This is a genomic window from Neisseria sp. HMSC068C04, from assembly GCF_001810105.1.
GTDB lineage: Bacteria > Pseudomonadota > Gammaproteobacteria > Burkholderiales > Neisseriaceae > Neisseria > Neisseria flavescens_B.
This window is the reverse complement of record NZ_KV799913.1, coordinates 1-46,623: the sequence shown is the minus strand read 5'-3', so window position 1 is coordinate 46,623 and position 46,623 is coordinate 1. Positions and strand designations below refer to the sequence as shown.

The following is a 46,623-nucleotide window of genomic DNA, read 5'->3' as shown; positions in this document are numbered from 1 at the left end:
TGTCGGGGAAAAAGGAATTTTGCAAAGGTCTCAAACTGTATAACCGAGCTTGTTAAAACCAAAGGCCGTCTGAAATTCAGTTTTCAGACGGCCTTTTTTATATATGAAACTTTAATCGTTCCTTTATTTTAAATCAAATACTTAAACCATCATTTACACCAACCAAACAAACCAATACCTATCCCTATTCCAAACTGCATGGTTACAAATAATTTGACAAAATCATTTTTAGGGATATAATATTTCTCATATATGATTTTTATTATATATATATTTATTTATAGATAATTCATTCTGAAACAAGGAGCAATAAAATGAAACGAAACTTGGGTACTTTGGATCGCGTAATCCGTATTGTTATCGGCGTAGCGCTGATTGCTGCAGCCGCTACCGGACACATTGGCTGGTGGGGTTGGCTGGGCATCATCCCCCTGGGTACAGCACTGATTGGCAACTGCGCGCTGTACAGCTTATTGGGCATCAACACCTGCCGCATCAACAAAAAATAACGAAGGCAAAACATGAGTACGGTCGGACAACTCCCGCGAATTACGCCTTCCGAAGCAATGGCAAAAATCCGTGAGGGCGCGTTGGCAGTGGACATCCGAAGCCAAGCCGAATATCGGGGCGGGCATATTGGTGGCGCATTATCCCTTCCGCCTGAACAGCAGCGAGACAAACTGCCCGATGATACTGCCCCATGCCTGATTTTTTATTGCCTGAGCGGTAAACGTACAACACGGGCAGAAACAATATTGTCAGCGCTTGGCCAAGGTCGAGAATGTTATATTCTAGAAGGCGGCTTACTTGCATGGAAAGCTGCAGGGCTTCCTATTGTTGCCGACCGTGCCGCACCGGATATCATGCGGCAGGTGCAAACCATTGCGGGCAGTTTGATTCTATTGGGCGTGCTGGCAGGTTGGCTGGTATCGCCTTGGTTTTATCTGATAGACGTGATGGTCGGCGCAGGCCTATTAACGGCCGGACTAACCGGATTCTGCGGCATGGCTCGCCTGCTAGCCAAAATGCCATGGAATCATTAAGCAAAGGCCGTCTGAAAGTTGCTGCTGAGCCATTATGACTGATAATTCGACCTCCTCATTTGCCGAAAAGCGTGAAAAATGACCATTGCCGACAATCAACCGCCCTACGAAGAAGCCACCGCTTTTCTCAAACTACTGGCCAATCCCAACCGCCTCGCCGTATTGTGCAAACTACATGAAAGGCCGCACAATGTAACCGAGTTGGCTGAATCATCCGGACTCCCGCAAGCGGCAATGTCCAGCCAATTAGCCCTACTGCGTGAAGCCGGTTTGGTATCGTTTGAAGTGAACCATCGGGAACGGCAATATTACATTGCCGACCCGAGGATAACCGAGATGATACAGTTGCTGTATTCCTTTTTTTGTGCAGAAAAATCTTAAAATGTTATCGAAATAGGATAGCCAAAAAATCTATCCATTTATAATTTTAAAGGCCGTCTGAATCTTTTTCAGACGGCCTCTACTATAATTTTTAGTCTTGCCATATCATCTCGTGTTTAGAACCATAAGTAATCTTCTTGATATTGCTTTCAAGAGCAATTTCTTTATCTAATGTTCCTGAGTATTCCGAACCTGCTAATTTTTGAAATAAAGTAATATTCAGCTCCTCGTTGCGGCTAGTTGTTTTTATATCTGAGATGCCCATTGCACTATTGCCTAATAAGCCCGTCAAATGAACCTGCCTATAACCCTCAGCTTCATTGACTGTAATTTTGAAATTCCCAATATCGTCCAACTTGATTTCATCATTGGCAAAAAAGCAGCCGGATAATATCAAGCCTGTTACTCCCAGCATCATTACCCTCATTTTCATAATAACTCCCTGATCGATTTAGCAGCCTTAGACTCAATTTTCAATCGCCGACAGTTTCAGTATTTTCAGACGGCCTTTTTATACTGCTTCTGTATTCACACTTAAAGCATGTATGCGTGCCGCACACTCCCCTGTATGTAGGTTTGACGTGCACTATTTAAAAACATGATGAGCGGAGATATTTGGCTGCACAACGGCTGCCTGAAAATCAGCCCGAGCTGCCATGTCAAGCTGGAAACGTGGGATGCCATTGATGCAGACGATGTAATTTTATCATTGGATAACAGCCCTGAAGAAATCGGAGCAGGTTTAAGGTTGGCATTGAGCCGCTGCCGATAATATTTGGCAAAAGGTCGTCTGAAAACTGGAAAAATGTTTCAGACGACCTTTTTTACACTCAAAGCCCGCGTGCGTACCGTATACACCCTACCTGCAGGTTTAATGCGGGCTACGGCTTGTTAGGGCTTAAATATTTCTTCTCGATGCCACTTAAAGTATTTTTCGCTATCAGGGTGAATTTTTAATTTTGTATCAGTTGAGATGCCTAGTCGGAACAGGTTTTTTTCAGAAAGCCTTTTGCTAATACGGATTTTGCCATCTGGCTCAAACGTAATCAGCCCACTATCAAACAAGGCATCAATGTTTGGGGCGAGCATCAAGCCGTTGTATGGGTCAAGCCGTTGCCATTCTTCATCATCCTTGCAGTCGCGCCAAGGTTTGATATGGCTGGCAATCAGCAATTCAGGCATATCCACGCCGCTGATGGGGTATTGCGGATACCGTTCCAATACGCCGTTTCTGAATTCGCCTTGACCTCTGCGGGCGTTAATCAGGCGCTGGATTTCGGTTTTGGCTTCTTCGGTTGTGGCGTTTTCTAAGCGTTGGTTAAGTTCATCTAAATCATTTTCCAAAGATTGTTGATAGGCTACCTGAAAAGTGGGTATTTCAATGTATTCGCTGGGGACGTAATCTTCCATACAATGTCCGCATCCGGTTAAATGTTTATTATATTTCTGCCGAGAATAAGCCTCTAATGCAGGAATGGAATTAGAACAAACTTTATAATAAGGGCTTGATTCAGTAGTGTAGTTACCATTCTCATTGCTGATACATGGTTTCCTCTTTATTCCTTGTACACGATGTATCATAGGATATTTAGAAATGGGTTTGCCTTCTTTGTTTATATTTAATATATAACCATCAGGGTTGTTCTCTCTCCATTTCAAATATTCGGCATCATTAGGCTCATCTTTAAAAATTTTGAGTTCGGGCATAATATTTCCTTTGAAAATAAACATACGCTGGATTATTAGAAATTTCACAGACCTGTAAAAAAATGAATGTTAGATTTTGTTCCAAACTACGTCAGAAATGCCCACAACGGTATTTCATTTGTTGCTTGCTGTTCCAATCGGCATCATAAATCTTTTGCCTACTACATGAAAAGTTTTTCCAAGCAGATGTAGGTCGGATTCTAGAATCTGACAGCTTCATACGGGAGATTTTGTCGGATACAAGTATTCGACCTACAAATTTTGGATAATAAAAGGCCGTCTGAAAATCGTTTCAGACGACCTTTTTTCACTAGCCTCTACTTTGCAACCACTCTTTCTTTCAAAATCTTCAACACACTCTTCACTGTCTTAATCCTCATCTCCACATCCTCCATCTGAGCCGTAAACTTCAACTTATCCGCCCCTGCCAGCCGGTATTTTTTATCTGTCTGAATCAGCAGGATAATTTCTGTTGGGTCGATTTGGTGGTGTTTGCCGAAGGTAATGGTGACGGCTTCGCTGGTCGCGTCGATGGCGTCTATGCCCAATTCTTTTGCTGCGAGCCGCAGGTGGTGGCTTTCGATGAGGGTTTTGACGGGTTGTTCGGGCAGACCGAAGCGGTCGACCAGTTCTTCATGTATGGCGTTGATTTGCTGCACGGTTTCGCAGACGGCGAGGCGTTTGTAGAGGACGAGCCGTTCGTGGATGTCGGGGCAGTAGCTTTCTGGCAATAATGCCGGGCTGTGCAGTTTGATTTCTGTGGTAATGCCCAATGGCGCGTCGAGGTCGGGTTGGCGGCCTTTTTTGAGGTCGCGCACGGCTTGCTTGAGCATTTCGGTGTAGAGCGTGAAGCCGACCTGTATCATTTCGCCGGATTGTCCTTCGCCAAGGATTTCGCCTGCGCCGCGGATTTCCAAATCCTGCATGGCGAGGGTGAAACCTGCGCCGAGTTCGTCTGCCGCCGCGATGGCATCGAGACGTTTTTCTGCGTCTTTGGTGATGTATTCGGGCGTGAGCAGGTAGGCGTAGGCTTGGTGGTGGCTACGGCCGACGCGCCCGCGAAGTTGGTGCAGTTGCGCCAGCCCGAATTTGTCGGCGCGGTTGATTATGATGGTGTTGGCGTTGGGGATGTCGATGCCGGTTTCGATGATGGTGGAACAGAGCAACACATTGAATCGTTGCTGCAAAAAGTCGCGCATGACTTGTTCCAGCTCGCGCTCGCGCAGTTGTCCGTGCGCCACGCCGATGCGGGCTTCGGGCAGCAGGGTTTCCAGCCGCTCGCGCATGTTTTCGATGGTATCCACTTCATTATGCAGGAAAAACACCTGCCCACCGCGTTTGAGTTCGCGCAACACGGCTTCGCGCACGCTGCCTTCGCTGAACGGTTTGACAAAGGTTTTGACGGCGAGACGGCGGCTGGGCGCGGTGGTAATCAGCGAGAAGTCGCGCAGACCTTCGAGCGCCATGCTGAGGGTGCGCGGAATCGGCGTGGCGGTCATGGTGAGGATGTCAACATTGGCGCGCAGGCGTTTGAGCTGCTCTTTCTGGCGCACGCCGAAGCGGTGTTCTTCATCAATAATCACTAAACCTAAGTTTTTGAATTTTATGTCGTCCTGCACCAATTTGTGTGTGCCGATAACGATATCGACCGTGCCGTCCGCCATGCCTTCCAGCGCGGCTTTGGTGGCTTTACTGTTGTTGAAACGCGAAAGGCTGGCGACTTTCACGGGGAAATCGGCGAAGCGGTCGGCGAAGTTTTGCGCGTGCTGCTCGACCAGAAGCGTGGTTGGGGCGAGTACGGCGACCTGTTTGCCGCCCATCACCGCCACAAACGCGGCGCGCAGGGCGACTTCGGTTTTGCCGAAACCGACATCGCCGCACACAAGGCGGTCCATCGGTTTCGCCTGCGTCAAATCTTTAATCACGGCAGCGATGGCGGCGGCCTGGTCTTCGGTTTCCTCGTAACCGAAGCCGTCGGCAAACGCTTGATAGTCCAACTCGTTGATTTCAAATTTGTGTCCCGATTGGGCGGCACGTTGGGCGTAGAGGTTGAGCAATTCGGCGGCGGTGTCGCGCACTTTTTCGGCGGCCTTGCGCTTCGCCTTGTTCCACGCGCCGCTGCCGAGCTTGTGCAAAGCAACGTTTTCATGCGCCTGACCGGAGTAGCGGCTGATTAAATGCAGTTGCGAAACAGGCACATAAAGCTGAGCTTCGCCTGCATATTCAAGCAACATCATTTCGTTGGTTTCATCGCCCAAGTCCATTGTGACCAAGCCCATATACCGCCCGATGCCGTGTTCTTCGTGTACGACGGGGTCGCCGATGTTGATTTCGGCAAGGTCGCGCAACAGGCCGTCTGAAACGGCGGCGTGTTTCTTACGATGATGTTTGCGCGAGCGAGCAACATATTGATAAAGATCGGATTCGGTAATGACCGCGATGTTTTGATCTTCTAATTTAAACCCGTAAGCCAACGGCGCCACTGTGATCATCAGCGGCTCGTGCGCCGATAAAAAGCCCTGCCAGTCGGACACAGGTTTGGCTTTCAAACCGTTTTGCTGCAAGAAGCCGAGCATGGTTTCGCGCCGTCCCAGACTTTCGGCGCACAGCAAAATCCGTCCTTCAAAGGTCGTCTGAAAATCCTTCAATGCCTGCAACGGTTCATCTGCTTGGCGGTTGACGGCCAAGTTTGGCAACGTATGTTCATTACCAAAAATATCCGGCAATACCTGACCATAATTTTTCAGACGGCCTGCAAAGACATCAGCGGAGAGATACAAATGCTGTGGAAGCAAAGGCGGATAGGTTTCGTCGCCCTGCGCCATCGCGTAACGCGATTTGACATCGCTCCAAAAGCGGTTTGCCTCGGCGTGAACATCGCCCAAAGAGACAAAGAGCGCATCTTCACCGATATAATCAAACAGCGTTTCCAACTCGTTTTCAAAAAACAGCGGCAGGTAGTATTCCACGCCCGCGCCGAAATGGCCGTTGCTGACGGCTTTGTACACAGCCGCATCGTTCGGATTGCCATCGACTTCTTCACGGAAGCGGCTGCGGAAGATTTTTTGCGCCTCGCTGTCGGTGGGAAACTCGTGTGCCGGCAGCAGGCGGATTTCGGAAACAGGAGAAATGGTGCGTTGCGTTTCGGTATCGAAAGTTTTGATGCTGTCAATTTCATCGTCGAACAAATCGATGCGGTACGGCATTTCGCTGCCCATCGGGAACAAATCCACAATCCCGCCGCGCACGGCAAACTCGCCTGCCGCGACAACATGGGAAACATGGTTGTAACCCGCATCCACTAAATCACTTTTCAGACGGCCTATATCCAAAGTCTGCCCCGTTTTCAGCCAAAACGTGCGCCCCGCCAGAAATGGCACGGGCGGCAGCTTCTGCATCGCCGTGGCAACCGGCACAAACAACACGTCTGCCACACCGCTCTTAATCTGCCACAACGCCGACAACCGCTCCGACACCAAATCCTGATGCGGAGAAAAACGCTCGTAAGGCAACGTTTCCCAGTCCGGCAGAAACACCGCCGTATCGTGCGGACGGAAAAACAGCCAGGCCGTCTGAAGGCGTAGCGCCTGTTCCGCATCTTGGGTCAAGACAACCTTGAGCTGCTTATGCGGCAGATAACGCGCCAAAGCCAAGGGCAGCGAGCCTTGAGACAGATTGAGCCAACGGGATTTTTCACGGGGTTTGGGAATCGGATAGGTCATAACAAAACAGTTTGTAATAAGTAAATACAAGCACCATAGGCCGTCTGAAAAATTTTCAGACGGCCTTTAGCGATCAAATAGATTTTCAATTTTACTGGATACAGGTTTAAAAGAATATAAGGCCTTACATTCAGACGGCCACACCCGCCAATTTTCCAATAAATCCGGTTATCACCAATGCCGCCACGCCCCACAGGCACACGCGCAAAACGGCAGGAACGACAGGCGCGCCGCCGAGTTTGGCGGAGACATAGCCCAGTCCGGCCAGTCCGCATAAAGTGGAAACTGCCAAGGCCGGAACAATGGCACTAGAAGCCGTCAATGCGACCAGTAAAGGCAAAATCGCGCCTGCACAAAATGAAGCGGCAGAAGCAAGAGCGGCCTGCATGGGTTGGGCGGCAGAGGTTTCGGTAATGCCGATTTCGTCGCGCGCGTGGGCGGCGAGTGCATCGTGTTCCATCAAAGCTTTGGCCACCTCTGCGGCAAGCGGGTCGGACAAACCGCGACGGCGGTAAATTTCAGTCAGCTCTTCCAACTCTGCATCAGGATTATTTGCCAATTCGTAGCGTTCTTTGTGCAAATCGGCTTTTTCCGTATCCGATTGGCTGGACACGGAAACATACTCCCCCGCCGCCATTGACACCGCGCCCCCGATAAGCGCCGAAACACCCGTCAAAAGCAGGGTTTGGAAATCTGGCGCGGCTGCGGCTACGCCCGTCAACAGCGAGGCAGTGGAAATCAGGCCGTCATTGGCACCCAATACGCTTGCCCGAAGCCAGTTGTTGCGGTCGCTGAAATGGCGTTCACTGTGGTATGAATACATATATGCTCCGATAAATTGGCTGTTTCCAGATGATGATAACATTGTATTGTTTTTTGAAATTAATGTCAGTTTATCCCTTCAGATCAAGCATTCTTAAATCTTTCTGCCGCCATTTCAAACCATAAAAACCAACACTCCTCTTTGGAATTTTCAGACGGCCTGAACGCTTTTACAAGCAAATTTATTGTTCCAAGTCATGGCATTATCACAAGGTAGATTTGTACCGCTTGGTTTATCCGCTTAAAGATGCTATCTTTATGAATCTTTCCACTCCTCAATCCATTGAAAGGATGTATCATGGCCGAAGAAAACAAAATCAAAGTAAACGATTTGCCTGAAGATAAAAAAGAGCAAACCGAAGAAACCGAACTGCCCGTTATCAACAACGAAGAAAAACGCGGCGGTCACAGCGAAGGCGGTTGCTGCGGCGCATGCGGCGGCTAATCTTCCCGACAAAGCCTCCGAGGCCGTCTGAAAAGTCTTACTTTTCAGACGGCCTTTTCCTTTCTAAACACTTACAGGTAAATCAATGAAAGGATGCAGGAGAAGAATTTAAACCCAACCGCGTTTGTGCTACATTCACATCTTTACAAACCACAACAATCTGCACACGCAGACACACAAGGAAGAAAAAAATGTTTTGGTATATCGTCGGCTTTTTCGCCATTATTGTTTCCCTACTCGCCCTCTGGGTCAATGCCAGCGCGTTCGGTATGCAGGAAGACGGCACGCCGCAATCCGAATACGAAAAAATGTTGGGCCTGGGCGCGAAGCTGAAAGACAAAGATACGGTTGCTAAGGAACGCGAAGCGGCGCGCTTTCATCCTGACGATTAAGCCTTATAGACTGGACAATCTTGCCGAACTGGGCTAATGTTCCAAACGCATAATGCACACCAACACAACTATACGAGAAGGTAAGAGAAATGACTGTACGAATCGAACACGATTTATTGGGCGACCGCGAGATCCCTGCTGAAGTATATTGGGGCATCCATACTTTGCGCGCCATTGAAAACTTTAAAATTTCCACACAAAAAATTTCCGACGTACCGCAATTTGTCCGCAGCATGGTCATGGTTAAAAAAGCCACTGCGCAAGCCAACGGCGCATTGGGTGCCATCAAGCCGGAAATCGCGGCCGCCATCGAAAAAGCCTGCGATGAAGTATTGGTCAAAGGCCGCTGCCTCGACCAATTCCCGTCCGACGTTTATCAAGGCGGCGCCGGTACTTCGGTCAACATGAACACCAACGAAGTCATTGCCAACCTCGCATTGGAAGTCTTGGGTCACGAAAAAGGCCACTACGACATCGTTAATCCAATGGACCATGTCAACGCCAGCCAATCCACCAACGACGCCTACCCTACCGGCTTCCGCCTTGCCGTGTATTACAGCATCGGCGAATTGCTCGACAAACTGGCCGTCCTGAAAAACGCCTTTGCCGCCAAAGCCGAAGAATTTAAAGACGTTTTGAAAATGGGCCGCACCCAGCTTCAAGATGCCGTGCCGATGACTGCCGGCCAAGAATTCCAATCTTTCCAAGTGTTGTTGGAAGAAGAAATCCTCAACCTCGACCGCACCCGCTCCCTGCTGCTTGAAGTCAACCTCGGCGCCACCGCCATCGGTACGGGCGTGAATACGCCTAAAGGCTATGCGGCTTTGGTCGTTGAGAAACTCTCCGAAGTCAGCGGCCTGCCTTGCAAACTGACTGAAAACCTGATCGAAGCGACCTCCGACTGCGGCGCATATGTGATGGTACACGGCGCATTGAAACGCACAGCCGTCAAACTGTCCAAAATCTGTAACGACTTGCGCCTGCTCTCTTCCGGTCCGCGCGCCGGTTTGAAAGAAATCAACCTGCCTGAATTGCAGGCCGGTTCTTCCATCATGCCTGCCAAAGTCAATCCCGTGATTCCTGAAGTCGTCAACCAAGTCTGCTTCAAAGTCATCGGCAACGACACCACCATCACTTTCGCAGCCGAAGCAGGTCAGTTGCAGCTGAACGTTATGGAGCCGGTCATCGCCCAATGTATGTTTGAAACCATTTCCCTCTTGGGCAACGCCGCGGTCAACCTGTCCGACAAATGCGTCAAAGGCATTACGGTCAACCGCGAAATCTGCGAACACTACGTCTTCAACTCCATCGGTTTGGTCACTTATCTGAACCCATACATCGGCCACCGCAATGGCGACTTGGTCGGCAAAATCTGCGCCCAAACCGGCAAAGGCGTACGCGAAGTCGTACTGGAGCGCGGTCTGTTGAGCGAAGAAGAACTCAACCGCATCCTCTCTCCAGAAAACCTGATGAATCCTCATCTGTAATCAGTATTTGAAATCAAAGGCCGTCTGAAACTTTAACGTTTAAAGTTTCAGACGGCCTTTTCGTATTGATATTGATATTTATTGAATTTTTTTTGCGAAATTCAGAATTTAAAGATAGCCTGACCGTCAGGTTTGATTTAACATGGTGTTGCCCCAGCCTGTTTCTTCCTTAAGGTTATGCCGGTAATGATGCCTCAAAAGGAACCGGATATTGGAATAACATCTTCATTTATTAGGAAAACCAGATGAATCAAATTACACGCGAACAAATGCTGCAAGTATTCGAAAATCGCTGCTCTACCCGTTGTTACGATCCCAACAAAAAAATCAGCCAAGAAGATTTTGCAGCGATTTTAGAATTTGCCCGCCTCTCGCCCAGCTCTGTCGGCTCCGAGCCATGGAAATTCTTGGTGATTCAAAACAAAGCCCTGCGTGAGAAAATCAAGCCTTTCAGCTGGGGGATGCAATCCCAACTGGACGACTGCAGCCATCTGGTGATTATCCTTGCCAAGAAAAATGCCCGTTACGATACCCCGTTCTTCCGCAGCGTTGCCGAACGCAGGGGCCTGCAAGGAGAGCAGCTGGAAAAAGCATTGGCAAGATACAAAAGTTTCCAAGAAACCGACATTAAAATTGCCGACGACCAACGCGCACTCTTTGACTGGAGCGGCAAGCAGACCTATATTGCTTTGGCCAATATGCTCACAGGCGCAGCCGCCATCGGCATCGATTCCTGCCCAATCGAAGGCTTCAACTACGACAAAATGAACGAAGTATTGGCAGCAGAAGGCCTGTTTGATGCCAACGAATGGGGCGTATCCGTAGCGGCAACATTCGGCTATCGTGCCAAAGAAATCACCCAAAAAGCACGCAAACCGATTGAAGAAATGGTAACTTGGGTCGAATAAGCAGTTTGGATTTTCAGGGCGGACCATGCCGCCCTTTTACTTTTTTCTAAAAGAGAAGCAAATTCCGTAACAACAAAGACTGCTAAAAATCCAAATAAAAAGGCCGTCTGAAACCATGTGTCAGAAATCTTAGATTTCATTTCACATCGTTTCAGACGGCCTGATTTAATACGCTTCTACTTAAAACGATACTTTCAAACTGCCGTAGAAGGCACGGCCATGCTCATTGTAAGTTTGTGCGCCGTTACCAGTGCGGTACAGTTTTTTATTGAACAGGTTGCTGACACCGCCACGGACGGCCACGCGTTTGTTCCAGTTGTAGCCGGCATTGATACCCCAAATGCCGTAAGAGCCGACTTGAGCTTGACTATCGGCCAGCTTGGCAATATTGCCTTGTCCGTTCAGCTCGACGTCATTTATGGCAACGCTACGTGGTTTAGTACGACCGTAATGCGTGAAGGTCAAGTTAGCATCAACACGTTCGTTTGGCATCCAGGCTAATGTGCTGTTGATTGTATATTTAGGAATCAATGATAAGGGATTGCCTTTTGCATCAACTGATTTACGCATATAGGTAAAATTATTGCTCCATTTCAGCGTGTCATGCAGAGGCAATACAAGGTTACCTTCTATACCTTCGATGGTTGCTTTAGGTGTATTTGTCCATTCAAGCAACCAGTTGCCATTGTTGTTGACAGCAAGTGCACGCTCCCCAATGACAATTTTATTACGGTAGGCATTATGAAAATAGGTAGCGGAAGCCTGCCAGCCGTTGCGAGTAAATTCGACACCAATTTCTTTGTTCAGACTGGTTTCAGGCTTCAGATTGGCATTACCCATGTAGTAGCAGCTCAGGCTGCGTCCACCCGCCACCAACGGACAGCCAAGACCCCGTGTATATAAAAGAAATTCGGGATTGCTCTGATACAGATTTGGCGCTTTATACGCACGGGCAATACCGCCTTTGACCAACCAGTTTTCGCCGATTTGATGCGAGAAGTTCAAAGCCGGACTCCAATTGCTGCCGCTGGCACTGTTGTGGTCGAAACGGATGGCCGGAATCAGGTGGGTTTTGTCGGTCAACGAAATATTATCTTCAACGTAAGCTGCCCAGTTGCGTTGGGAAGTTTTACCGCCACGATGTTCCGATACGCCGGGGAAGGTGTTGACAACCTTGCGTGGCGGTTGACCAGAACGACCGGGAATAATATCTGTCAGACTTTGCGAGTTGGAAGCGGGGTCGTCCAGTTTACTGTCGGTAAATTCCGCGCCGACTGTTAGGACGTTGTCTACGCCGAGTTGGAACGGAATATTGGCTTCGCTGCTGAAACGCAGGTTTTTCAGACGGCTTTGAACAAAATCCAGACCTGTATAACTGCCTTCCGGTCCACCGGCCAAACCCTCGGGCAGATGGCTGTTGACTGTATGTTCGTAGCTGATAATATTTTTTGTGTCACCCCATTCCCATGCTCCATCGTGGGTAAGCGAGAAAGCAGAACGGTAAAGGCGGGCAGTTTCGGCTTTGGAATTGACTAGGCCGTCATACAATGCCAATGTTTTGGATGGTGGATTACTGTTTTGCGTATCGCCATTGTAGATATTGCTCTGACGACTGTAGCTGCTGTCTAAAATCAATGTTTGCGCAGGGCTGATTTTCCATTGCAGACGGCCTGCAATGTCTTTATTGCGTACGCCTTCAACACCAGCCGTAACCAACTTTCCACTACGTCCTGCATTGATATCAGCCGCATCTGCATCCGTTTTATTCAGATTGCCGTAAATGCGGAAGCCCAAAGTATCTTGAATGATCGGACCGCTCAAATTAAAGCCGATACGGCGGGTTGCGCCCTCTTTACTGTCTTGCGGCTGATTGGCATACAGATTGACTTGGCCTTTAAATTCTTTAGACACTTTTTTGGTGACAATATTGACCACGCCGCCCATCGCGCCGGAGCCGTAACGTGTTGCCGCCGGACCGCGCAAGACGGTAATGGATTCGATTTCTTCAACCGGCACCCAGTTGCTGTCGCCACGCGTATTGCGTTCACCGCGCATACTGATACGCTCGGACTGGCGTGAATTAACCGGCTTGCCGTCAATCAAAATCAAAGTGTTTTCAGGACCCATACCGCGCAAGTCGATTTGGCGTTTGTTGCCACGCTGACCTGTTGCCGTATTACCGGTCAGGTTGACACCCGGCATAGTACGGACAAATTCGGAAATATCATTGGCTACAGGGCGTTTGTCGATGTCGTCTTTAGAAATACGCGATACGCCGAGCGACTGTTGCAACTGCTTCTCGGCAGTAACGTAAACGGTATCGACTTCAGCCTGCTCAACGGCTTTCTCTTCAGCTGCGTGTGAGAATGCACTAATTAACGCCAAAGGCAAAATGGCGAGTGTGAATGTTTTCATTGCATTGTTTCTCTTGGTTTTGTTTGTTTAAAATTAAAATGAAAATTATTTTGGATTTTAAATAAACTTAACAGGGTTTTCAATGCAATTAAGAGTGATTTACAATTAAAAGTTAAATTGTGCTAATAGAAATAACAAAATACCAAACAACTAAAAAGGCCGTCTGAACCGGCATGAAACGAAATCCGAGATTTCTATCATACCGTTCAGACGGCCTTATTCAATTTTTAATTATTTGCCTGCTGCTTTTTGCAGAATAGCATACAATTCGTCTTTGAGTTTGAGTTTGGCTTTTTTCAGCTCTTCAATCTCTTCGGCACCGCTGGTAACAGGATTGTTAACCAAACCGGTGATTTTATCGTCCAGCTCATTGTGCTCGTCAAACAAACGGGCAAAGTGTGCATCCTCTTGTTTCAGTTTAGAAATCAAATCGCGATATTCTGGAAACATTTTGTTTTCCTCTCTTGTTAATTAAATAAAAAAGTACTGCTGTCAAAAACTAGGACGAATCAATCTTTAGCTTCATTATAACAAACACGGGCGTTTTATCCAGTCTTTTTTAAGACGAAACTGTTTTACATCAAAATTAATAATATCAACATAAGTTAGCGCCAAAATAGAAAGAAACGGCGTTATAGACGGCTTGCCGACTTGGGCATACAATCGGGCCTATGCGTTTACACAATGGCCGAACCACCCTATTCCGTCATATCAACGGCATGGACGGACAATTTATCCTGCTTGAAAACCATCCTTCATGGATGCCGGTCAATGATGGCGATTTCAACCATGCCGCGCCCCTGCCCGACGGTTTGGCCGTACACGAAGAATCGTTTTATCCATTTGAAAAAATAGATGTCGAATCGGCAGATAATATCAAAATCTTCAGCGAAGAAGCCCTACGGCTGGAGAAAGAACGATTAAATGCGATAGCCTTGGTAGAACTGGCAAAAAATCTTAAAGCCGCCCAAGCCGAAGCCGATTTAGCCGCGCTTCTGGAAAAAATGGATTTTCATTTAAAACAAGATGATATTTTCAAATAAACCCTTCAATCTTAGGCCGTCTGAAACCAAACACCCGGCACAATTGTTGACAATGCAAGAAAAATAGTTCATCTTGAACCAATTCGCAGCACTCCATCCTATATTTTCAGCCCATCACAAAGGAATCGAGAACATGTTTTCAAAAAGCGTTACCCTCGCACAATATGACCCAGATTTGGCAGCAGCCATTGCCCAAGAAGACCAACGCCAGCAAGACCACGTCGAGCTGATCGCCTCTGAAAACTACGTCAGCTGTGCCGTTATGGAAGCCCAAGGTTCGCAATTGACCAACAAATATGCTGAAGGCTATCCTGGCAAACGCTACTACGGTGGCTGCGAATACGTTGATATTGTCGAACAATTGGCGATTGACCGCGCTAAAGAGTTGTTTGGCGCAGAATATGTCAATGTCCAACCGCACTCCGGCTCCCAAGCCAACCAAGCCGTGTACGCTTCTGTTTTGAAACCGGGTGACACTATTTTGGGTATGTCTCTGGCACACGGCGGCCACTTGACCCACGGCGCAAGCGTTAACATCTCCGGCAAACTCTACAACGCCATTACTTATGGTTTGGATGAAAACGAAGTTCTCGATTATGCCGAAGTAGAACGCTTGGCTCTTGAACACAAACCCAAAATGATTGTGGCCGGTGCATCTGCCTACGCGTTGCAAATCGACTGGGCAAAATTCCGCGAAATCGCCGATAAAGTCGGCGCATACCTCTTTGTCGACATGGCGCACTATGCCGGCCTGATTGCCGGCGGCGAATATCCTAACCCGGTGCCATTCTGCGACTTCGTAACCACCACCACCCATAAAACCCTGCGCGGCCCTCGCGGCGGTGTGATTTTGTGCCGTGACAATACGCATGAAAAAGCGCTGAACTCTGCCATCTTCCCAAGCCTGCAAGGCGGCCCATTGATGCACGTTATCGCTGCCAAAGCCGTAGCGTTTAAAGAAGCGTTGCAACCTGAGTTCAAAGAATACGCAAAACAAGTGAAAATCAATGCTGCCGCCATGGCGGAAGAGTTGGTTAAACGCGGTTTGCGCATTGTATCCGGCCGTACCGAAAGCCACGTTTTCCTCGTTGACCTGCAACCGATGAAAATCACCGGTAAAGCCGCCGAAGCCGCTTTGGGCAAAGCTCACATCACCGTCAACAAAAACGCCATCCCGAATGATCCGGAAAAACCATTCGTTACCTCCGGCATCCGCATCGGCTCCGCCGCCATGACCACACGCGGCTTTAACGAAGCCGACGCGCGCGTATTGGCAAACTTGGTTGCCGACGTATTGGCCAATCCTGAAGACGAAGCCAACCTCGCCAAAGTCCGCGAACAAGTGACTGCTTTGTGCAATAAATATCCGGTTTACGGCGCATAAGCATTTCCGACTTGGATAAAATATTAGGCCGTCTGAATGTTCAGACGGCCTTTTTTTATTTCAACTTTTCTTTTAAATTTCAAAACTGTTTGTTTCGCTGACTTTGCGTATCATGCCTGCCGCGACAGTATGGTTGGTGGCTTCGTCAATTAAAATAAACGCGCCTTGGGCATGGTTGTCTTCATATGCGGCAGCGGCAAGCGGCTGTTGGGTTTTAAAGCTGACACTGCCAATATCGTTGAGCTTGAGCGTTTCGGCGGATTCGACCCGGCTGAGAGTGTTCACGTCCCAAACGTAGGCAATTTCGCTGATTTTTACCGGCGTGGTTTGGGTAGTGTGCTTCAGCAAATATTTACGGCGCAGATTGAGCGGAATATCGTCAAACCAGCAAAGCGCGGCTTGAAATTGTTGTTCGGGAACAATGGCGCTGTCGGCTGAAACAATGCTGTTGCCGCGTGAAATATCGATGTCTGTATCCAAAACAACAGTCAACACTTCCCCTGCCTCGGCAGATTCGGTTTTACCGTTGGCGTTATAGATTTCGGCAACTTTGGCAACATGGCCGCTGGGTAAAACTTTGACTTCATCGCCCACTTTCAGACGACCCGCTTCCAATCTGCCTTGATAACCGCGGAAGTCATCGCTGCTGCTGCCGTCTTGGCGCGCCACGCGTTGTACAGGAAAGTGCGTGGCTTGGTCGGCGGCATTTTGACGGTTGACGGGCAGGCTTTCAAGCAAAGGTAAAAGCGGCAAACCTTGATACCACGGGGTTTGGCTGCTGGCATTGACGATATTGTCGCCTTTTAAGGCGCTGATGGGCAGGAAGTGGATTTGTGCTTTGAGGCCGATTTGTTCCGCCAGTTTGCGGTAGGCCTCGGTAATGGCCTGATATTTGGTTTCGTCAAAGTCGAGCAGGTCGAGTTTGTTGACGGCGACAATGATGTTGGGGCAGCCCAAGAGTTTCAGAATCGCGCTGTGGCGTTTGGTTTGCGGCAGGAGGACAGGTTCACTGCCTGAAAAATCAACGCGTGTGGCATCAACCAAAATAATGGCGGCATCGGCAGTCGATGCGCCGGTAACCATATTACGCGTGTATTGCTCATGTCCCGGCGTATCGGCAATGATGAGTTTGCGTTTGGGCGTGGCGAAATAACGGTAGGCGACGTCAATGGTAATGCCTTGTTCGCGCTCAGCGGCAAGGCCGTCTGTCAGACTGGCAAAATCAGGTGTTTCGCCGTTTTCGGCAGCACGGTTAAGTTTGTCAATTTGGTCGGTCAGCAAGGTTTTGCTGTCGTAGAGCAGGCGGCCGATGAGCGTGGATTTGCCGTCATCGACACTGCCGGCGGTGATGAAGCGTAAAAGCGGAGCGGAAGCTGCGGTCATGATTCTTTCCCATTTCTCGTGATTTCTCAAACTGACTGCTACTTTAAACAGGCCGTCTGAAAATGGGAAAGAATGTTTGGTTGTTAAAAAAGCTGTTTTCGTTATATCGCAAAGCTATGGGATATTGCCTCACGCCATCCGTTTTCTCCGTGTCGCCAACCAACACACAATCGACCCTAAGCACACCATGCCCGCACCCTGCCAAAACGTCATGGACAAAGGCGCGCTAATCACAAACGATGACACCACCGCAGACAACACTGGAATGAAATAAGATGCGCCTGCCAATACAGTCAGGTTGCCGCGCGAAATACCGATATTCCACACCGCATAGCCCAGCCCCATACAAGCTGCAGCGGCAACGGCATAGCCGAGCGATACAGTATCAAAATTCAACGTATTCGCTCCGCTGAGAAAGTATTCGATCCACAACAGTATCGACACCAGCGCAAAGAAGAAGCCGACGCTGCTGCCCTCTGCTTTCACGCGCGCCGTCAGCGTACAATATGCCGCCCAAAGCACGGCATCTACAAATGCCATGATATAGCCGCCGGGATTGGTGCGGACATTGTGGTAAATACCAGAAACCGACAAGCCGACATCGCCGCCCAGTACGGTGGCAATCCCCAAAAACGACAGCACAAAGCCGATGACTATCCACCATTTTGACGGCTGTTTGTTGAAATATACCGCCCCGACGATGGTAAACGTCGGCCACAAATAATTCACCATGCCGATTTCCACCGCCTGTCTCGCGTTTTTCGCAAAGCCAACCGACAACGACAAACACAATTCGCAGCCGACAAAAAACACGCTCGCCCAAAACAGATAGCTGCGGTTGTAATTGCGCAAATGCGGCCGACCGAAAATCAGCCAAATCAATACGGTGGACAAGGTGTACATCATTGCCGCGCCGCCCACTGCCCCCATATGCAGGCTCAAAGAGCGTATCAGAGAAATGACGAAGCTCCACAAGGCAACGGCAAGCAGCCCGATGGCAGTGGCTTGTTTGGATGAAATATTTTGAGATAAGAAATGAATCATGGCGTATGTGTTGAAGATGGTTTTATTAGGTTTATCGTAGTCTGAATATATCGTTTCTACATTAATTATTTTAACGGTTTCAAGGCCGTCTGAAAATGATTGTTTCAGACGGCCCTCTATTTGTAATTAGTCTTAAATATGACTATAATCCGCATCCAATTAGTCAATATCGAGACCAATTTATGAATCAGCTCGACCAACTCGGTATGCGCATCAGCCACATAGACAGCGCATTCGACCAATGGATTAAACAGCAAAACACCAACTACAATACCTTCGCCGTTCTCTACACCTTGGCCACCGAAGGCAGCCGCACTCAAAAATACATAGGCGAAGAATGGAGCCTGCCCAAGCAAACCGTTTCCGGCACATGCAAAACGCTGGCGGAACAAGGCTTGCTGACATTTCACGAAAGCGAACAAGACAAACGCGAACGCTTATTGTCGCTGACCGAACAAGGCAAGGAATCCGCCGCACCATTGGTGCAAAACATGCAGAAATTCAGCAAACAAATTTTTACCGCCTTCGGTGAAAAACGTGCAGCCCGACTGTTTGCCGATTTGGACGCGTTGGCCGAATTAATGGCGCAAACCCTCAATACTAAATAAGGAGGGCAGCCATGTGGAAAATGTTGAAACACATCGGTCAAACACACCGCCACAAACTCATCACAACCTTCTCTCTCGTCGGCTTGGATAATCTGCTCTTGCTGGTATATCCCGTGTTTGGCGGCTGGGCGATTAATGCCGTTATGGAAGGCAACGTCTGGCAGGCAATGTTGTATGGTGTGGTGGTTTTATTAATGTGGATAATCGGTGCCGCCCGCCGAGCAGCCGATACGCGTACGTTTACCCAAATCTATACCGAAATCGCCGTCCCGGTCGTTTTGGAACAGCGCAAACGAGAAGTACCGCATTCCGCCATTACCGCACGCGTTGCCCTATCGCGTGAGTTTGTCAGTTTTTTTGAAGAACACCTGCCCATCGCTGCTACTTCGCTGGTCTCCATCTTCGGTGCATGTATGATGTTGCTGATATTGGAATTTTGGGTGGGCGTATTGGCTGTCGCGATACTTGCCCTGTTTTTATGGTTGCTGCCGCGTTTTGCCGCCATCAGCGAAAACCTATATTTCCGTTTAAACAACCGGCTTGAACGCGACAACCACCTTATCCGCGACGGCAACGAGCATCAGCTCTACCGCCACTATGGCTGGGTTGCCAAACTACGCGTGCTGATTTCCAACCGAGAAGCCTTAGGCTATCTCAGTATCGGCATGGCGATGAGCGTATTGTTCGGCTTCGCCTTTATACACATGACGCTTAAAGGCTATGGCAGCGCCGGCCATATCTATTCCGTCAGCACTTATTTATGGATGTTTGCAATGAGCTTGGACGATGTACCGCGCTTGGTCGAACAATACTCCAATCTAAAAGATATCGGACAACGCGTTGAACTCTCGGAAGAAAACAATTTTTCCAAGGCCGTCTGAAACCTTAACACACTATCAGGACATATTATGAGTTGGTTTTATTTAATCTTAGCCGGTATGCTGGAAATCGGCTGGCCATTGGGCTTAAAGCTGGCACAACAGGAAGGCTACCGCTGGCATGGCTTTGCCGCCGCGCTTGCGTGTATTGTCGGCAGCGGATACTTCCTTTACCTTGCCCAAAAAAGTATTCCAATGGGTACAGCCTACGCCGTCTGGACAGGCATAGGCGCGGCAGGAGCGTTTTTGGTAGGCGTTGTATTTTTCAACGATGCCGCCAACTTCGGCCGCTGGCTCGGTGCATTTCTCATTATCTCAGGTGTCATAGTGATGAAACTCTCCAGCGGAAACTGAAAATCTCGTTTCTATCCAATCCAAGGCCGTCTGAACAAGCATGCTCAGACGGCCTAATACTTTCCCGAATATAACGAAATCATCTTAAATTAAAACCAAGCATTCTTTCCTTTTTTCAGACGGCCTGTTTAAAGTGGCGACTGTCCATTATTCAAACAATCGGTTATAGCCGTCCAACAAAGGAATCCAAATGAGCCAAGCCAATCCGCTTCCACCCGAACTCTCCACCCAACTCTCCGCCCTATCCCCCACCCAACTTGCCTGGCTTTCCGGCTATTGCTGGGCGCAAAGCCAAGGCATATCCGGTGTAGCAGCCGAACCATCTACCCTGCAAACAAGCGCCTCGACCATCAGCCGCCGCGTATTAATCCTCTCCGCCTCACAAACCGGTAATGCCCGCAGCGTTGCCGAATCCTTACACGCCAAACTTCAAGCCGCCGGCGTAGAAGCTCACCTCAGCAGCGCAGGCGATTTTAAAAGCAAAACCCTGCCCGACGAAGACATCGTCCTTTTGGTTACCTCCACCCAAGGCGAAGGCGAACCGCCCGAAGAAGCCCTGCCCCTATACAAATTCATCTACGGCAAAAAAAAACCCGATCTCAGCAAATTGACCTTTGCCGTCTTGGGCCTTGGCGACTCCTCCTATCCCAACTTCTGCCAAGCAGGCAAAGACTTTGATGCCAAATTTGCCGAACTAGGCGCAGGCCGTCTGAACGACTTGGGCATTTGCGACTTAGAATTCCAAGCCGATGCCGATGCATGGATTGCCGCCGTCGTACCCAAAGTAGCCGAATTAACCGCCCAAGCAACAAGCCCAAATCCAACCGCCGCAGCAAACGGCTCAGCAACACCAAGTAGCGGCACTGTGTACACCAAAGAAAACCCCTACACAGCCACCCTATCCGTGCGCCAAAAAATCACCTCGCGCGACGCGGAAAAAGACGTCGAACACATTGAAATTGACCTCAGCGGCTCAGGTCTGCATTATCAGGCAGGCGACGCGCTCGGCGTATGGCCGCTTAATGCCAGCGACCTCGTTCAAGAAATCCTCGACCTCAACCAACTGAACGGCAACGAAACCGTCCAACTTTCAGACGGCCGCGAAACCGACATCCGCACAGCCCTGACCGAATCCGCAGACATTACCCAAAACACACCCGCCTTCGTCCAACAATACGCCGAATTATCAAACAACGAAGAACTCAAAACCATAGCCGCAGATAAAGCCCAACTGGACGCCTACCTCGCTGCCACACCGCCCGTCGGCGTATTTGCCGCCCATCCACACCCACTGGACGCACAAACCCTATACAGCCTCTTCCGCCCACAAACCCCGCGCCTTTACTCCATCGCCTCCGCACAAGGCGAAGTCGGCGAAGAAGTCCACCTTACCGTAGGCGTCGTCCGTTTCGACCACCATGACCACACCTACACCGGCGCAGCATCCGGCTACTTGGGCGAACGCCTTGAAGAAGGCAGCGAAGTCCGCGTCTTTGTCGAACCCAACCCCAACTTCCGCCTGCCCCAAAACGGCGACACCCCCATCATCATGATCGGCGCAGGCACAGGTGTCGCCCCCTTCCGCTCCTTCATGCAACAACGCGCAGCCAATGGCGACAGCGGCAAAAACTGGCTCTTCTTCGGCAACCAACGCCTGGCCGACGACTTCCTCTACCAACTCGAATGGAGCGAATGGCGTAAAGACGGCCTCCTCACCCGCGCCGATCTCGCATGGAGTCGCCAAGGCGAACACAAAGTCTACGTCCAACACAAAATCGCCGAACGCGCCGCCGAAGTTTGGAGCTGGCTGCAACAAGGCGCACACATCTACGTCTGCGGCGACGCCGCACGCATGGCACGTGATGTCGAAAACGCCCTGATCGAAGTCATCGAAACCCAAGGCAAACTCAGCCGCGACGATGCTGAAGACCACCTCAACGAACTGCGCGAAGAGAAACGCTACCAACGCGACGTTTATTGATTGGATAAACAAAAATAAAGGCCGTCTGAAAGCTGAATTTCAGACGGCCTTTTAATCTTTATCGTTTTCCCGAAAACATCTTAAATAAGCCTGACAACATATTACCTTGTTTTAGCTCCAAATTTTGACTTCCGCATTTGCCACATTGTCCAGGCTTGGGCAACAACATATCCGATCCCTTAGATGCCTCACGCTGCCAACCGCAAGACAGACAAGTCCAATAAACATCTTGGTGGGGTTTAACTGCCATATCAATCCTCCTTTACAAACGGATAAAACGGCTTGCCCCAATCCTTATCGGCATTTTTCTGAATAATCGACAGCATTACCGGCAGGATGCTGCCCAAAATCTTACAGGCATCCTTTAATTGTTCGCGATTGGCGCTACTATTATAAGTCGCACCGCCATGCACCATCTGATTACGCAAAGTGTAAAGCCTGTCAAACAACACAAACAAGACCGTTGCCGTATCCTGCGCGGCCAAAGCCGCATTTACTTTACGCCGCTCTTTTTCAAAGCATTCCAAATAAGCGGCTTCGGAAATATAGCCGTTATGGAAATCCCAAAATTCCTGAAACACATAGCGATTGCCCAATAAAGATCGAATCGCACCCGAAAATTCCTTCCACACCAAAGCATAAATCTGCTTATCCGTATCCAGCGCACAGACCTTATTTAAAAAAGTCTGAAATTTGTTTCGATCTGCAGGCATGGTTCGTCCGTCCAGCTCATAAGCATAAGCCGCATTAAACGCAATCCACATAGACTGGAAGGCAAAATCCCAATCCTGTACCGACCATCTTTCCTCCGCCTTTTCCAGCCAGCTCAAAGAGCGGTGGATACGCAAGCGGAAGTGTTCCGAGTAAGTATTTTTATGGTCTTGATAATATGTCTTGATTCCAGATAAATTCATTGCCATTCCCTTTTAGCGTATCGATCAATTCACTTCATATGCACGAAATATCCTGCAATGGAATGAAGCAAATCATAATACACCCTTCATAATATTTTTTAAAAATAATATATTGCACTTACTGAGGCCGTCTGAATATTCAGACGGCCCAGGCCATCAATTAAACAAATGAATAATAATCATTCTTTTCTTTTTTAACAGCTCCCGCCTTAACCAATCTACCTAATGCTAAAGCAGCATGTTCCCCCTTATAGTGCTCTGTCCAATCCTCAAAATCAAAATAGTGCTGTGATTCTATCAAAGCTTTTATTGCCTCAAGTTGTTCATCCGACAGATTAATATTATTGTGCCGTTGCAAAAACTGATTAAAAATTTCTTTATCCGGTAAAACAAATTGGTATGTTTTAATTGGATTACTTCCTCCCAATACCATAGCTAACATATTTCCAAAACCAAATTCATTTTTCTTACTTCCATCATCAATACAACGGATTATTCCAGCTTCACAAAGTGCATTCAAAGCATCATCACAGGTGCAATTTTGATGAACATGTTTAAAGTGATTATTATAAACATCCTCCCATTCATCAAATGTAAAGGTTTCTTTATTATCAATCAAAAGCATACCTACAGTTAATTCTATTTTAGAATTACTACCTACTAGCCTATTTCCCCAATACCCCCAAAATCTAGCACTTAATTCTGTTGAATATGTTTCCTTCTCATTTGAAGGCTGGTCATCCATCAATTCATCGGGCATTTGCTCCTTTTGGGTTAACCGAACAAATTTTTCATCCAGCTCGATTTCATCCTGCGTCCAATTTTTACGTTTAACCTTGCTTGGCTGACCAAACACCTGCTCAATTGCCGCCACAATTTTCATTGTGACCGTTTCCAATTGTTTCAGATGTTCTTCTTTTTGCTTGATGGTAAAGATAGAATTCATTTTACTGAGTTTTTCATACAAATCCGAACTCAGGTCATCAAAGCCGTTTTCTAACAAATCCAATTTGAAGCCGCTTAAAGTCGCATTGATTTGCTTGTTTTCTTTGATGGTACGCAAAATAGCACGTTGATATTTTTCATCCACGACAAACAATCTTTGCATAAGCAAGGTTTGTTTTTCAGACGGCTGATCCAGGCTGGCAAGAAAAGCATGCAGCGACTGTTTGTGATACAGATACTCTTCTTTCGTAATAGAACTGTATGCAGAAATACCGGCAATTTCGATATCGTAATCGTCCAAAGTATCGGCAATTTCTGCCATAATTTCTTCAAGCTGGTCATATGGGCGCAAATCTGCTTTATTTAGAACGATATAGAGCGGTTTTTGGCTGTATTGTCCTGCATGATCTAAAAAGTCCAAATCGCTTTTTGAAATCGTACCGTTGGAATCCAAACCAATTAGCCACAACAAAGCCTCGGAATTTTGGACAAACTCTTGCGCCGTTTTTACATCTTCCGCGGTATGTCCGTCTGCCACATCAGACGGGTTGTATCCCGGCGTATCGATAAAGCACAAATGCTCAAACTTCATCGGTGTAGTCATAAACACAAAAGGCATGATGGTTTTAAGGTTGAAACCAAATGACCGGATAAAATTATGAGACAATTTTTGTTGAAAATCAGGATCGATCTTCAGCAAATCAATCACACCACCGTTCTGACTGCAACCGATCACGCCGTTTTCCTGACCGTTTAAGGCATAAGTCGGAATGGCAGTAGTCGGTTCGATGCCGATGGGCAGGCGGATATTGGGATCCTCAAACAAACTGCTGATAAATTCGGATTTACCGGCGCTGAAACCTCCGGCAATGGCAATCGAGCGTTTTTTGTAAAATTCCGGGTAAGCGCCAATGACTTTTAATTCATCACCAATTGCCTGCAATTCTAAAAATGCCGCCGCCTCATCTTTCAAGGAGTCTTCCTGATTGGCAAACTCTAAAAAATCTCCTTTCAAAAGACAAAAATACTCTCGAACACCGGGATTCAGATTATTGGCCGATAAAAGATCTGCAATCAAAGTCTGACGCAATTCGCTTTCCGACAAATTTTTCTGTAATTGCTCTAATTTTTGTTGTGCCTGCTCAAGCTGTTTTTTCAATTCAGGCAGCTCTTGCTCTGCCCGATTCAATTGTTCTTGCATGATGTCTATGCTCTTAAGTTGCTGTTTGATTTGTTCAAGAATTTCCAAGGCTTGTTGTTTCTTACCAAACATCAAGCCCAAAGGAATACTCGGACTGATCCATTCTTTCAATTTATCTACTGAATGATGAGGCATATTTATTCCTTGCAGGCCGTCTGAATTTTTCAGACGGCCTGATTGATTTTGATTAAGCGGCGGACTGCATCAAGCCTGCCAACTCTTTCTGAATACCTTGATAATTAAATAAGCTCGCTTCTTTATTTTCAATTTCACTCAGCAGTTGTTTCAGGTTATTTTCCAGATCTGCGGTCAACTCTTTCGCCAAGTCAATTTTTTTAAGGTTGCTTACCAAAGTTGTCATATAGGCAGAAATATCTTTATTAACCACGTCTTTAAGATTAGAAATATAATCTTCTGCATCATCAATAAATGATTCTGCCTCATAACCTATTAACTTACCTGTCTTTTTCAGGCTTTTAGGTATATCGTCTTCTAATTTAAATGAAGCCTCAGGAATACGCGCCAAAACATTTTTTACCGCACGGGCAATAATATTGACATCCAACTCTCCGTCACCCATTGCCTCTCTCAACGCGCTGACGACTTGGCTGTAGATTTTCTTTTTCCAAGCCTGTGAATAGTTTTCGGACAAATGGCCCAATTCATCTTCCAAATTAGAACGGATTTCTTCAATTGCGCGACGAATCGGTTTGGCTTTTACCGTCGTGTAGGAATGAGAACGCGTTTTAGTGACAGTTTTTCCACCATCAAAAATATCTAAAAGAGTACCCAACCCACCACGCTTTTCTTTAACTTGATACTCTTCGTATTCGGTTTCCGACCCCTGAGCATCATCAGAAACACTGTCAAAACGGCGCATTTCACTTTTCAATTTGTCTTTTAATTGTTTGCTCAAATTCAGTTTGATATCCGAAATCAAATCATCATACACGCCGCCCACATTTGCATCGATTGTGGCTTGCTGCTTTTTGAGTTCGGCTTCTTGCTTACGCAATTCGTCCACATCGGCATGCTGAATCTGATGAATCTGCTCATTGATGCGCTCGGCCCATGCTTTTAAATAGCCTTGTAATGCGGTACGTTTGCCATTTTCAAAATCAATGCGCCGTTGCGCCAAAATTTGTTCTTTATTGGCAGTTACTTCACTCACTATTTGATGTATCTGATGAATATTGGCCAATTGGTTTAATGCATTTTTAGCCAATTCTTCATGACTGAAAACATCAGGGAATTTTTGATTCAAATTGCGCCATACGTGTTGCAAATTGGCATCCCAAGTATGTTGTTCATCAAAACGCTGTTGCAGTGAAAACGCCACGCTTGAAGAGCAAATTACGTTGTTTTTGCTCAACTTGTCCGCAGCCACTTTCATTGACGGATATTCTTGGACTTGTTTGGCCAAAACATTACGCGCATGCTTGGTCAAATTGTCAGAAATACGTTCCAAAACATGAATAGGATCGCTCAAGCCTTGACTTTCACTGCCAAACAATTGGTTATCCACCTGACTGGCGATAAGATAAGCTTGCTGCGTCCCCTCTTTGGTCGTTACCCGATGCATCAAATCAGTATCCTCGCTGCTGAGGAATTGGCCCGAAGGAGAAACAATCAATACGACGTCGCAGTCTTGCAGTAATTGCTCGGTGCGTTCGCCACGAGATGTCACAGGGTCATTAATTCCCGGGGTATCAATGATTTGCAGGCCCTGCAAACCTTTTTCCGGAATATGCAATGTAACGGACTTGGTAAACGGCATGAATGCACCGCTTGACCCAACAAATTGGTTCAATACGCCATTCATCAGCTCTTCCACACTACCCGCTGAAATCGTACGGTATTGCTCCAAATCACTTAATGATTTGCCTGATTCTTTAATACGGCAATATTGATCATATGAAGCAAAAGACGGATCATCCTTCATCTCCCGTTCGGCTTGAGATTTGGCTTTATTGCGGCATTCTTGCTGCTCTTCCGCCGATAAAGAATTAACACCTTTTTTTCTCTTAATTCTCTCAGCATTTTCCAGCTCTTTTTCTTTAACTTTGCTATCTAACGCTTTTTGGAATAAATCATATTTGACTTTAATTTCATCAATGTCTTGTTGGGTAAAAAAGTCTACTTCTGCGCTGACATTTTCACTGTATTCCATAATGGTCAGCGCGGCTGTCATCGGTGTGGCGGCTTTAGGCAAAATATCATTACCATTGAAAAGCAAGGCATTGAGCATGGAGCTTTTCCCTGCCTTCACACGCCCGATAATACCGATACGCAACACACGGCCTTGTTCTGCAAAGCTATCTAAAACTCTCTGCCACTCTTCGCTTTTCTGAATTGCATGCTCCTGCTTCAATGCCAAGGCATCATGACTGAAATTATTTTTATTTACGAATTCTTCAATTTGGTTGTTTAACTGGATGATATCCATGAATAGATCCTTAATATTTTTGGAAATATCTATTTTTTCAGACGGCCTTCGATACCATTGAGGCCGTCTGAAAATGATTAGGCAAACAAATAACGGTTTGCCGCTGTAGTCAGCTGTTGCTTGCCGCTTTCCAACTCATTAATCGTGCTTTCCAACTCGACGGCTTTTGCTGCTTTTTCTGCCTCTGCTGCTTCAATCTCATTACGTTTTTGTTGCAGCTGCTCCTCAAACTGTTCGCTGACTTGATTAATCAGGGCTGTAATATTCTGATTCATTAAATCAGGCAGTACGCTATTAAGCTGCTGTTGAATTTGTGGAATGACATTATTGATAATTGCCTGTTCTACTTGTTCACGCTGTCTGCGCTCCCTCTCTCCTTTTGTAAATAAAGAAATAATTTCAGGCAGGAAGAGCAATACGGCACTCACAATACCAAATACACTGCCAAGCAATGCTTTTAATGTTGCCGAAGTCACTTTACCCATAATTGCTTTAGATATTGATTTTAATGCTGTATTAGCTACTTTTCCGAAAGCGTCTGCCCCGCTATTGGCCAATACATCCATTGCAATGCCAGCCAAACCGCCATCCGGCAAAGTAGCTAATTGTGCATTGATACCATTGCCCATTTCTTCTATCAAATCTTGGCTAATGGCTCGGAAGCGGGTCTGAACGGCGGAAAGCAGTGCATTTTTTGTAATGTCGTTCAGCTCGCGCTCAAATGCACCTTGGTTATTGATTACCAAATCAACCAGTCGCATTTTTTGCTGCAAAATTGCAGATGTGACAGCCTGATTGATGACAGATACGCTATCTCGTGAATAACGCTGGTCGACATCATTGATTGCAGATTGTTTTTTGGCTTCAATACCTTGCAGGCTGTTTTGCAGGGCAGATAAAGTTTCTTCGATTTCTTTTCTATCTGATTTAAATGTAGAAATTTTGACATTGATGCTTTGTATTAATCCTGTATAGTTTTCACGCAATTCATCAATAAACAAAAGTTTGAACAATTCATCAGGATTGACTGCAGTCAAAATATTTTTAAGGTTATTGCCACCATCCATATCTAAAAGGGCAATTTGTCCCGTATAGTCAAAATCGTCTTCCAGTTGCTCGGCAATTTTTTGTTGTACTGCTTTAACATCATCAGGTGCGCGCAAATTGGTTTTGCTGATACAGAATGCAAAGCCTTTTCCAATTTGTTGGAGATTGTCAATTTCACGCTTCATGCTCAATGTAATGTTTCCGTCTTCGATGCTGGTTAGGAATACAAAGAAAACGCCACGCTCCAGGTAATTCAAAATAGCTTGGTTATGGTTTTCAATCGGCGCATCAAATCCTGGCATATCAACCAATACCAAAGGTTGAATGGCTTTTAAATTTTCATTATTTAAATAAACACGCAGATTTTTGAAGTTTTGTGCATTGTCTTTTAAACGTGCAAAATCAGCCAATTGATGACGCTCAACCGCACCCGAAGCCGTTACTGCTTCAATATAGTTGCTATCGCTATAACGCAATTCTGTTGCTAATGCAGTTTCCGGAGTCACGGCAGTCGGCAAAATTTCATTGCCTAAAAAAGAATTGAGCAATGTACTTTTTCCCGCGCTAAATCCGCCAACCACCGGCACAATCAGCTCTGCATCCGTAATATTCCTTTGAATTTCCGATAATTTGTTATCTGAAATTTCCAAAGTGGAAATGATGTTCTTAACTTCACCGATATAATCTAAAAATTGCTTTTTGCTGTTCATAAAATAAATTTCTCCTGAATAAAAATTAAATGGAAATGACTACTTTCTGCTATTTGTGCCGATTAGTCCTTACTGAATGAACTCATTAGCAGACAAAAACCCATTAGACCAAAAATAAAACAAGAAATAAGTTCCAAGTTCCCCCTGTACGTTACGTTCCAATCAAGCCAAGATGTACTAGACATATAGATTAGCCCTATAATTGCCCTAATTCCGCCTCTTTGCATAAACGCAACAGGCAACATGATGAATCCAAGTATGATTTGCCACATGTTATTAGCCCTCCGTATGGTTATTGATATAGTTTTTTAATTTGCCAATTATCTTTTCCTGCAACTCTTGCGGACTGACAATTCTTGAATGCGGTATCCAATATTGGACGATGGGGATAACTTCAATTTCGTTAACATTTTTGCAGGCAATCAACAGACCGCCGTTATCGAGGCGGCGAATAACCTCCTGATTGGGTAACAGCTTGCGCCGCAAAAAGTAATGCGCAGCCTGTGGGCTGATTTGAATAATGATTTCACTGACTTGATTACCATATGAGATGCTGTCGGTATTTTGAATTTTCTCTACAAATCCTACATCTGGAACATATGTCTTTGAGGTTGTTTGCAACTGGGATGTTTGAGTAAAACAATAGGTCTTTTCTCGACCATTTTCGAGTCCGATAAGATACCAAATACCGCTTTTATTAATGAGCCGGTAAGGATCTAAAGTACGATGGCTTTTGCTGCCATCGGCTTTGGTGTAATTAAAGCTAATGGTTTGCTTTGCTTCTATAGAATGTGTTACCAAATCAAAATCTGATTGGCGATGACGAATATTTTCGTATTGATGGCCTTTGATGATAATGCTTTGACGCAGACTTTCTTGAAAAAAGCGGCGGTCTGCTTCAGGGAAAAGGTCTTGTAAGCCTGCAAAATGACAAATACGGCGGATTTCGTCTTTATTCAGACGGCCATACTGGTTTTGATCCAGACGGTAATAACGTGTACCTGTAGTTTGCAATAAAGGGGCAAGACGATTGAGATCACGTTGGGCTGTACGCAATGAAATGCCATAGCGTTCGGGCAAACTTTGAATATCAATCGTTTCCCCTTGATTTAGACGTGTCAGAATATCTGCCAAACGGATGCCTAGTGCTTCCTGTACTTTAGTACGCTGGCTCATAGTAGATAAATTTTCGTTTTCGTATGTAATGGCGGAATTTTATGTTGCAGTCACGACAGGTACTGTCGCTCTTTTTTACTTTGCGTATTTTTATAATTCATTAATAAACTTTGGCAATTCTACCTTATTATTCGATATAGTAATTATTTAATTTACATTAAATTTACACTTTCTGTTTTAATGATGCAGTTATATCCTTTTTTTAATTTGCTGTTTCGTTGAGCAAATGCGATGGCCCAAGGCCGTCTGAAAGCTGAATTTCAGACGGCTTTTTTAAAGAGCCAGCTCGGATTGTTATCAATTTACCCGGTTTTGCATTATAATTGTGCAAATTTGACTCACTCGAAAGAAAATAAATTGGAAGAATTACAACAACTTGTAGATTTATTGGTGGGTTTTGTCGATTGGATATTGAAATTACTGGCATTCTTGTTTTAAACTACGTTTCATTCTTTTATACATTAAAGACGTATTTTCATCATGCAAACCGCGCAACGCTCTGCTACTTTCTTCTATTGGTACCACACAAACGTGCGGTACTTTTTTGCGCTTGTCTGAAACAGACCAAGTTGAAAATACGCAAATTAGAGCCGCCTCATTTGAGCGGCTTTTTTTATACCCACCATGGCCGCTTAAATCCACCCATTTTAAGGAATACAGCCATGACCGCTTCAACTAAAATCCACAGCCAAACCCAAATGTTACACACCTGCCGCATGGTCGTTGACAGCAACAGCCACCACAGCATGCTCAACATGCACACTTTGCCAGATTCGCCTGACAGCCTCATCAGCGAAGCCCTGATTCCGCAAGTGCGCACCATCGCGACTTTGATTGCCGCAGAACGCCACGACTTCAATCAAAGCAGCCCCAACGTTTTTACTGATGAAGCGGATTTCTTCGCAGCGCGTATTTTGGTTTTGGGCGTACGCCGTTTCCATTTGGATATTACCCTGCTGCCTATGCTCAAAACCGCCAACAAACGCGCCGAAGCTTTCGCCAAACGCCATCATATGCCCTTCTCTCCCGCTGAAATGCAAATGTCCCTGCACACCCGCCGCCCTGCCAACCTGCTGATTATCGAAACCGAACACGAAATGCCTGCACTGGGCAATCTGGCTGCCAACAGCCGTGCATTTGCAGCGCAACTTTCCAATATTATTTTGTAAAACCACTTGAAAAACAGGGAAATGGTTTAATATTAGGCAAACACACTCCGCCGAAATCTCGGCAAAGACAAACCTCTCTCAGGAAAAACAATGAAAAAACTGATTGCCTTAGCCGCCCTTTCCACTTTTGCCCTCGCTGCCTGCAAAGACAATACCCAAGCGCAGCTTGAGCAACAACAAAAACAAATCGAAGCATTGCAACAACAGTTGGCACAACAAAACGGCCAACAAGAAGACAATACGGTTTACCAGCTCACGCCTGAAGCCGTGAAAGACACCATTCCCGCCGAAGCACAAGCCAACGGCAACAACGGCCAACCGGTAACCGGTACAGACGGCCAACAATACATCTACGACCAATCCACCGGCAGCTGGCTGCTTCAAAGTTTGGTGGGTACTGCAGCCGGTGCATTTATCGGCAACGCATTGGCCAACAAATTCACACAGGCAAGCAACCAAAACAGCCCGATTGCCCGTCAAGCCCGTGCCAACTATTATCAAACCGCACGTCCAAACGGACGCACCAGCCAACAGCTGAATACACGCACCCTGCGTGCGCAACAACAAAACGCTCAACAGCAACAGCGTTACCGCGAAACCGCGCGTCAGCCTTCCAACTACCGCCGCCCAAGCATGGGTCGGGGCTTTGGCCGCCGTCGCTGATTCGGTTTATATTCCATCTTTGATATAAACGCTCCCAATATAAAAGGCCGTCTGAAAATCAGATTTTCAGACGGCCTTCGGTTTTCTCTATTTTCTTATTGCAGACTTGTGGGTCTGTCTGTATGCGTTATGCCCAAAAGTCTCGCGGTGCGTCTAACACGGGCTTGACGATGCCGGTACGGATGGCAAAATCGCCAAAACCTTCATCATCCAAACGGTTTCGAGACCAATCTGCCACCCAGCCTTCGACAATCTCAAGGATTTCAGGTTCGGTAATATTTTCTTTAAACAGGCGCGGAATGCGCGTGCCTTCGCGGTTGCCGCCTGCGTAAAGGTTGTAGCGGCCGACCGCTTTACCGACCAAGCCGATTTCCGCCAGCATGGAGCGACCGCAACCGTTGGGACAACCGGTTACGCGCAAAACGATGTATTCGTCCTCCAAGCCATATTTGGCGAACATTTCGTCGATTTTATCGGAGAATGTCGGCAGGAAGCGTTCGGCCTCCGCCATCGCCAGCGGGCAGGTCGGCAATGCAACGCAGGCCATCGAGTTCTCACGCTGGATGGTAATCGATTTGCTGATAAGGCCATGTTCTTTAGCGATTTTATCAATCGTGTCTTTCAATTCTGGCGGTACATTGGCAACCACCAGATTTTGATTAGCAGTCAGACGGAAGTTGCCGGGATGGATTTTGGCAATTTCACGCACGCCAGTTTTTAAAGGTCTGCCGGGATAATCAAGCAGGCGGCCGTTTTCGATAAATAGGGTCAGGTGCCAGTTACCTTCATGCCCTTGTACCCAACCGATGTGGTCGCCGCGATGAGTGAATTCGTAAGGGCGGATGGGTTCAAACTTAATGCCCATGCGCCTTTCAACTTCTTCTTTGAACACATCCACGCCGACGCGTTGCAGCGTATAGCGTGTACGCGCTGCTTTGCGGTCGCTGCGGTTGCCCCAGTCGCGCTGGGTGCTGACGACGGCTTCGGCGGCATTGAGGGTGTATTCGAGCGGTACGAAACCAAATTCGTAAGAAGTGTTTGGATAGGTTTTGGTATTACCGTGTTCACTGGATAAACCGCCGCCGACCAATACATTGAAGCCCACCAACTTGCCGTTTTCTGCAATCGCCACAAAACCCAAATCGTTGGAATGAATGTCCACATCGTTATCGGGCGGAATCACGACGGCAGTTTTGAATTTGCGCGGCAAATAGGTTTTACCCAAAATCGGCTCGACCTCATCGGCAATTTCTTTATTGCGCGGCTCGGTCGGCTCGGTCGTGAACACTTTTTCGCCGTCCAGCCAGACATCGGCGTATGCCATTGTGCGCGGCAGAAGGTGCATACTGATGCGCGCCGCCCATTCATAGGCTTCTTGGTGCAACGTGCTTTGCACCGGATTGCTGGTGCACAACACATTACGGTTGACATCGCTGGCTGTGGCAATGGAATCGAGACCTAGTTTGTGCAATGCCTGATGTGCCTGTTTTAAATCGGTTTTCAGAATGCCATGGTATTGGAAGGTTTGACGGTTGGTCAGGCGGATGGAGCCGTAAATCGTATTTTCACCGGCAAATTTGTCGATACCCAACCACTGCTTTGGCGTAATGATGCCGCCGGGTAAACGGCAACGCAACATCATGTTTTTTAAGGGTTCAAGTTTTTGTTCGGTACGCTCAGCACGGATATCGCGGTTGTCCTGTTCATACATGCCGTGGAAGCGGATAAGCTGAAAGTTGTCGGCGGTAAAGCCGCCGGTAAAGTCGTCTTTCAACTCTTCCTTAATCGTGCCGTGCAGATAATCGCTGCGCTCTTTCAAGGCCTCGTTGCCGGACAAAGGCGTCTCAGGCAGCTTGGCGCGTGGGTCGGTTGTGGTAGCAGTCATTGAAGCACTCCTTATTTTTGATATAGGCGTTACTTTAATGAGGCCGTCTGAAAATGAGAAAGAATGGTTTGTTTGTTTTAAAGACGATTTTGTTATATTGGTTTAAAACATAAAAAGGCCGTCTGAACTTTGCTTTCAGACGGCCTTGATATTGGACGGGACAAACCGATTAGGCTTGTTTGTTCCAACGTTCGATAGATTCTTTGATGACTTGTTTCGCTTCTTCTACATCGCCCCAAGATTCAACTTTAGTGGTACCTGCTTTTTTCAGGTCTTTGTAGTGGTTGAAGTGGAACTCGATTTGTTTGATCAGTTGTTGCGGCAAATCGGCCAAAGTTTTGTAGGCGTTGCCGTTGTTGCGGTCGTCGGCTGGAACGCAGACGATTTTGTCGTCCACTTCGCCGTCGTCAACAAATTTCATCACGCCGATAACGCGTGCTTCCAGGAAAATACCGGTTGCCAAAGGCTGCTCGGTAACCAGCAATACGTCCAATTCGTCGCCGTCTTCGTCCAAAGTTTGCGGAATGAAGCCGTAGTTGGTCGGTTTGGCGAAAATTGCCGGTTCAACGCGGTCGAGTTGGAACGCGGCCAGTTTGCGGTTCCACTCGATTTTGTGGTTGCTGCCCGCAGGGATTTCGTTGACAACGTTGATGATGCCGCCGTCCACGTCGCCCGGGGTCAGGATTTTGTTGAAGTCTGCCATGATGGTTTCCTTTGATTTTAAAGAGAGTCAAACGGCGAAAGTATAGCAAACCCAAGGCCGTCTGAAAATGTGAAACTGTCGTATTCAGACGGCCTTTTTGGCATTCAGCCTTTTGACCAATTCTAAAATTGCGCGTTTATTGGAAGGGGAAAACACTTTTTCCGCCGCTTCTTCCGCACCAAACCAACCGTAGGCAACGTGTTCATCCGGTTGCAGCATGATGGGCGTATCGCGCGGAATTTCGGCGGAGAAGATGTGTTCGCGGTTTTCAAACACACCTTTGGGATAGCGATGGCGCCAGTGATGATAAATTTCATAAACGGTGCTGTCGTGCCAGTTTTCCAGCTGTCCTTCTGCAAGGCGGATACCGGTTTCTTCCCACACTTCGCGCCATGCGGTTTCTTCGATACGCTCGCCCTCTTCCAAGCTGCCGGTAACCGACTGCCAAAAACCTTGCGGCATCGTGCGTTCAATCAGCAGGATATTGCCGTCTTTATCATGCAAAACGACCAAAGCGGAAACAGGATACTTCAAAGGCTTACCGCTCATGACTTATCCTTGCCGGATTGATTGGGGAGGCTGATTTTTTGTAGTAAGTAAGCCAAAAGGTTTTCCATGTATCACTCAAAATGGGAAATTGATATTCAGACGGCCTTTGCCGGAAATCCGCAAAGGCCGTCTGAAATTATACCTGATTTAACTGCGCCAGTTTCCGAGACACCAGCTCTGCCGCTTCTTCCGGCGAATTGGCTTTCAAGCCTACTTCGCCAAAATACGAAATTTTAGGCAAATCACACAAAAACTTATCGACGTCTTGCGCCGTCAAAAACCGGCCGTGCAAATCAAATCCGACATTTAAAGCACGCCCTTTGATTTCCGCCACCCTGTCATGCAAATGGCCGTACAAGTGATACCAGCCCTGATAGCAGCCGTCCCATTCCTGAATCGGATAGTGAAAGAGAACCAGCGTATTCTTAATTTCCGGCAATTTGAGTTTCAAATATGGCCGTATGGACGACAGCAGCGGATGGCCGTCATGCTTGGTCTGGCTGCGGAAAAAATCGGCATGCTGCCGAATCACATGATCATGATTGCCGTAAATCAAGTGATGTTGCCCGTTCAAACGCGACAAAACGCGCTCTATCTGCTTATGGTCTTGGGCAAAGGAAAAATCGCCCAAGTTGTACACCGTATCTTCAGGCGTAACGGTTTCATTCCATGTCCTGATTAAAAATTCATCCATCTGCTCCACGTTATCGAACGGTCGAAATTGCGGGCAGAATTTGGCGATGTTTTTATGTGAGAAATGTAGGTCTGATGTGAAGTAGATTTTGCTCATGCCATGCTTTCTGCGTTGCAAGCTTGAATCGTATCACGCGCGGGCGTATGCTGAATAATGTTTATTATATGCTTCAAGGAGTTTTTATGCGTTTGGTTATTGCCGCGCCGGCCAACGGCGCAATATTGAAAGACGCGCTCAAAGCGCATCTGCAAAACGACCCGCGCGTCAGCAGCTTGGTCGATTTATCCTCGCCTGAAGGAACCTATCCGCAACTCTCGTTTGCCGCAGCCGAAGAAGTCGCGGCAGGACGCGCCGACCGTGCGCTGTTGATTTGCGGTACAGGCGTGGGCACGGCAATTGCCGCCAATAAAGTGCGCGGCATACGGGCGGCGACAGCGCACGATTTACTCACGCTCCGCGGCTCGGTAGAAAACTATGATGCTCAGGTTTTATGTATGGGGCAAAACGTGATTGCCGCCCCGGCTGCTTGGGCATTGGTCGATATTTGGTTGGATTTGCGCCACGACACAAGCAGCAGCTATGCACCTAAAGTCGGCGAAATCGAAGCGTACGAGCGCGAAAAATAAATACGCGTTGCTCCATATATTTTCAGACGGCCTTGTTACGTTTCGCTTTAGTAAAATCGGTAAGGCCGTCTGAAAATATTTAAATGCTTATTTTCCTTTTTTATTGCAAGGATGTCCTGCGCTGTTGTCGCAGACGCGTAAATTGCGCAAATGCATGACGGCATTGGTCAACTCGGCCTTCGTCGGCTCGTAACGGAAAGCATATTGCTTCACGTACAAAGCTTCATTACCCTGTACGGCTTTTATCCAAGTAAATTCAGGTTTACTGGTTTGCGGATTATTGGCGCAAAACAACATCACCAAAGCGAATGGATAGCCGTTTTCTTCACCTGCCGTTATTGGGGTGACACTACTTTGCGGACAGGCATTCTGCCATGAGGCTGAAAGATTGCCGAAAAACTGCTCAACACCCGGTTTCATACCTGCCATGGATTGCAGCGTGACCATTTGCGTCCAGTCTTCCACAGTCTGTTTCTGCGGCACAAGTTCTATCAATGTCACACCATTTTGCGCGGTTTGATAGCCAACTTTGAAGCCTTTAGGCGGAGCGCCGAAAGACCCAAACTCCTCAGCCTGCGCAGTTTGAACAGCTAACGGAAGCATAGCGATGGCGAGCATCAGTTTCCTAACGATACTTGTTTTTTTCATTGTTTTTCCTTATTCACTAAAAGTATGGCAGATGAAACACTCCATCCGCCAGCGCTATACTAACACAAGCATATAGCATTTTTTCAGACGGCCTTACAACTGCTTCAAAAACGCTTGAATAAACGCAATCTTATCCAATTCCGACATAGCATTGAATGTTTCCTGATGCTCGTGGATATAGTCGATTAAAGGATAAAATTCTTCATCAACATGGCGTTTGTCCAGTTTGCGGCCGATATTGCCCTCGTTGCTTCGTCCTAAAAACTTGGAAATCAGGTAATACGGGGATTTGAGTTTGAATAGCATTTCGCCGGTTTGAGCATCAAACACCATAAAGCCTTCGTGTTCCACGTTTTTCAGACGGCCTTTCAGTTCGCCGAATGTGATGTTTTTCAGCGTTTCAGGACGGTGGACGCCGTATTGTTTGCCGATTTCGTCCAATTCGGCTTCGGTAAACTGACGGCCAGTCGCCACATCAATGCAGCCGATTAAGGTTTCGCCCAATTCTTCGCGGATGATGTGTACGTCTTTCGCGTCCGTGATTTCAAATAAAAAAGTATGGTTCGGATATGCGCGGAACAAGGTTTCGTATTGCGCGCAGTGTGCGGCGGTCATGTCGGCAAACGCGCTATCAAGCGAGCCGGTAGTCGAATACAGCACTTTGCCGTCAAACGCCGCGCCTTTAGACAGATGGTCGTCTGAAAGTGAGACGAAAGTACAGCAGCCGAGGAAGCCATTTACTTTCACCACCGCGTCCACCAATCTCTCATCGCCGATTCGGATCGGATAACGGCTGCCTTTGGCAATACGTTCCGAAAAATTGAACACTTTTTTAAACGGGCGCACGATGATTCGATTATGCGCGTCGATAATCAAACCGCGCATTTCCAGCAAAGCATCATCAAAGCGGTTGTTATAGAACACGCTGCGGGCGTATTTCAACACGCGCAATTCGGGATAACGCTTGGATGCTTTGGCGGTAAAGTTACGGCTGCCGTGTTGCAGATAGTGATCGGTCACAAAGGTTTGCTGCGCCTCATCAAACACCAGCGGCTTATGCTCGATAGCCTGCATCTGTTCGATTTTTTCTAACTGCTCCGCGCTGGCGGGCTGCACGGCATCGACGTGGATTTCGTTTACCACGCGGTTTTGGTTCAACTTGATATAAGCCGCCAACACGTCATGCTCTTTCACGCCGTGCAGGTTGGGATAGAAATTGTGTAGTCGATAAACTTCTGTTTCAAAACCGCTTTTCTCCGCCTGATCCAATAAATGACGGCAACGCGAAGCTTTTTGATTGGTATTGGAATGAATGATCAGAATATTTCGATTCGGATTTTGGCGTCCAAGTCTCAAAGTTTCAGTCATCAAAGCATTACCGCGTTTTTGCGCCTTATCCACCGCTTCACCCGACCAGCGATATTCACCGTATTCATCGGTAATGAACAAATCGTTTTCAATACGGACAACTTCTGCATCCGGATACTGCGCTTTAAATTCGGCGGCTTTTTGTTCGGCAAAAGTCGATTTTCCCGAACCTTGATGACCGCGGATTAAGATAAATTTTTGCATTTTGTTTCCTTATTCTTTTTCTCAACTTGTCCTGAATCAATAGGCCGTCTGAAAAATATTTCTACCCTTTTTTCAGACGGCCTTAGCTTCAGTTCACAGTTGCCAACGGTGTTTTCTCAATCTCTTCTACCCAGAAATCTGTACCCATACCTCGTTCGGCAAAGGAACCAATCAGAGAGAATACTTGGTCGGAGAAGCCGCCGATGTTCAAGATATCCTGACGGTTTCGTGCTTGAGCCGTAGTGTAAGGCTGGATATCCAGGCAAACGAGTTTGGCTTCTGGACAGCGTTTTTTCAGGATGTCCCATTCTTTCATCAGACTGGTTTTGCCACCCCATCGTTGGCTGTCATCTGCCCAACTTTCGTTGTCTGACACAATGACGACCAAATCTACGTCAGCTTTTTCACGGTTCAACATAGCGAGCGGTGCGCTGCAAGCCGTTCCACCGCCGCCGACATTGGCGAGTTTTTCGGCGTTGGTCATGATGCTGTCGCGCGGGTTAAGCTTCACGTTTACCGTGATTTGTTCAAACGGTATCACGCGGGCTTGCGGATTGGTACGCAACATGGCGGCGGACACGAGCGCGGCAATGTCGATGCAGCGGGTTTTGGTGGACGCACTGCCGCGATAGCCGGTAGCCGGGCTGTGCATAGAGCCGGAGACATCCGGGCAAACCACGACTTTGCCTTGGATTGCCGGTACGTTTTGTACGGCGGTCTCCATCGCATCTTGCAGGGCTTCGCGGATTTCAAACGGCATTTGTTCAGATGTAGCCTGATACGCAGTCAGCAACTGATAAGGCAGCACGCGGGCGCGGGCAATGGCGGTTTCGTCACGCAGTTTTTCTGCCACCATTTTGATGTTTTTGCTTTTCGCAAACACTTCGTGGCGCAGGAAAGTGTTCAGGTTTTGACGAACCTGCTGCCATGAGCCGTTGCGGGCGATTTGCGCCCAGTCGCCGCTGTTCAAGTCTAAAGCAGTGAGCATTTGGAAAGGAACGTTGGGCAATGCGCCTTGGCGGCTTTGTTTGTAGTCTTCAAAAGCGCGGGTGATGGGCGGCAATGCTTCGCGGTCGTACGGTTTGCCGATCAGCCATGCAAACCATGCGGCACGCCATGCTTCACGCGGTTTGGGATGCACCATTTTGACCACGTCTGCCAGCGATGGCGAATTGCCGACGGCGGCGTTCAACAGTTGTTTTTCGGTGGCGGTCAAAAGCCAGGTCTGCATCAGTTTTTTCGGACGGTTGCCGAAAGATTTTCTGCCGATTACGCCGCTGCGGATAATTTGTGCGAAGTTACGCAACATTTTACCGTTATCCACTACTTGGTCGAATACGCGGGCGAGCATGTTCACGTCTTTTTGCGCCAACACGGCAAGCAACAGCGCAGGCATATCTTTCATAAAACCTTTTTGACGGGCATATACGGCAGTTTTGGCGATAAACTCGGCATCCAGGCTTTCTGCCAATTTCAACACTTGGTCAAGCTGACTTTGGGCATCGGCATAGTAGGTATTGTTCAGACAACCTGTAGCCGCAAGCTGTGCCAGCTGTTGTTTGGGCGTCAGCGTGTAGGCGATGCCGCCGGCTTCGTTATAGGTATCGGTTTTAGTAAAACGGTTTTTAATCGATTGAAACAAGGTAGTATTAGCCATTTTCATTTTCTTTCATATTGTTGGTTTGAGGCCGTCTGAACTTGTTTTAGCTTTGTTTTTCAGACGGCCTTGAATGGGTGGCAGCGTGGCGGCTAAAGATGAAGAGAAGCGTTTTTAACTGAAAGCTAATGTATTCTCTTCCGGGCATCCGCCTACTGCCGTAGGGCGACTAGATTTACTAGGATCATTCGGGTTTGTAGCAAGAAAGGAATGTAATCCTAATGGCATTCGCCCATAAGGGGCGGCACATTGGGCAACAAAGAGTGGAGAAATTTTTACGCGCTCTATCCACTGAGCTACTCTGCCATAGTTGGCGGCAGAGACGGGATTCGAACCCGCGACCTCGCGCTTAGCAGGCTGTAATTCCTCCGGCATTTGCCGTCTGTACCGAAAACGGTTTTTATATCAGCTCGTCCGAATATTTCAGACGGCCTCGAATGGGGCAGCGTAGCGGATAAACATGAAGAAAAACGGTTTTAACGTGAAAGGTTAATTTACTCTCTTCAAGCATCAGCCTACTGCCGTATAAAGTAATATGGCACGCAACAAGTTTTTCAGGGAAACATGCCTTGGCTCTACCAACTGAGCTACTCTGCTATTTTGGATAACAGAGACAGGACTCGAACCTGCGACATAAGGATATCCATGTTGTAGTTTCCCTAGGCATTTGCCTGCCATATTGGAAAAGGGTGGGCGACTAAATAAACAAGACGTTCAACGTCTATCAGACGAGACAGGATTCGAACCTGTTAATCCAAATGTAGTCTTGTTGGCATTCGCCCTGTAACTCCACAGCAACTAAATTTACGGAAAATTTTTCTCCGGTAACTGTATTTCCCGAAGCATCTGCTGTATCGTTACATTCACAACATAGCCAACAGCGTGCCAAGAATAAATTTTTTATAAAAATAATTTTTAATTAATTGAATATAAAGAAAATATATTTTTAAGTAGCTTTTATCAGCAAGAAGCGTAGAATACTAAAAAATATATTTATAGATAGCTTTATAGAAAATAAAATACACAAGGATATATAATGAGATTCGATGATTTGGACAAACGCTTGCGACAATACGAAACCGCTTATGATTTTTGCGTGCCACAAGAAAATTTTATTGTTGTACGCTTAGACGGGCGCGGTTTTACACGACTAACCAAGGAAATTTGGCAGTTTGAAGCCCCGTTCGACATTCGTTTCCGCGATCTGATGGCACACACCGTCCGTCATTTAATGAAATGTGGCTTCAATGTGGCGTACGGCTATTCGGAAAGCGATGAAATTTCACTATTGCTGCGTCGAGATGACGATACGTTCAAACGCAAAACGCGCAAAATCATTTCGGTATTGGCTGGTGAGGCCAGCGCCGCCTTTTCTGTGGCACACGGGCAGCCCTCCGCTTTTGATGCCAGAGTTTGCGTTTTGCCGAACGAAAAACTGGTGGTTGATTATTTCCGTTGGCGGCACGAAGACTCATACCGCAACGCGCTCAACGCCCACTGCTATTGGATGCTGCGCAAGAAAGGAGAAAGCGTGTCCCGCGCTACAGATGCCGTCAGCGGCCTGAAACGCGTGCAAAAGCACGATTTGTTATTTGAAAACAATATCAATTTCAACGAACTGCCTGCGTGGCAGAAACATGGCTTCGGTGTGTATTTTCAGACGGCCTTAAAAGAAGGTTTTAATCCGAAAACTGACGAAACCGTACAAGTAAAACGCCAAATCCTGCATACAGATTTCGAGCTGCCGTTGGGCGATGATTACGGCGCATTTGTCCTGGGAAGAATTGTTTAAATTGTTTAGAGGTCATCTAAAAATGAATACTGCCCCTAAAAAACAAGTCGCCATCAGCTTTCTCGGTACAGTGCTGGATAAAGGTTTCAATCAAGAGCGTTGGTTGAAATGGCGGCCGAATGTTGCCATGAATCAGCGTCAGGATTTTCATCTTGACCGCATAGAGCTGTTTTATGCGGAGAAATACCGCGAACTGGCAGATCATGTAAAAGCCGATATTCAGCAAGTATCGCCGCACACAGTCGTCAATCTCGTACCTATGGAGCTGGCAAACCCGTGGGACTTCTCCGAGGTTTATACCAAACTGCACGACTGGGCGGCGAGCTATACATTTGATACAGAAGAAGAAACCTATCTCACCCACATCACCACAGGTACACACGTTGCCCAAATCTGCCTGTTCTTATTGGTGGAATCGCGTCAAATTCCGGGTGTATTGCTCCAGACTGCGCCACCGAAAAATCAAAGACGCAGTATGGAGGACGGCAATGTCGGCAATTATGAAATCATCGATTTAGACTTGGCTCGTTACGACGTACTGGCAGAACGCCTTGCCGCCGTACGCGATGACGCAGTGCGGTACCTGAAAAGCGGCATCTCCACCCAAAACGTCGCCTTCAACCGCATGATTGCCGAAATCGAACAGGTCGCACTCAACTCCCCTTCCCCCATTCTGCTTTCCGGCCCCACAGGCGCAGGCAAATCCATGCTGGCACGCAGGATTTTTGAATTGAAAAAAGCGCGCCATCTGATTAAAGGCACATTTGTCGATGTAAACTGCGCCACCCTTCGCGGCGACGGCGCAGCATCTGCCCTGTTCGGCCACAAAAAAGGCGCCTTTACCGGCGCCGCAGAAAAACGTGAAGGTTATCTAAAAACTGCCGACGGCGGCGTCTTGTTTTTAGATGAAATCGGCGAATTGGGTTTGGATGAGCAAGCCATGTTGCTCAAAGCCATTGAAGAAAAACACTTTTATCCCGTCGGCAGCGACAGCGAAGTCAAAAGCGACTTCCAACTTATCGCCGGTACCAACCGCGACCTACGCCACGAAATCCGCGCCGGACGCTTCCGCGAAGACCTGTTCGCCCGCATCAACATCTGGAATTACCCACTGCCCGCACTCGCCAACCGCCGCGAAGACATCGAGCCTAACGTCGAACACCAGCTTGCCCTAGCCTCGCAAGAACTCGGCCGAACCACCCGCTTCAACAAAGAAGCCCTGGCCGCCTACCTCGACTTCGCCCACTCCAACCAAGCGCCATGGCGCGGCAACTTCCGCGATCTCGCCGCCAGCATCATGCGCCTGGCCACACTCGCGCCGCAAGGCAGGATACAGGTAGAACAAGTCCAAGTCGAAATCGAACGCCTCAAATGGTTATGGTCGGAAGAACCCTTTTCAGACGGCCTCCTACATAAAAGGCCGTCTGAAAAAACACAAGACTACCCCGATAAAGTCGATTGGGACACATTGGATTTGTTCGACAAACTACAACTGGAACACGTTATCGACGAATGCCGTAAACATCCCAACATGGCTGCTGCCGGCCGTGCATTGTTCAACGTCTCCCGAATAGAAAGGGCAAAAGTCAATGACAGCGACCGATTGAGGAAATATTTACAGCGATTCGGATTGGAATGGGGAGATATTTAAGCAGAGTGAGCAAGCAGGTTTTGCAAAGGCCTCCTCATGCTGATTCTAGAAAGAAGCTCATTTTAATAATACTTTTATTTTTATAAATAATAATAAAAGGCATCAGATTGATGCCTTTTATTTTCGTTAACATAAAAAATTAACGTTCACTCCAACGTTTGGTCGATTCACCAATCATTTCTTCGACTTACTTCAAAAATGCCGCATGATAGGCAATATGCTCACCAATAAAACTGGCGATGAAGTAATAGCTATGATCGTAGCCTTTGTGGAAGCGCACATCGACCGATTGATTTGCCGCACGACAGGTTTCGATAAAATCTTCGGTACGCAATTGTGTTGGCAAAAACTCATCTTCCAAGCCCTGATCGATGCGCATACCTTGCACTTTATAGCCTTGTTGAATGAGCGAGTTGGCATCATATTGCTGCCATTTTTCGCGATCTTTTCCTAAATAGGCAGAAAAGGCTTTTTCTCCCCAAGGCACGAGACTTGGCGACAAAATGGGCGAAAAAGCAGAAACACTTTGATAACGTTCTTGGTTTCGCAGTGCCAATACCAATGCGCCGTGTCCGCCCATAGAATGTCCCATAATGGAACGTTTACCGTTGGTAGGGAAATTTTCCTCAATCAGACCAGGCAACTCATTCAAAATATAATCATACATTTGATAATTCGTCGCCCAAGGCTGCTCGGTCGCATTAAGATAAAAGCCCGCACCCTGCCCTAAATCGTAAGCAGCATCGTTCGGCACTTGTTCTCCGCGAGGGCTGGTATCGGGGGCAACCACAATCACTTGATGTTCTGCCGCGTAACGCTGAAAGCCTGATTTGGTAATGAAATTTTGTTCAGTACAAGTCAAACCGGAAAGCCAATAAATCACACCAAGCGGTCGATTCTTCTGATTATCCGGCAAATAGACGGCAAATTTCATTTCGCATTGAAGCGTTTGGGCATGGTGTGCCCAAACTTGTTGCGAACCACCAAAAATTTGATATTGTTCAATCAGTTTCATCGCGTACCTTAGTAATGAATAACAGCGCGGATCGATTTACCTTCATGCATTAACTCAAAGGCTTCATTGATTTGATCGAGTGTCATTGTGTGGGTCACAAATGGTTCTAACTGAATGTCGCCTTTCATTGAATCTTCCACCATTTTCGGAAGTTCAGAGCGGCCTTTCACACCACCAAATGCCGTACCTTTCCAAACACGACCTGTTACCAACTGGAACGGACGAGTTGAAATTTCTTGTCCTGCACCTGCTACGCCGATGATAATGGATTGTCCCCAACCACGGTGCGCACTTTCTAATGCCTGGCGCATTACGTTTACATTACCGATACATTCAAAGGTATGGTCAATGCCCCATTTATTGATGTCTAACAACACATCTTTGATCGGTTTATCGTAATCGTTCGGATTTAAACAATCCGTTGCACCAAACTGTTTTGCCAACTCGAATTTTGCAGGATTGGTATCAATAGCAATAATACGACCCGCTTTGGCTTGACGTGCACCTTGCACCACCGCCAAACCAATCGCTCCCAAGCCAAACACTGCCACAGAGTCGCCTTCTTGCACTTTTGCTGTGTTATGCACAGCACCAATACCTGTAGTAACGCCACAGCCGAGTAAGCATACTTGTTCATGATTCGCTTCTGGGTTGATTTTCGCCAGTGAAACTTCGGCAACAACTGAGTATTCGCTGAAGGTCGAACAGCCCATATAGTGATAGATCGGCTGACCTTGATAAGAAAAACGCGTCGTGCCGTCCGGCATTAAACCTTTACCTTGTGTATCACGCACTGAGACGCATAAGTTGGTTTTACCTGAACGGCAAAACTCACATTCGCCACATTCAGCGGTATAAAGAGGAATAACGTGATCACCTGGTTTTACGCTTGACACACCTTCGCCTACAGCAACAACCACACCCGCACCTTCATGCCCAAGTACGACAGGAAACACGCCCTCCGGATCGCTTCCTGATAACGTAAATGCATCAGTGTGGCACACGCCCGTGTGGGTATTGCGGATTAACACTTCGCCTTTGCGTGGCATTTCTACGTCGATTTCCACAATTTGTAAGGGTTGATTTGGGGCGAATGCCACCGCCGCACGAGATTTGATGGTTGAATTGGTTTGTTTAATTTCCATTATTTTTGCCTTTTAATTCATTAATAAAGTTATCTAGCCTAAGTGAGATAACAATAGGTTATACTTTGACCTCCACTCTAAAGCAAGCATTTTTGCAATTTGGGCTCCGACGGTAGCATGATCACCTGAAGGATCGCCATGCAATCGATAATTAAAGGCTTCCGAATATTTCCCTAAGTCATGCAACTTTCCCATCTGGCAGGCAATTTCCTGTGCCCCAAATACTCGCGCAAACTCCGCCGCCATTTCCCCAACATTTACCGAATGACTTTGCAAGGTTTGCCAATGTTCGTAAGGCAAAAGATTGCCGAGTTCATCTTGGGCAAAATGAGCATAGTAAATTAGGGGTTTCATATTGAAATTCTAAAAAAATTCAAACTGATATCATGCAATGATAATATGATATTAAATTTAATAT

42 protein-coding genes and 1 pseudogene are annotated in these 46,623 nt (G+C 47.1%); 20 read left to right on the top strand and 23 right to left on the bottom strand.

Features of this window, described 5'->3' with window-relative positions:
• The first annotated feature begins 314 nt into the window (after positions 1-314).
• The 3 genes from HMPREF2700_RS02180 to HMPREF2700_RS02170 all read left to right on the top strand — a co-directional run bounded on the left by HMPREF2700_RS02180 (position 315) and on the right by HMPREF2700_RS02170 (position 1,424).
• Positions 315-509 carry a YgaP family membrane protein gene (locus HMPREF2700_RS02180; RefSeq protein ID WP_036491196.1) on the top strand — a complete coding sequence of 65 codons (195 nt, stop codon included), beginning with the start codon at positions 315-317 and terminating at the stop codon, positions 507-509.
• A gap of 12 nt (positions 510-521) precedes the next feature.
• Entirely contained in the window at positions 522-1,043 is a 522-nt protein-coding gene (locus HMPREF2700_RS02175; protein ID WP_070589676.1) for a rhodanese-like domain-containing protein, read from the top strand.
• 78 nt (positions 1,044-1,121) lie between these two features.
• Positions 1,122-1,424, top strand: a complete 303-nt coding sequence (locus HMPREF2700_RS02170) for an ArsR/SmtB family transcription factor (RefSeq protein ID WP_070589674.1) — start codon at positions 1,122-1,124, stop codon at positions 1,422-1,424.
• A 91-nt stretch (positions 1,425-1,515) separates the two neighbouring features.
• Here HMPREF2700_RS02170 and HMPREF2700_RS02165 read toward each other — a convergent pair whose 3' ends face one another.
• Positions 1,516-1,842, bottom strand: a complete 327-nt coding sequence (locus tag HMPREF2700_RS02165; RefSeq protein WP_283129663.1) for a hypothetical protein — start codon at positions 1,840-1,842, stop codon at positions 1,516-1,518.
• A gap of 162 nt (positions 1,843-2,004) precedes the next feature.
• Here HMPREF2700_RS02165 and HMPREF2700_RS02160 point away from each other — a divergent pair.
• Positions 2,005-2,196 (top strand): annotated as a pseudogene (locus HMPREF2700_RS02160) (contact-dependent growth inhibition system immunity protein); the annotation flags it as partial.
• A gap of 119 nt (positions 2,197-2,315) precedes the next feature.
• Here HMPREF2700_RS02160 and HMPREF2700_RS02155 read toward each other — a convergent pair.
• From HMPREF2700_RS02155 to HMPREF2700_RS02145, 3 genes are all read right to left on the bottom strand, one after another.
• Positions 2,316-3,131, bottom strand: a complete 816-nt coding sequence (locus tag HMPREF2700_RS02155; RefSeq protein ID WP_070589669.1) for an HNH endonuclease — start codon at positions 3,129-3,131, stop codon at positions 2,316-2,318.
• Between the two features lie 317 nt (positions 3,132-3,448).
• A complete protein-coding gene (mfd, locus tag HMPREF2700_RS02150; RefSeq protein ID WP_070589667.1) occupies positions 3,449-6,853 on the bottom strand; it encodes a transcription-repair coupling factor in 3,405 nt (1,134 codons plus the stop codon).
• A 130-nt stretch (positions 6,854-6,983) separates the two neighbouring features.
• Positions 6,984-7,676 carry a VIT1/CCC1 transporter family protein gene (locus HMPREF2700_RS02145; protein ID WP_070589665.1) on the bottom strand — a complete coding sequence of 231 codons (693 nt, stop codon included), beginning with the start codon at positions 7,674-7,676 and terminating at the stop codon, positions 6,984-6,986.
• A gap of 297 nt (positions 7,677-7,973) precedes the next feature.
• On the opposite strand from HMPREF2700_RS02145, the gene HMPREF2700_RS11775 reads away from it, so the two are divergent.
• The 4 genes from HMPREF2700_RS11775 to HMPREF2700_RS02130 all read left to right on the top strand — a co-directional run bounded on the left by HMPREF2700_RS11775 (position 7,974) and on the right by HMPREF2700_RS02130 (position 10,907).
• Entirely contained in the window at positions 7,974-8,120 is a 147-nt protein-coding gene (locus HMPREF2700_RS11775) for a hypothetical protein (protein ID WP_003685706.1), read from the top strand.
• A gap of 191 nt (positions 8,121-8,311) precedes the next feature.
• On the top strand, positions 8,312-8,512 hold the full coding sequence (locus HMPREF2700_RS02140; RefSeq protein WP_003685538.1) for a hypothetical protein: 201 nt from the start codon (positions 8,312-8,314) through the stop codon (positions 8,510-8,512).
• Between the two features lie 89 nt (positions 8,513-8,601).
• Entirely contained in the window at positions 8,602-9,999 is a 1,398-nt protein-coding gene (gene aspA, locus HMPREF2700_RS02135) for an aspartate ammonia-lyase (RefSeq protein ID WP_070585608.1), read from the top strand.
• 245 nt (positions 10,000-10,244) lie between these two features.
• Complete coding sequence (locus tag HMPREF2700_RS02130) at positions 10,245-10,907, top strand: NAD(P)H-dependent oxidoreductase (protein WP_070589663.1); 663 nt, start codon at positions 10,245-10,247, stop codon at positions 10,905-10,907.
• A 180-nt stretch (positions 10,908-11,087) separates the two neighbouring features.
• On the opposite strand, the gene HMPREF2700_RS02125 is transcribed toward HMPREF2700_RS02130, so the two are convergent.
• Positions 11,088-13,322 carry a FepA family TonB-dependent siderophore receptor gene (locus HMPREF2700_RS02125; RefSeq protein ID WP_070589660.1) on the bottom strand — a complete coding sequence of 745 codons (2,235 nt, stop codon included), beginning with the start codon at positions 13,320-13,322 and terminating at the stop codon, positions 11,088-11,090.
• A gap of 231 nt (positions 13,323-13,553) precedes the next feature.
• Complete coding sequence (locus HMPREF2700_RS02120; RefSeq protein WP_049328987.1) at positions 13,554-13,772, bottom strand: HP1242/YdcH family protein; 219 nt, start codon at positions 13,770-13,772, stop codon at positions 13,554-13,556.
• A gap of 221 nt (positions 13,773-13,993) precedes the next feature.
• Between HMPREF2700_RS02120 and HMPREF2700_RS02115 the strand changes: the two genes are divergently transcribed.
• Both HMPREF2700_RS02115 and glyA read left to right on the top strand, forming a co-directional pair.
• Complete coding sequence (locus HMPREF2700_RS02115) at positions 13,994-14,365, top strand: hypothetical protein (RefSeq protein ID WP_070589658.1); 372 nt, start codon at positions 13,994-13,996, stop codon at positions 14,363-14,365.
• Between the two features lie 133 nt (positions 14,366-14,498).
• A complete protein-coding gene (gene glyA, locus HMPREF2700_RS02110; RefSeq protein ID WP_070589656.1) occupies positions 14,499-15,749 on the top strand; it encodes a serine hydroxymethyltransferase in 1,251 nt (416 codons plus the stop codon).
• 72 nt (positions 15,750-15,821) lie between these two features.
• Here the strand turns inward: glyA and HMPREF2700_RS02105 are convergent, their stop codons facing one another.
• Positions 15,822-17,132, bottom strand: coding sequence for a sulfate adenylyltransferase subunit 1 (locus tag HMPREF2700_RS02105; protein WP_070589654.1), 1,311 nt, complete (start codon positions 17,130-17,132; stop codon positions 15,822-15,824).
• A gap of 129 nt (positions 17,133-17,261) precedes the next feature.
• Positions 17,262-18,176 carry an aromatic amino acid DMT transporter YddG gene (gene yddG, locus HMPREF2700_RS02100; RefSeq protein WP_070589651.1) on the bottom strand — a complete coding sequence of 305 codons (915 nt, stop codon included), beginning with the start codon at positions 18,174-18,176 and terminating at the stop codon, positions 17,262-17,264.
• 182 nt (positions 18,177-18,358) lie between these two features.
• On the opposite strand from yddG, the gene HMPREF2700_RS02095 reads away from it, so the two are divergent.
• From HMPREF2700_RS02095 to HMPREF2700_RS02080, 4 genes are all read left to right on the top strand, one after another.
• On the top strand, positions 18,359-18,784 hold the full coding sequence (locus HMPREF2700_RS02095; protein ID WP_070589650.1) for a MarR family winged helix-turn-helix transcriptional regulator: 426 nt from the start codon (positions 18,359-18,361) through the stop codon (positions 18,782-18,784).
• Positions 18,785-18,795: 11 nt separating this feature from the next.
• Positions 18,796-19,665 carry an ABC transporter six-transmembrane domain-containing protein gene (locus tag HMPREF2700_RS02090; RefSeq protein ID WP_070589648.1) on the top strand — a complete coding sequence of 290 codons (870 nt, stop codon included), beginning with the start codon at positions 18,796-18,798 and terminating at the stop codon, positions 19,663-19,665.
• A 27-nt stretch (positions 19,666-19,692) separates the two neighbouring features.
• The gene (locus HMPREF2700_RS02085) at positions 19,693-20,016 is read left to right on the top strand and encodes a DMT family transporter (protein ID WP_070589646.1); all 324 of its coding nucleotides are present in this window, start codon (positions 19,693-19,695) and stop codon (positions 20,014-20,016) included.
• 190 nt (positions 20,017-20,206) lie between these two features.
• Positions 20,207-21,997 carry an assimilatory sulfite reductase (NADPH) flavoprotein subunit gene (locus HMPREF2700_RS02080; protein WP_070589643.1) on the top strand — a complete coding sequence of 597 codons (1,791 nt, stop codon included), beginning with the start codon at positions 20,207-20,209 and terminating at the stop codon, positions 21,995-21,997.
• Between the two features lie 251 nt (positions 21,998-22,248).
• Here HMPREF2700_RS02080 and HMPREF2700_RS02070 read toward each other — a convergent pair whose 3' ends face one another.
• The 5 genes from HMPREF2700_RS02070 to HMPREF2700_RS02045 form a co-directional block, all read right to left on the bottom strand.
• Positions 22,249-22,911: a HEPN domain-containing protein gene (locus tag HMPREF2700_RS02070; protein ID WP_083303933.1), complete on the bottom strand. Its 663-nt coding sequence runs from the start codon at positions 22,909-22,911 to the stop codon at positions 22,249-22,251.
• Between the two features lie 160 nt (positions 22,912-23,071).
• A complete protein-coding gene (locus tag HMPREF2700_RS02065) occupies positions 23,072-25,192 on the bottom strand; it encodes a dynamin family protein (protein WP_070589637.1) in 2,121 nt (706 codons plus the stop codon).
• A gap of 52 nt (positions 25,193-25,244) precedes the next feature.
• Positions 25,245-27,503 carry a dynamin family protein gene (locus HMPREF2700_RS02060; protein WP_070589635.1) on the bottom strand — a complete coding sequence of 753 codons (2,259 nt, stop codon included), beginning with the start codon at positions 27,501-27,503 and terminating at the stop codon, positions 25,245-25,247.
• 77 nt (positions 27,504-27,580) lie between these two features.
• Complete coding sequence (locus HMPREF2700_RS02055) at positions 27,581-29,260, bottom strand: dynamin family protein (protein WP_070589633.1); 1,680 nt, start codon at positions 29,258-29,260, stop codon at positions 27,581-27,583.
• Positions 29,261-29,536: 276 nt separating this feature from the next.
• Positions 29,537-30,436, bottom strand: coding sequence for a helix-turn-helix transcriptional regulator (locus tag HMPREF2700_RS02045; protein WP_070589629.1), 900 nt, complete (start codon positions 30,434-30,436; stop codon positions 29,537-29,539).
• A 231-nt stretch (positions 30,437-30,667) separates the two neighbouring features.
• On the opposite strand from HMPREF2700_RS02045, the gene HMPREF2700_RS02040 reads away from it, so the two are divergent.
• From HMPREF2700_RS02040 to HMPREF2700_RS02030, 3 genes are all read left to right on the top strand, one after another.
• Positions 30,668-30,874, top strand: coding sequence for a hypothetical protein (locus HMPREF2700_RS02040; protein ID WP_070589627.1), 207 nt, complete (start codon positions 30,668-30,670; stop codon positions 30,872-30,874).
• Between the two features lie 224 nt (positions 30,875-31,098).
• Positions 31,099-31,605: a hypothetical protein gene (locus tag HMPREF2700_RS02035; protein WP_003685697.1), complete on the top strand. Its 507-nt coding sequence runs from the start codon at positions 31,099-31,101 to the stop codon at positions 31,603-31,605.
• Positions 31,606-31,695: 90 nt separating this feature from the next.
• The gene (locus tag HMPREF2700_RS02030) at positions 31,696-32,268 is read left to right on the top strand and encodes a hypothetical protein (protein WP_070589625.1); all 573 of its coding nucleotides are present in this window, start codon (positions 31,696-31,698) and stop codon (positions 32,266-32,268) included.
• Between the two features lie 127 nt (positions 32,269-32,395).
• Here the strand turns inward: HMPREF2700_RS02030 and cysI are convergent, their stop codons facing one another.
• The 4 genes from cysI to HMPREF2700_RS02010 form a co-directional block, all read right to left on the bottom strand.
• Positions 32,396-34,153, bottom strand: a complete 1,758-nt coding sequence (gene cysI / locus HMPREF2700_RS02025; protein ID WP_070589623.1) for an assimilatory sulfite reductase (NADPH) hemoprotein subunit — start codon at positions 34,151-34,153, stop codon at positions 32,396-32,398.
• Between the two features lie 169 nt (positions 34,154-34,322).
• Positions 34,323-34,856: an inorganic diphosphatase gene (locus HMPREF2700_RS02020; RefSeq protein WP_003678634.1), complete on the bottom strand. Its 534-nt coding sequence runs from the start codon at positions 34,854-34,856 to the stop codon at positions 34,323-34,325.
• An 84-nt stretch (positions 34,857-34,940) separates the two neighbouring features.
• Positions 34,941-35,405 (bottom strand): dihydroneopterin triphosphate diphosphatase, encoded by a 465-nt coding sequence (gene nudB / locus HMPREF2700_RS02015; RefSeq protein WP_070589621.1) that lies wholly within the window; start codon positions 35,403-35,405, stop codon positions 34,941-34,943.
• A 136-nt stretch (positions 35,406-35,541) separates the two neighbouring features.
• A complete protein-coding gene (locus HMPREF2700_RS02010; RefSeq protein WP_070589619.1) occupies positions 35,542-36,195 on the bottom strand; it encodes a metallophosphoesterase in 654 nt (217 codons plus the stop codon).
• Between the two features lie 86 nt (positions 36,196-36,281).
• Here HMPREF2700_RS02010 and HMPREF2700_RS02005 point away from each other — a divergent pair, with 86 nt between their 5' ends.
• Positions 36,282-36,725 (top strand): RpiB/LacA/LacB family sugar-phosphate isomerase, encoded by a 444-nt coding sequence (locus HMPREF2700_RS02005; protein WP_070589617.1) that lies wholly within the window; start codon positions 36,282-36,284, stop codon positions 36,723-36,725.
• Between the two features lie 87 nt (positions 36,726-36,812).
• On the opposite strand, the gene HMPREF2700_RS02000 is transcribed toward HMPREF2700_RS02005, so the two are convergent.
• The 3 genes from HMPREF2700_RS02000 to HMPREF2700_RS01990 form a co-directional block, all read right to left on the bottom strand.
• Positions 36,813-37,373 (bottom strand): hypothetical protein, encoded by a 561-nt coding sequence (locus tag HMPREF2700_RS02000; RefSeq protein WP_070589615.1) that lies wholly within the window; start codon positions 37,371-37,373, stop codon positions 36,813-36,815.
• A 93-nt stretch (positions 37,374-37,466) separates the two neighbouring features.
• Entirely contained in the window at positions 37,467-38,945 is a 1,479-nt protein-coding gene (locus tag HMPREF2700_RS01995) for an RNA ligase (protein WP_070589612.1), read from the bottom strand.
• Positions 38,946-39,033: 88 nt separating this feature from the next.
• On the bottom strand, positions 39,034-40,608 hold the full coding sequence (locus tag HMPREF2700_RS01990) for a vWA domain-containing protein (RefSeq protein ID WP_070589610.1): 1,575 nt from the start codon (positions 40,606-40,608) through the stop codon (positions 39,034-39,036).
• 1,030 nt (positions 40,609-41,638) lie between these two features.
• On the opposite strand from HMPREF2700_RS01990, the gene HMPREF2700_RS01985 reads away from it, so the two are divergent.
• The gene (locus HMPREF2700_RS01985) at positions 41,639-42,394 is read left to right on the top strand and encodes a tRNA(His) guanylyltransferase Thg1 family protein (RefSeq protein WP_070589608.1); all 756 of its coding nucleotides are present in this window, start codon (positions 41,639-41,641) and stop codon (positions 42,392-42,394) included.
• Positions 42,395-42,416: 22 nt separating this feature from the next.
• Positions 42,417-44,045 carry an RNA repair transcriptional activator RtcR gene (rtcR, locus tag HMPREF2700_RS01980; RefSeq protein ID WP_070589605.1) on the top strand — a complete coding sequence of 543 codons (1,629 nt, stop codon included), beginning with the start codon at positions 42,417-42,419 and terminating at the stop codon, positions 44,043-44,045.
• 187 nt (positions 44,046-44,232) lie between these two features.
• On the opposite strand, the gene fghA is transcribed toward rtcR, so the two are convergent.
• From fghA to HMPREF2700_RS01965, 3 genes are read right to left on the bottom strand one after another with little or no spacing between them, the layout of a single operon-like run.
• Positions 44,233-45,060 (bottom strand): S-formylglutathione hydrolase, encoded by an 828-nt coding sequence (gene fghA / locus HMPREF2700_RS01975; RefSeq protein WP_070589603.1) that lies wholly within the window; start codon positions 45,058-45,060, stop codon positions 44,233-44,235.
• 8 nt (positions 45,061-45,068) lie between these two features.
• A complete protein-coding gene (locus tag HMPREF2700_RS01970) occupies positions 45,069-46,178 on the bottom strand; it encodes an S-(hydroxymethyl)glutathione dehydrogenase/class III alcohol dehydrogenase (RefSeq protein WP_210389847.1) in 1,110 nt (369 codons plus the stop codon).
• A 60-nt stretch (positions 46,179-46,238) separates the two neighbouring features.
• Positions 46,239-46,559 (bottom strand): CRISPR-associated endonuclease Cas3'', encoded by a 321-nt coding sequence (locus HMPREF2700_RS01965; protein ID WP_070589599.1) that lies wholly within the window; start codon positions 46,557-46,559, stop codon positions 46,239-46,241.
• Positions 46,560-46,623: the final 64 nt, after the last annotated feature.

Coding starts and splice junctions, on each gene's coding strand:
- HMPREF2700_RS02180 (WP_036491196.1), top strand. CDS start 315: ATGAAACGAAACTTGGGTACTTTGGATCGCGTAATCCGTATTGTTATC.
- HMPREF2700_RS02175 (WP_070589676.1), top strand. CDS start 522: ATGAGTACGGTCGGACAACTCCCGCGAATTACGCCTTCCGAAGCAATG.
- HMPREF2700_RS02170 (WP_070589674.1), top strand. CDS start 1,122: ATGACCATTGCCGACAATCAACCGCCCTACGAAGAAGCCACCGCTTTT.
- HMPREF2700_RS02165 (WP_283129663.1), bottom strand. CDS start 1,842: ATGATGCTGGGAGTAACAGGCTTGATATTATCCGGCTGCTTTTTTGCC.
- HMPREF2700_RS02155 (WP_070589669.1), bottom strand. CDS start 3,131: ATGCCCGAACTCAAAATTTTTAAAGATGAGCCTAATGATGCCGAATAT.
- mfd (WP_070589667.1), bottom strand. CDS start 6,853: ATGACCTATCCGATTCCCAAACCCCGTGAAAAATCCCGTTGGCTCAAT.
- HMPREF2700_RS02145 (WP_070589665.1), bottom strand. CDS start 7,676: ATGTATTCATACCACAGTGAACGCCATTTCAGCGACCGCAACAACTGG.
- HMPREF2700_RS11775 (WP_003685706.1), top strand. CDS start 7,974: ATGGCCGAAGAAAACAAAATCAAAGTAAACGATTTGCCTGAAGATAAA.
- HMPREF2700_RS02140 (WP_003685538.1), top strand. CDS start 8,312: ATGTTTTGGTATATCGTCGGCTTTTTCGCCATTATTGTTTCCCTACTC.
- aspA (WP_070585608.1), top strand. CDS start 8,602: ATGACTGTACGAATCGAACACGATTTATTGGGCGACCGCGAGATCCCT.
- HMPREF2700_RS02130 (WP_070589663.1), top strand. CDS start 10,245: ATGAATCAAATTACACGCGAACAAATGCTGCAAGTATTCGAAAATCGC.
- HMPREF2700_RS02125 (WP_070589660.1), bottom strand. CDS start 13,322: ATGAAAACATTCACACTCGCCATTTTGCCTTTGGCGTTAATTAGTGCA.
- HMPREF2700_RS02120 (WP_049328987.1), bottom strand. CDS start 13,772: ATGTTTCCAGAATATCGCGATTTGATTTCTAAACTGAAACAAGAGGAT.
- HMPREF2700_RS02115 (WP_070589658.1), top strand. CDS start 13,994: ATGCGTTTACACAATGGCCGAACCACCCTATTCCGTCATATCAACGGC.
- glyA (WP_070589656.1), top strand. CDS start 14,499: ATGTTTTCAAAAAGCGTTACCCTCGCACAATATGACCCAGATTTGGCA.
- HMPREF2700_RS02105 (WP_070589654.1), bottom strand. CDS start 17,132: ATGACCGCAGCTTCCGCTCCGCTTTTACGCTTCATCACCGCCGGCAGT.
- yddG (WP_070589651.1), bottom strand. CDS start 18,176: ATGATTCATTTCTTATCTCAAAATATTTCATCCAAACAAGCCACTGCC.
- HMPREF2700_RS02095 (WP_070589650.1), top strand. CDS start 18,359: ATGAATCAGCTCGACCAACTCGGTATGCGCATCAGCCACATAGACAGC.
- HMPREF2700_RS02090 (WP_070589648.1), top strand. CDS start 18,796: ATGTGGAAAATGTTGAAACACATCGGTCAAACACACCGCCACAAACTC.
- HMPREF2700_RS02085 (WP_070589646.1), top strand. CDS start 19,693: ATGAGTTGGTTTTATTTAATCTTAGCCGGTATGCTGGAAATCGGCTGG.
- HMPREF2700_RS02080 (WP_070589643.1), top strand. CDS start 20,207: ATGAGCCAAGCCAATCCGCTTCCACCCGAACTCTCCACCCAACTCTCC.
- HMPREF2700_RS02070 (WP_083303933.1), bottom strand. CDS start 22,911: ATGAATTTATCTGGAATCAAGACATATTATCAAGACCATAAAAATACT.
- HMPREF2700_RS02065 (WP_070589637.1), bottom strand. CDS start 25,192: ATGCCTCATCATTCAGTAGATAAATTGAAAGAATGGATCAGTCCGAGT.
- HMPREF2700_RS02060 (WP_070589635.1), bottom strand. CDS start 27,503: ATGGATATCATCCAGTTAAACAACCAAATTGAAGAATTCGTAAATAAA.
- HMPREF2700_RS02055 (WP_070589633.1), bottom strand. CDS start 29,260: ATGAACAGCAAAAAGCAATTTTTAGATTATATCGGTGAAGTTAAGAAC.
- HMPREF2700_RS02045 (WP_070589629.1), bottom strand. CDS start 30,436: ATGAGCCAGCGTACTAAAGTACAGGAAGCACTAGGCATCCGTTTGGCA.
- HMPREF2700_RS02040 (WP_070589627.1), top strand. CDS start 30,668: ATGGCCCAAGGCCGTCTGAAAGCTGAATTTCAGACGGCTTTTTTAAAG.
- HMPREF2700_RS02035 (WP_003685697.1), top strand. CDS start 31,099: ATGACCGCTTCAACTAAAATCCACAGCCAAACCCAAATGTTACACACC.
- HMPREF2700_RS02030 (WP_070589625.1), top strand. CDS start 31,696: ATGAAAAAACTGATTGCCTTAGCCGCCCTTTCCACTTTTGCCCTCGCT.
- cysI (WP_070589623.1), bottom strand. CDS start 34,153: ATGACTGCTACCACAACCGACCCACGCGCCAAGCTGCCTGAGACGCCT.
- HMPREF2700_RS02020 (WP_003678634.1), bottom strand. CDS start 34,856: ATGGCAGACTTCAACAAAATCCTGACCCCGGGCGACGTGGACGGCGGC.
- nudB (WP_070589621.1), bottom strand. CDS start 35,405: ATGAGCGGTAAGCCTTTGAAGTATCCTGTTTCCGCTTTGGTCGTTTTG.
- HMPREF2700_RS02010 (WP_070589619.1), bottom strand. CDS start 36,195: ATGAGCAAAATCTACTTCACATCAGACCTACATTTCTCACATAAAAAC.
- HMPREF2700_RS02005 (WP_070589617.1), top strand. CDS start 36,282: ATGCGTTTGGTTATTGCCGCGCCGGCCAACGGCGCAATATTGAAAGAC.
- HMPREF2700_RS02000 (WP_070589615.1), bottom strand. CDS start 37,373: ATGAAAAAAACAAGTATCGTTAGGAAACTGATGCTCGCCATCGCTATG.
- HMPREF2700_RS01995 (WP_070589612.1), bottom strand. CDS start 38,945: ATGCAAAAATTTATCTTAATCCGCGGTCATCAAGGTTCGGGAAAATCG.
- HMPREF2700_RS01990 (WP_070589610.1), bottom strand. CDS start 40,608: ATGAAAATGGCTAATACTACCTTGTTTCAATCGATTAAAAACCGTTTT.
- HMPREF2700_RS01985 (WP_070589608.1), top strand. CDS start 41,639: ATGAGATTCGATGATTTGGACAAACGCTTGCGACAATACGAAACCGCT.
- rtcR (WP_070589605.1), top strand. CDS start 42,417: ATGAATACTGCCCCTAAAAAACAAGTCGCCATCAGCTTTCTCGGTACA.
- fghA (WP_070589603.1), bottom strand. CDS start 45,060: ATGAAACTGATTGAACAATATCAAATTTTTGGTGGTTCGCAACAAGTT.
- HMPREF2700_RS01965 (WP_070589599.1), bottom strand. CDS start 46,559: ATGAAACCCCTAATTTACTATGCTCATTTTGCCCAAGATGAACTCGGC.